This window comes from Bradyrhizobium sp. 41S5, from assembly GCF_011516665.3.
Taxonomy (GTDB): domain Bacteria; phylum Pseudomonadota; class Alphaproteobacteria; order Rhizobiales; family Xanthobacteraceae; genus Bradyrhizobium; species Bradyrhizobium quebecense.
The window spans coordinates 7363123-7420793 of the sequence record NZ_CP083721.1; the positions used below are offsets into that span (position 1 = coordinate 7363123).

39 protein-coding genes and 16 pseudogenes (1 of these 55 running past the window's edge) are annotated in these 57671 nt (G+C 60.0%); 26 read left to right on the forward strand and 29 right to left on the reverse strand.

The window, feature by feature from the left end:
• The 4 genes and pseudogenes from istA (HAP47_RS35370) to HAP47_RS35385 all read left to right on the forward strand — a co-directional run.
• Positions 1 to 672: pseudogene (gene istA, locus HAP47_RS35370) on the forward strand (IS21 family transposase) (it extends 919 nt beyond the left edge of the window).
• Positions 581 to 1444 (forward strand): IS21-like element helper ATPase IstB, encoded by an 864-nt coding sequence (gene istB, locus HAP47_RS35375; protein WP_173643941.1) that lies wholly within the window; start codon positions 581 to 583, stop codon positions 1442 to 1444. The pseudogene istA (HAP47_RS35370) and the gene istB (HAP47_RS35375) overlap by 92 nt, the downstream one beginning before the upstream one ends.
• Before the next feature lie 57 nt (positions 1445 to 1501).
• Positions 1502 to 2152 carry a hypothetical protein gene (locus HAP47_RS35380; RefSeq protein WP_173643940.1) on the forward strand — a complete coding sequence of 217 codons (651 nt, stop codon included), beginning with the start codon at positions 1502 to 1504 and terminating at the stop codon, positions 2150 to 2152.
• A 7-nt stretch (positions 2153 to 2159) separates the two neighbouring features.
• On the forward strand, positions 2160 to 2321 hold the full coding sequence (locus tag HAP47_RS35385; protein ID WP_173643939.1) for a hypothetical protein: 162 nt from the start codon (positions 2160 to 2162) through the stop codon (positions 2319 to 2321).
• Between the two features lie 6 nt (positions 2322 to 2327).
• Here HAP47_RS35385 and istB (HAP47_RS35390) read toward each other — a convergent pair.
• The 3 pseudogenes from istB (HAP47_RS35390) to HAP47_RS35400 all read right to left on the reverse strand — a co-directional run.
• Positions 2328 to 2990, reverse strand: a pseudogene (gene istB / locus HAP47_RS35390) (IS21-like element helper ATPase IstB); the annotation flags it as partial.
• Between the two features lie 85 nt (positions 2991 to 3075).
• Positions 3076 to 4519 (reverse strand): annotated as a pseudogene (gene istA / locus HAP47_RS35395) (IS21 family transposase); the annotation flags it as partial.
• A 210-nt stretch (positions 4520 to 4729) separates the two neighbouring features.
• Positions 4730 to 5757, reverse strand: a pseudogene (locus tag HAP47_RS35400) (IS5 family transposase).
• 346 nt (positions 5758 to 6103) lie between these two features.
• On the opposite strand from HAP47_RS35400, the gene HAP47_RS35405 reads away from it, so the two are divergent.
• Positions 6104 to 6262 carry a hypothetical protein gene (locus tag HAP47_RS35405; protein WP_173643937.1) on the forward strand — a complete coding sequence of 53 codons (159 nt, stop codon included), beginning with the start codon at positions 6104 to 6106 and terminating at the stop codon, positions 6260 to 6262.
• Positions 6263 to 6444: 182 nt separating this feature from the next.
• On the opposite strand, the pseudogene HAP47_RS35410 reads toward HAP47_RS35405, so the two are convergent.
• The 3 pseudogenes from HAP47_RS35410 to HAP47_RS35420 all read right to left on the reverse strand — a co-directional run.
• A pseudogene (locus HAP47_RS35410) lies at positions 6445 to 7611 on the reverse strand (IS3 family transposase).
• Positions 7612 to 8178: 567 nt separating this feature from the next.
• A pseudogene (locus HAP47_RS35415) lies at positions 8179 to 8758 on the reverse strand (anthranilate synthase component II).
• Positions 8755 to 9069: pseudogene (locus tag HAP47_RS35420) on the reverse strand (chorismate-binding protein); the annotation flags it as partial. The pseudogenes HAP47_RS35415 and HAP47_RS35420, both read right to left, overlap by 4 nt.
• An 86-nt stretch (positions 9070 to 9155) precedes the next feature.
• Between HAP47_RS35420 and HAP47_RS35425 the strand changes: the two are divergent.
• Positions 9156 to 10109, forward strand: a complete 954-nt coding sequence (locus HAP47_RS35425) for an IS481 family transposase (protein ID WP_173643936.1) — start codon at positions 9156 to 9158, stop codon at positions 10107 to 10109.
• 72 nt (positions 10110 to 10181) lie between these two features.
• Here the strand turns inward: HAP47_RS35425 and HAP47_RS41820 are convergent.
• Both HAP47_RS41820 and HAP47_RS35435 read right to left on the reverse strand, forming a co-directional pair.
• Positions 10182 to 11183: pseudogene (locus HAP47_RS41820) on the reverse strand (chorismate-binding protein); the annotation flags it as partial.
• A gap of 153 nt (positions 11184 to 11336) precedes the next feature.
• A complete protein-coding gene (locus HAP47_RS35435; protein ID WP_321576400.1) occupies positions 11337 to 11654 on the reverse strand; it encodes a Dabb family protein in 318 nt (105 codons plus the stop codon).
• Positions 11655 to 12531: 877 nt separating this feature from the next.
• Here HAP47_RS35435 and HAP47_RS35440 point away from each other — a divergent pair.
• Positions 12532 to 15633 (forward strand): efflux RND transporter permease subunit, encoded by a 3102-nt coding sequence (locus tag HAP47_RS35440; protein ID WP_173643935.1) that lies wholly within the window; start codon positions 12532 to 12534, stop codon positions 15631 to 15633.
• Positions 15634 to 16401: 768 nt separating this feature from the next.
• On the opposite strand, the gene HAP47_RS35445 is transcribed toward HAP47_RS35440, so the two are convergent.
• Positions 16402 to 17733, reverse strand: coding sequence for an MFS transporter (locus HAP47_RS35445; RefSeq protein ID WP_173643934.1), 1332 nt, complete (start codon positions 17731 to 17733; stop codon positions 16402 to 16404).
• A gap of 975 nt (positions 17734 to 18708) precedes the next feature.
• On the opposite strand from HAP47_RS35445, the pseudogene HAP47_RS35450 reads away from it, so the two are divergent.
• The 4 genes and pseudogenes from HAP47_RS35450 to HAP47_RS35465 all read left to right on the forward strand — a co-directional run bounded on the left by HAP47_RS35450 (position 18709) and on the right by HAP47_RS35465 (position 23180).
• A pseudogene (locus HAP47_RS35450) lies at positions 18709 to 19821 on the forward strand (IS3 family transposase).
• A 116-nt stretch (positions 19822 to 19937) separates the two neighbouring features.
• Positions 19938 to 21179: pseudogene (locus tag HAP47_RS35455) on the forward strand (IS701 family transposase).
• Positions 21180 to 21398: 219 nt separating this feature from the next.
• Positions 21399 to 21491, forward strand: a pseudogene (locus HAP47_RS35460) (IS5/IS1182 family transposase); the annotation flags it as partial.
• Between the two features lie 1098 nt (positions 21492 to 22589).
• Positions 22590 to 23180 carry a hypothetical protein gene (locus HAP47_RS35465; RefSeq protein ID WP_166071931.1) on the forward strand — a complete coding sequence of 197 codons (591 nt, stop codon included), beginning with the start codon at positions 22590 to 22592 and terminating at the stop codon, positions 23178 to 23180.
• Positions 23181 to 24344: 1164 nt separating this feature from the next.
• Here HAP47_RS35465 and HAP47_RS35470 read toward each other — a convergent pair.
• The 3 genes and pseudogenes from HAP47_RS35470 to HAP47_RS35480 form a co-directional block, all read right to left on the reverse strand.
• Positions 24345 to 25309: pseudogene (locus tag HAP47_RS35470) on the reverse strand (IS481 family transposase).
• 49 nt (positions 25310 to 25358) lie between these two features.
• Positions 25359 to 25634, reverse strand: coding sequence for a hypothetical protein (locus tag HAP47_RS35475; protein WP_224924215.1), 276 nt, complete (start codon positions 25632 to 25634; stop codon positions 25359 to 25361).
• A gap of 114 nt (positions 25635 to 25748) precedes the next feature.
• Positions 25749 to 26990, reverse strand: a complete 1242-nt coding sequence (locus HAP47_RS35480) for a cytochrome P450 (RefSeq protein ID WP_173643933.1) — start codon at positions 26988 to 26990, stop codon at positions 25749 to 25751.
• A gap of 503 nt (positions 26991 to 27493) precedes the next feature.
• On the opposite strand from HAP47_RS35480, the pseudogene HAP47_RS35485 reads away from it, so the two are divergent.
• The 6 genes and pseudogenes from HAP47_RS35485 to HAP47_RS35510 all read left to right on the forward strand — a co-directional run bounded on the left by HAP47_RS35485 (position 27494) and on the right by HAP47_RS35510 (position 33079).
• Positions 27494 to 28621 (forward strand): annotated as a pseudogene (locus tag HAP47_RS35485) (IS3 family transposase).
• Between the two features lie 149 nt (positions 28622 to 28770).
• A pseudogene (locus tag HAP47_RS35490) lies at positions 28771 to 29929 on the forward strand (IS3 family transposase).
• Between the two features lie 257 nt (positions 29930 to 30186).
• The gene (locus HAP47_RS35495; protein WP_173643932.1) at positions 30187 to 30600 is read left to right on the forward strand and encodes a hypothetical protein; all 414 of its coding nucleotides are present in this window, start codon (positions 30187 to 30189) and stop codon (positions 30598 to 30600) included.
• Between the two features lie 2 nt (positions 30601 to 30602).
• On the forward strand, positions 30603 to 30959 hold the full coding sequence (locus HAP47_RS35500; protein WP_224924214.1) for a hypothetical protein: 357 nt from the start codon (positions 30603 to 30605) through the stop codon (positions 30957 to 30959).
• A gap of 212 nt (positions 30960 to 31171) precedes the next feature.
• Positions 31172 to 32008, forward strand: coding sequence for a hypothetical protein (locus tag HAP47_RS35505; protein WP_224924213.1), 837 nt, complete (start codon positions 31172 to 31174; stop codon positions 32006 to 32008).
• Between the two features lie 957 nt (positions 32009 to 32965).
• Positions 32966 to 33079: a TIR domain-containing protein gene (locus tag HAP47_RS35510; RefSeq protein ID WP_231169030.1), complete on the forward strand. Its 114-nt coding sequence runs from the start codon at positions 32966 to 32968 to the stop codon at positions 33077 to 33079.
• 374 nt (positions 33080 to 33453) lie between these two features.
• Here the strand turns inward: HAP47_RS35510 and HAP47_RS35515 are convergent, their stop codons facing one another.
• Entirely contained in the window at positions 33454 to 33978 is a 525-nt protein-coding gene (locus HAP47_RS35515) for a Fic family protein (RefSeq protein WP_231168597.1), read from the reverse strand.
• Between the two features lie 377 nt (positions 33979 to 34355).
• Here HAP47_RS35515 and HAP47_RS35520 point away from each other — a divergent pair, with 377 nt between their 5' ends.
• The 3 genes and pseudogenes from HAP47_RS35520 to istB (HAP47_RS35530) all read left to right on the forward strand — a co-directional run.
• Positions 34356 to 34580, forward strand: a complete 225-nt coding sequence (locus HAP47_RS35520) for a hypothetical protein (protein WP_166071942.1) — start codon at positions 34356 to 34358, stop codon at positions 34578 to 34580.
• Between the two features lie 234 nt (positions 34581 to 34814).
• The gene (gene istA, locus HAP47_RS35525) at positions 34815 to 36353 is read left to right on the forward strand and encodes an IS21 family transposase (RefSeq protein ID WP_173643975.1); all 1539 of its coding nucleotides are present in this window, start codon (positions 34815 to 34817) and stop codon (positions 36351 to 36353) included.
• Positions 36354 to 36364: 11 nt separating this feature from the next.
• Positions 36365 to 37003: pseudogene (gene istB / locus HAP47_RS35530) on the forward strand (IS21-like element helper ATPase IstB); the annotation flags it as partial.
• A gap of 6 nt (positions 37004 to 37009) precedes the next feature.
• Here istB (HAP47_RS35530) and HAP47_RS35535 read toward each other — a convergent pair.
• From HAP47_RS35535 to HAP47_RS35545, 3 genes are read right to left on the reverse strand one after another with little or no spacing between them, the layout of a single operon-like run.
• Positions 37010 to 37171, reverse strand: a complete 162-nt coding sequence (locus HAP47_RS35535; RefSeq protein WP_173643939.1) for a hypothetical protein — start codon at positions 37169 to 37171, stop codon at positions 37010 to 37012.
• Between the two features lie 7 nt (positions 37172 to 37178).
• Complete coding sequence (locus HAP47_RS35540; protein WP_210285309.1) at positions 37179 to 39113, reverse strand: recombinase family protein; 1935 nt, start codon at positions 39111 to 39113, stop codon at positions 37179 to 37181.
• Positions 39088 to 39240 carry a hypothetical protein gene (locus HAP47_RS35545; RefSeq protein ID WP_224497196.1) on the reverse strand — a complete coding sequence of 51 codons (153 nt, stop codon included), beginning with the start codon at positions 39238 to 39240 and terminating at the stop codon, positions 39088 to 39090. The genes HAP47_RS35540 and HAP47_RS35545 overlap by 26 nt, the downstream gene beginning before the upstream one ends.
• 375 nt (positions 39241 to 39615) lie before the next feature.
• Here HAP47_RS35545 and HAP47_RS35550 point away from each other — a divergent pair.
• Positions 39616 to 39840, forward strand: a pseudogene (locus HAP47_RS35550) (ATP-binding protein); the annotation flags it as partial.
• A gap of 385 nt (positions 39841 to 40225) precedes the next feature.
• A complete protein-coding gene (locus HAP47_RS35555; protein ID WP_224924211.1) occupies positions 40226 to 41005 on the forward strand; it encodes a radical SAM/SPASM domain-containing protein in 780 nt (259 codons plus the stop codon).
• A 288-nt stretch (positions 41006 to 41293) separates the two neighbouring features.
• On the opposite strand, the gene HAP47_RS35560 is transcribed toward HAP47_RS35555, so the two are convergent.
• Positions 41294 to 41617, reverse strand: coding sequence for a VirK family protein (locus HAP47_RS35560; RefSeq protein ID WP_224924210.1), 324 nt, complete (start codon positions 41615 to 41617; stop codon positions 41294 to 41296).
• 1179 nt (positions 41618 to 42796) lie between these two features.
• Between HAP47_RS35560 and HAP47_RS35565 the strand changes: the two genes are divergently transcribed.
• From HAP47_RS35565 to HAP47_RS35580, 4 genes are all read left to right on the forward strand, one after another.
• Positions 42797 to 43459 (forward strand): hypothetical protein, encoded by a 663-nt coding sequence (locus HAP47_RS35565; RefSeq protein WP_224924209.1) that lies wholly within the window; start codon positions 42797 to 42799, stop codon positions 43457 to 43459.
• Between the two features lie 1924 nt (positions 43460 to 45383).
• Positions 45384 to 46073 (forward strand): response regulator, encoded by a 690-nt coding sequence (locus HAP47_RS35570; RefSeq protein ID WP_029083933.1) that lies wholly within the window; start codon positions 45384 to 45386, stop codon positions 46071 to 46073.
• 26 nt (positions 46074 to 46099) lie between these two features.
• Positions 46100 to 47554 (forward strand): type II and III secretion system protein family protein, encoded by a 1455-nt coding sequence (locus tag HAP47_RS35575; protein WP_173643930.1) that lies wholly within the window; start codon positions 46100 to 46102, stop codon positions 47552 to 47554.
• 10 nt (positions 47555 to 47564) lie between these two features.
• Positions 47565 to 48227: a CpaD family pilus assembly lipoprotein gene (locus HAP47_RS35580; RefSeq protein ID WP_166071926.1), complete on the forward strand. Its 663-nt coding sequence runs from the start codon at positions 47565 to 47567 to the stop codon at positions 48225 to 48227.
• Positions 48228 to 48276: 49 nt separating this feature from the next.
• Here HAP47_RS35580 and HAP47_RS35585 read toward each other — a convergent pair.
• The 12 genes from HAP47_RS35585 to HAP47_RS35640 form a co-directional block, all read right to left on the reverse strand.
• Positions 48277 to 49037 (reverse strand): IS5 family transposase gene (locus tag HAP47_RS35585; RefSeq protein WP_231168600.1). Its coding sequence is split into 2 segments (ribosomal slippage): positions 48277 to 48708 and positions 48711 to 49037, totalling 759 coding nucleotides; the frame shifts between segments, so codons are not numbered across the junction.
• A gap of 72 nt (positions 49038 to 49109) precedes the next feature.
• Entirely contained in the window at positions 49110 to 50147 is a 1038-nt protein-coding gene (locus tag HAP47_RS35590; protein WP_166071925.1) for an EscU/YscU/HrcU family type III secretion system export apparatus switch protein, read from the reverse strand.
• Positions 50144 to 50965, reverse strand: a complete 822-nt coding sequence (gene sctT / locus HAP47_RS35595) for a type III secretion system export apparatus subunit SctT (protein WP_173643928.1) — start codon at positions 50963 to 50965, stop codon at positions 50144 to 50146. The genes HAP47_RS35590 and sctT overlap by 4 nt, the downstream gene beginning before the upstream one ends.
• A gap of 10 nt (positions 50966 to 50975) precedes the next feature.
• Positions 50976 to 51251, reverse strand: a complete 276-nt coding sequence (locus HAP47_RS35600; protein WP_166071923.1) for an EscS/YscS/HrcS family type III secretion system export apparatus protein — start codon at positions 51249 to 51251, stop codon at positions 50976 to 50978.
• Positions 51248 to 51919: a type III secretion system export apparatus subunit SctR gene (sctR, locus tag HAP47_RS35605; RefSeq protein ID WP_166071922.1), complete on the reverse strand. Its 672-nt coding sequence runs from the start codon at positions 51917 to 51919 to the stop codon at positions 51248 to 51250. Before sctR ends, HAP47_RS35600 begins: the two co-directional genes overlap by 4 nt.
• The gene (gene sctQ / locus HAP47_RS35610) at positions 51912 to 53021 is read right to left on the reverse strand and encodes a type III secretion system cytoplasmic ring protein SctQ (protein WP_173643927.1); all 1110 of its coding nucleotides are present in this window, start codon (positions 53019 to 53021) and stop codon (positions 51912 to 51914) included. Before sctQ ends, sctR begins: the two co-directional genes overlap by 8 nt.
• The gene (locus HAP47_RS35615) at positions 53021 to 53557 is read right to left on the reverse strand and encodes a hypothetical protein (RefSeq protein WP_173643926.1); all 537 of its coding nucleotides are present in this window, start codon (positions 53555 to 53557) and stop codon (positions 53021 to 53023) included. The genes sctQ and HAP47_RS35615 overlap by 1 nt, the downstream gene beginning before the upstream one ends.
• Positions 53533 to 54882, reverse strand: coding sequence for a type III secretion system ATPase SctN (gene sctN / locus HAP47_RS35620; protein WP_173643973.1), 1350 nt, complete (start codon positions 54880 to 54882; stop codon positions 53533 to 53535). The genes HAP47_RS35615 and sctN overlap by 25 nt, the downstream gene beginning before the upstream one ends.
• Positions 54883 to 54884: 2 nt before the next feature.
• On the reverse strand, positions 54885 to 55508 hold the full coding sequence (sctL, locus tag HAP47_RS35625) for a type III secretion system stator protein SctL (protein ID WP_166071918.1): 624 nt from the start codon (positions 55506 to 55508) through the stop codon (positions 54885 to 54887).
• Positions 55505 to 56125 (reverse strand): nodulation protein NolU, encoded by a 621-nt coding sequence (locus HAP47_RS35630; protein ID WP_224924207.1) that lies wholly within the window; start codon positions 56123 to 56125, stop codon positions 55505 to 55507. Before HAP47_RS35630 ends, sctL begins: the two co-directional genes overlap by 4 nt.
• A gap of 23 nt (positions 56126 to 56148) precedes the next feature.
• Complete coding sequence (gene sctJ / locus HAP47_RS35635) at positions 56149 to 57009, reverse strand: type III secretion system inner membrane ring lipoprotein SctJ (protein WP_173643924.1); 861 nt, start codon at positions 57007 to 57009, stop codon at positions 56149 to 56151.
• Positions 57010 to 57018: 9 nt separating this feature from the next.
• The gene (locus tag HAP47_RS35640) at positions 57019 to 57537 is read right to left on the reverse strand and encodes a nodulation protein NolB (protein WP_338077302.1); all 519 of its coding nucleotides are present in this window, start codon (positions 57535 to 57537) and stop codon (positions 57019 to 57021) included.
• Positions 57538 to 57671: the final 134 nt, after the last annotated feature.

A 57671-nucleotide genomic window follows, 5' to 3' on the forward strand; every position in this document is an offset into this window, starting at 1 on the left:
CCGGCCGCTTCGACGGCTTCCATGCGGTGACGGCATCGGTCTCGAAGACCTGCCTGGTGCGCTTCGACAACAACAAGTACTCGGTCGCAGCCAGCGCAGTAGGACGACCGGTCGAGGTTCGAGCCTATGCCGATCGCATCGTCATCCGTCAGGACGGGCGCATCGCTGCGGAGCATCCACGATGCTTCGGTCGCGGCGAGACCATCTACGATCCCTGGCATTATGTACCGGTGCTGGCGCGCAAACCCGGCGCCTTGCGCAACGGTGCTCCCTTCAAAGACTGGGTGCTGCCAGCCGCGATCGAGCGGATCCGGCGCAAGCTTGCCAGCACCGACGATGGCAATCGGCAGATGGTCGACATCCTCAACGCGGTGCTGACCGACGGTCTGCCTGCGGTGGAGGCGGCCTGTGCCGAAGCGCTCAGTCACAGCGTCCATTCCGCCGATGTCGTGCTCAATATCCTGGCCCGTCAACGTGAACCTGCCCCACCGGCCAACATCATGACGCCGGCCGCACTGACGCTCCGTCATGCACCGATCGCCGATTGTGCCCGCTACGACAACCTCCGGAGGACCATCTGATGGAACGAACCCAAATCTTCGACCTCATGGGCGAACTCAAGCTCTACGGCATGAAGGCTGCCTTCGACGAGATCATGGCAACTGCCGTTAAGCGCCAGCACGAGCCTCAGCGCATTGTCGGCGACCTGCTCAACGCCGAGATCAACGAGAAGCAAGCCAGGTCGATCAAATACCAGCTCACCATCGCCAAGCTGCCGCTCGCCAAGGACATCGCGGACTTCCAGTTCGACGGCACGCCGATCAATCAGACGCTCGTCAATGATCTCGCTGGCGGCGGCTTCATCGCCCAACAACGCAACGTCGTGCTGGTTGGTGGCACCGGCACAGGCAAGACCCACCTGGCCATTGCCATCGCCAGAAGCTGCATCCGATCCGGTGCCCGCGGCCGCTTCTTCAACGTAGTCGACCTCGTCAATCGCCTCGAGACCGAGACCCGCAACGGACGGCAAGGACGGCTCGCCGAGCATCTGACCCGGATGGACTTCATCGTGCTGGATGAGCTCGGCTATTTGCCCTTCCCCCAGTCCGGTGGCCAGCTTCTCTTCCACCTCGTCAGCCGGCTCTATGAGCGCGCGTCCGTCATCGTAACCACCAATCTCGCCTTCGGCGAATGGCCGAGCGTGTTCGGCGACGCCAAGATGACCACCGCGCTGCTCGACCGATTGACCCATCACTGCGACATCGTCGAGACCGGCAACGATAGCTGGCGGTTCAAAAGCAGAGACGATGATCACGCCACCCGCGCTCGTCTCGCCTCCGCTATCCCGGCCAGCTCCGACGAGACGAGCGCTACCAGCAAACCCCGCCGCGCAAAGGGGTCAAAATTGGACGCCGATGAGGGGTCAAATTTGCAAGCCGATTGACACGCGGGCCAACTGGAGCAGGAGAGCCGTCAGCTCGAGCGCCAGTGGGCGCTTCGCGTGGAGCGCGCCCGCTACGAGGCCGAGCGCGCTCGGCGCCAGTATGACGCCGTAGAGCCCGAGAACCGTCTTGTGGCGCGCTCACTTGAGCGGGCTTGGGAAGAGAGGCTGCGTGTCGCAGAGGCGGTCGAGCAGGAGCATGCGCGTTGGCGCGGGCAAGAGCCGCTTCTGATTGGCCCGGCGGAATGCGCAGGGCTACAAGCGCTCGGCGAGAACCTGCCGCGGATTTGGAACGCGGCCACCACGTCGGCAGCCGATCGCAAGCGCATTCTGCGATTTGTGATCCGCGAAGTCGTTCTTGATCAGAAGCGGACCCGAGGTCAGGTGTGGCTCAAGATCGTCTGGCAGACCGGTGCAACCAGCGAGCATCACGTGCAACGGCGCGTTCAGACATACCGTGATTACATCGACATTGATCGGTTGCGGCAACGGATCGTCGAGTTGAATGCTGAACACAAAATGGATGCCGAGATCGCGGCAATACTCAATCAGGAAGGCTTCGTCGCGGCTCGAGGCTGCCGCCTTCAAAGGCGAGAATGTCTGGCTGTTGCGTACCCGCTGGGGCATTCCCACCGTCAAAATCAACGGCGTGGACAAGAATCCGATGCGCTGGCCCGATGGAAGCTTCTCAATTCAGGGCGCAGCGGCTGAGCTTGGAGTGACCCCGCAGACGGTGTTCGATTATCTCGCGCGGGAATTGCTGGCAGGTCGTCAGTTAGCCAAAGGCCAGCCATGGCAGATCGAGCTCTCAGACGACCAAATCCGTCAGCTTCGCAATCGGGTACGACGCACCAAGCGTTCGAAGAAGGAGGCATCATGAAGTCATCGGCTCCGGGAAGATACGCCCCCATTCGCCAAATGGCTGATTGGCCGTGATCAGCAGCGAGCGTCGTTCGTAGCGGGCGGCGATCAACTCGAACAGCACACTGGTTTCCGGCTGATCCTTGCTCACATATGTGATGTCGTCGAGGATCAGGAGGTCATAGCGATCGAGTTTGGCGATCGCGGACTCCAGCGCCAGCTCGCGCCGCGCGACCTGCAGCCGTTGCACCAGATCGGTGGTGCGCGCGAAGAGAACGCGCCAACCGTTCTCGACGAGAGCCAGGCCGATCGCCGTGCCGAGATGGGTCTTGCCGCCGCCCGATGGACCGAACAAGAGCAAATTGGCGCCGGCCTTCAACCAGGCGTCGCCAGCGGCGAGCGCCATCGCCTGTGCCTTTGATAGCATCGGCACGCTTTCGAAGTCGAAGGGGGCGAGCGTCTTGCCGGCGGGCAAACGCGCTTCCACCATGTGTCGCTCGATCCGACGGCGGGTGCGATCGGCCGCCTCGTGCTCGGCAAGGGCGGCGAGGAAGCGGGCGGCAGGCCACCCTTCCTTGTCCGACTGTGCGGCGAGCTTCGGCCAGATCGCCTTGACGCCCGGCAGGCGGAGCTCATTGAGAAGCAGCTCGACACGGGCGGCATCGACGGAGGTAGCGATACCGGTCATGCTGCCTCTCCCAGGTTCGAGCGGCCCAACATGACGCTGACGGAGGCGAGTTCATCGTAGACGTCGAGCGGCACCAGCTGGACGGCGACACGGCGACACGTGGGATCGAGGCCGCCTCGGGTCGGAAGCGGCCGCGCAGCGCGGCAAGATCGCGTCCAGATCCATCGCGATCACCTCGGCGAGTTCTGCTTCGCAGGCGCGCTCGTGAGCCAGCGCCAGAAGCTCGACCGTCACCTTGCAGGCGCGCCGGTCATCACCATGCTCCCGCAAGGTCTCGAACAGACGTTTGTAAGCTGTACGCGGGAAGAGTTGGTCGCGATAAACGAGATTGAGGAGCGCCATCGGCTTGCGCCGCAGGGCATGGATGACGTGCCGGTAATCCACGACATGACCGCCCTGGCTCTCGGACATAGGCCGACCGCGCCGCAGCGTCACGACCGGCGTGACGCCAAGGAAGCATTCGAGCCGATCGTCGAAGATGCGCACACGCAGGCGATGGCCGATCAATCTTGAAGGCACGGTGTAGAACACGCGCCGCAGGATGAAGCCGCCTGACGACGTCACCGGGATCACTTTCTCCTCGAAGTCGGTCGTGCGGCCTTTTGGCAGCGGCGCCAAGGCCTCCTTCTCGAGCGCGATCGGCTTGGCGAGGTTGGCGTTGCGCCGGCCGACAATCTCGTCGACAAAAGCCCGGTACGCATCGAGACTGGCGAAGTCGCGCGTCGCGCGTCCCCCGCAGCAACAGCGCATCTTCCAGTGCCCGCTTGAGATGGCCGTGCGCGCTCTCGATCGAGCCGTTCTCGTGTGCGATGCCCGCATTGTTGCGCGTTGGCGCCATGCCATAGTGGCCCATCAGCCCGGCATAGCGCTGCGTCAGATCCTCCCGTGCGTCGGCGGCCAGATTGCGGAATGCTGCCGACAGGCTGTCGCTGCGATGCTCCCGCGGCACGCCGCCAAGCGCCCACAGCGCGTTCTGCAAGCCCACCGCCAGGGCGACGAAGCTTTCGCCGCCGAGCACGACATGGGCATGCTCGAAGCCGGAGAACGCCAACCGGAAGTGATAGAGCCGGTGATCGAGCGGCTCACCCGCGATGGTAATACCGAGCGCGCTCACGTCGGTGAAGTCGGACAGACCAGGCGGCCGGGCTCGTGCTGCTGGCGGAAGATCACGTCCTGTTCGGGGCCGTTGAGCGCCCGCCAGGCGTTGATGCGCCGCTCCAGCGTGCGGCGGATGTTCGGGTTCAAGTCATGATGCCGTCGGTGCAACTCGTCCAGCCGCCGATCACGCGGATGCCGGGCGCAGCCTTCAGGATCGGAACGATCTCGGCGTCCCAATACTGCCCGAGCGGATCGGACAGGCGCCGGCCCCTCGGCGTCTTCTTCTGCGATGGCGGGCGACAATCGCCCTCGATTCGATCCGCGCTTGCCTTCGAGAACCCCGCCTTGGCCGCGGCGGCCTCGGGGGACAGTGTCAGTCGGTAGGTCATGTACAGCCTCATCTGGTGGTCGGTGATGTGGAGGCCAGGCAAGGCATCGATTCCCTCTTGTCGAGACGAATCAACAGCTTGCACCAGCCGCACCCGGCCGCCAGACGGGTCCAAAACGCGCGACGCCGATGGGGACGGTCCTCCGGTCGGGCTGCGCCCTCCCTTCGGTCCGTCCCCATCGACGCAGTCTCACCTTGATTGTCGCTGGAGTCTCACCCTGATCACCGCCGCGCAGCCACCTGCCCCGAATGCTCATGCCGGTGCCGCCAGAAGCTTGGGCAGCCGGATCAGATTGTAGGCCGCAAGCGCAAGGACAAAGACGGCATCCACCCGGTCGCGACCTCGCCGCTTGACCTTGGCCAAGCCAGGCCGGAAGACTTCTTCGATGCGTTTGCGGCAACGCTGGCTGATGCCGTAGTCGCTGTGACATGTGGTACGTGCGTCGATCGCCGTCTTGCGCCGCTTGCCGGTTTTACTCAGATGTCCATCAATCGCGATGTGCGGAGTAACCGATCTATCCCTCAGGTCGTGGACGAACTGCGTGACATCATAGGCCTTGTCCGCCCCCAGAGTGATCCGCTTCGCGCACCCGCGCCTGTCGATCATGGCAAGCGCAATCTCTCGTTCGGCGGTGCCTGTCGCTTGGCTCACTCCGCCCAAAACCGCTAAACCATTGCGGTTCTCCATCAGCGCATGGCCCATATAGCTCAGCTTGGCCGGCTGGCCGTCACCCTTCTTGTAAAGCCGCGCTCGGCATTGCGTCTCGGACCATCCTCGTCTTTGTCGCTGCCATCCTTCTTCCGGAAGCTCTTGATCGAGGCCCAGGCTTCGATCAGCGTACCATCCACCGAGAAGTGATCGCTCGATAGCAGGCGCTTGACCTTCGGCTGCGCCAAAAGCGCGTTCAGGAACTTGGCCGCAATCTCGCCCTCAAGCAGCCGGTCGCGGTTCTTCGAGAAGGTCGAATGGTCCCAAACCACATAGTCCACTCCAAGCCCAACAAACCAGCGGAACAGAAGATCGAACTCCATGCGTTCCATCAGATGCCGTTCCGAGCGAACGCCGTAAAACGCCTGGAGGAGCATCGCCCGAAGCAACTTCTTCGGTACGATCGAGGGGCGACCGAAGTCCGTACAGAGCTTGCCGAACTCCCCAGAAAGGTCACCCAGCGCCGCATTTGCCAAGTCCCGGATCACCCGTAGCGGATGGTCGACGCGAACCCGAGCCTCCAGGCCCCCATAACTGAAAAGCGAGCCGGTCCGGTCGTCACTTCCCCGCATCGCGCCCCGGTTAAATCCTGGTCCCAGAGAATCACGATACGAAACGCTTCGCTACCGACTTCTTCAACAGCCTGTTAGGTCTTGTAACGCCATGAGGTGTGCTATAATTCGTCTGATCCTTTCAGGTCCCGGCGCAAGGAATTGCAAGCAGCGCGGCGTCCGCAGCGGGGCGACGCCACCAAACCGCAGCGGATGCGAAATGCTTCGCAAAGTGGCGATGCGGAACCTGCATGCGACCCGCCCAGCAGGACATCCTATTTTACTCCGATCAGGTCGGGTGCCGGACCCTCGTTTCTTGTTCGCGCGGGCGGCAACCAACGCGGCCGGTCTGGAGGATATGCATGCGATGCAGCAGGCGATCGCGCATCGCGAACTCGATGCCGATCGTTCGCTAAAACGTCCTGCCCTGCCTAAATGGCAAGTTGCTCCTCAGGATGATGGACGCTCGCAGGCTAGTCGCCGTATTGAAGTACAAATTGGCTTCTCTCGGCGGAACGGTAATTGATTTCGGCGGCGACGATCACTTTGTCAGTTGTCGCCCACGATCCTGCGGCCAACGAAGTAATGAAATGGACCCGCGGAGCGGGGCCGCTTGAGCCGGTTTGTTAGTTGGAAACTGACCGCTCCTGATTACTTCCTATCACGCCGCCAGAGACACTGTCTGCTGCTGTTGCTGTGGGCATGTGGTCAACGCGTCAGCGTTGTCCACCATTCCACAGCCTTCGCGGCCTGCATCCGTTCGCGCCAGACCGCCATCGGCGTGCGATAGCCGAGCGCCTGATGAAGGCGACGATCGTTGTAGAAGGCGATCAGCTCGCGATCCCTGCCTTGGCCTCGCGGCCGTCGGCATAGCCCTTGAGATAGATGTCCTCATGCTTGAGCGACCGCCACAGCCGCTCGATGAAGACGTTGTCCATCCAACGACCGCGGCCATCCATGGAGATCTTGATCCCTGCGCCCGCCAACGCGCCGGTGAAGGCCGCGCTGGTGAACTGGCTGCCTTGGTCGGTATTGAAAATCTCCGGCCTGCCGTACTTCGCCAGCGCCTCTTCCAGAGCCGCCACGCAGAACGAGACGTCGATCGTGTTCGATAACCGCCACGCCAGAACCGCACGGCTCGCCCAGTCGATGATGGCGACGAGATAAAGAAAAGCCACGGCCGATGGGCAGATACGTGATGTCGGCGGCCCACACCTGGTTCGGCCGGTCGATCGTCATGTTGCGCAACAGATAAGGATAGATCTTGTGGCCCGGCGCCGGCTTCGTCGTGTTCGGCTTCGGTCCCAGCGCCGCGATGCCCATCTTGCGCATCAACCGCTGCACGCGCTTGCGATTGACCTGAAGCCCCTCAGCCTTCAGCATTGCGGTCATTCGCCGCGAGCCCAGGAACGGCCAGGCGATGAACAGCTCGTCGATCCGCCGCATCAGGGCAAGGTCGTTGTCGTTGGCCGGCCGGGGCGGCCGGTAGACCCCGGAGCGCGCGATGCCAAGCAACAGGCATTGCCGACGGGATCGACAGCGCCTTGTCGGCGCGATCGAGCATTCCTCGACGGTCCGGCGTGCTCATCTTCCGGACCTCCGCGCTAAAAAATCGCGCTCGACCGTCAGTTGTCCAATCTTGGCGTGCAGCTTCTCGATCTCGCGTTCGCGCGTTTCCTCGCTCTCGCGCCCGACACCCGCATCAAAGGCCCGCGCCGCCTGGTCCAGCAGTTGCTTCTTCCAGGCATAGATCTGGTTCGGGTGAACCTCATAGCGCTGGGCCAGATCGGCCACCGTCGCCTGCTCCCGCACGGCTTCCAGCGCAATCTTTGCCTTCAGTGCCGCGTCGATCTTGCGTCTCGTCTTCGTCGTCATCATGCCCTCCGTCTATCAAACGGAGCGGCCCTTTTCCAACTAACCTCTGGTCCCAAAATCGGGGTCCATTTCACGATCACGCTCACAAGTTCTTCGACATATACGCCGAAAACCGCGCCTCGCTGGTCTGCTCTTGAAGATTCATCTCAGCTCTCGCATGCTGAAAAACGAATCATCTCACGCTACGCGAGAACCCGCGCCAAAGCTCTGCGGCTTTCTGACTCAGTAAGACTAGGGCAGCGGTAGTGAAGGCTACCGCAAGGCACCGCCAACTTCTTGGCGGATCTCGAATAAGCATTTTTGAGACCAGGCTGGAGGATAGTCCGCCTGTTCATCGAATGGAGGCAATGCGAAGAGGTCCACGTATTGTGCACCCCAAGTAATTCAATTTAGACCGAACGAAAAGATAAAGTTGCGTACGCATCGTGCCAATTGAGCTCTTTCGCGCTTTCTCGTTACATCTTCGACTGGTCGGTGCTTACCGCACAACGTTAGGCAAGCGAGATCAAGTGCGCAGTGTGCCATGATCTGCCGCGGGCCAAGCTACCGCGCGCGTGACTTCCGATGTCACGCTCGGAAACTCGCTGCCAGTTGCAAAAAATTCATAAGCAACGTGCGAACTTCTTGAGTAAGTACTGAATCAGGGTGAAACTGCACGATAGGTTGGTTGATGCCGGTGTGCTAGAGCCATGATCTCGCCTTCACTTGAACGAGCTGTCACCATGAGCTGCGGCGCGTACTCATCGAATTCGACCGCCAGAGAGTGGTAGCGTCCGGCAGGAAGTGGAGACGAAAGCTGCTTGAACAATCCCCGACCGTCATGCGTTATTGGTGAGGCTCGCCCGTGCGTGGGACAACGGGCACGGACCACGCGCCCTCCGAAAACGCTGCCAATACACTGGTGTCCAAGACAGATGCCAAGAATGGCGACGCGCCCCGAAAGCTCGCGGACGACGGCAGTGGAAATGCCGGCTTCCATTGGCGTGCGGGGGCAGGGAGAAATGATGATTGCGCGCGGCTTGAGCGCAACGAGATCGGTGATGCTGATCGCGTCATTTCGGACGACTTCTGTCTCTGCACCCAGCATGCGAAGATAACGTGCAATATTGAATACGAAGGAATCGTAATTATCGATGATGAAAATCAAAATGCACCGGGTATCTCGGAATCAAAAGCACCAAAGAGGCGCTGTGCCTTGGCAAGCGTCTTCTCATATTCGGCTTCAGGAGTTGACGTCGCCGTTATTCCGCCCCCTGCATGAAACATAGTCAGGTCGCCGTCGATCGTCACAGTACGAATCGCAATGTTCGTGTCAATCTGTCCACTGAATCCAACGAAGCCGATCGCCCCGCAATAGACCTCTCGCGCCACTTTCTCGAGGTCCGCAATGATTTCTATCGATCGCACCTTTGGAACACCAGTCACGGAGCCGCCCGGAAAGCAGGCGCGAAGCAGGCTAGCTTTGGTGTCTCAGGAGGTTGTCCATCTGGTCTGAACCGAGGAAGCTGAGGTTGCGAAGCTTCAGCGTTTCAAGGAGAGACCAGATGAACGTCCACAAGAATGCGCCTTTGACGCCCAAAGGTCGAGAGGCGATGGTGCGGGGCGTGGTCGAGGGCGGGTTGAGCCAGGCCGTCGCGGCGGATCAGTTTAACACGACACCGAAAACGGTGGCCAAATGGGTCAAGCGGTTCCGCGCAGAAGGTGTCGATGGTTTGCGCGACCGCTCGTCGCGACCTCATTCATCGCCAAGCCAAACCCCGCCTGCCACGCGCGCCGCCGTCGAGACGTTGCGCCGGCGGCGCCACACCGGCAAGCAGATCGCAGCCGAGGTCGCGGTGTCGCCGGCCACTGTCAGCCGCATCCTTCGTCGCTTGGGATTAAGCCGGCTACGCGATCTGGAGCCTGCGGAGCCGGTGCGCCGGTATGAGCGCGAGCAGCCCGGCGAGCTCATCCATATCGACATTAAGAAGCTCGGCAGGTTCGTAAGACCAGGCCACCGCATCACCCACGATCGCCAGAAGGGCGAAAGCCGCGGCGCCGGCCACGAGTTCGTCCACGTAGCGATCGACGATACATCGCGCTTGGCCTTCTCCCAGATCCGGCGGGATCAAAAAAAGGAGAGTGCCATCGCCTTCCTCAAGGAGACTGTCACCTACTACCGCAGCCTCGGCATGAAGGTCACCGGCATCATGACCGACAACGGCTCCTGCTACCGCGCCAAGGCCTTCGCCAGAGCGTGCAGGAAGCTCGGCCTCAAGCACATCTTCACCAGACCCTACAGACCGCAAACCAACGGCAAGGCTGAACGCTTCATCCAGACCGCGCTCCGCGAGTGGGCCTACGTTCGCGCCTACGACACCTCAGACCTGCGGGCCAAAAACCTGCCAATCTGGCTTCATCACTACAACTGGCATCGCCCCCACGGTAGTCTGCAAGCCAAACCGCCCATCAGCCGCCTCGGCCTTCCGATGGACGACCTGTTGAGATTCCACAGCTAACCGCTTCTTGGCCCGCAGCCAGAGTGCCGCTGACGAGACGAGGTGATGCACTGAGGCATAGGATTCCAGGTTGCACAGTGCCATGACATCGACCGAATTGTCTGTACAGACGCGTGACAGATCGTTGCGCAGCAGGTCGACAATCATGACGTTCTCGGCGCGATCCTTTTCGGACGCAAGGAGCACTTTGGCGCGGCGCCGATCTTCCTCGCCGTCGGCGGAACGCGCGATTGTCCCCTTGATGGGGCGTGTTTCGACCTGCTGTCCGTCAAGTTTCAGAAATCGTTCCGGAGAGCTCGATGCGATCGTTAGCTTTCCGTAGCGCAAGAGCGCTCCAAACGGGGCCGGGTTCGATGAGCGGAGCTGGCAATAGAAGGTCAGTGGATCGAATAGCGGCGCCACCCTGGCACTGAAACGTTGCGCGATGTTCGCCTGAAATATATGCCCGGCCAGAATCAACTCCATGACGCGTTGGACCGCCGACATGAAGCCTTCGCGGCTAAAGTTCGAATGCCACGGGCCCGCCCTGCTAGGGGTTGTGAGTCGAGGTAACCCTGGCCTGGCAAGCAGTGCTGCAAACTCATCAGCGCGACGACGCGCACGCTCGTTTCGTCGAGCGGGCTCCTGCTCCGGCCATCCCGTAGAGACGATCCAGCACCTCTGGTCGCGCTGATCGAAACTGACCACCACGTCATCGAAATGTAGAATTGATTGAGGTAAGCGGAGGCCGGGAAGGGACGGGGCCGGCAGTCGCTCCAGTGTCCGGTTCATGTCGTAAGCAAGGAGCGGCGGCGCCACCCTGGAACGGCGGGAGATCGGGGCGATGTGCTGCTCGGTATCTGGCGAGAAGGCTTCGCAGGACCACTCATGGATCGCCCGCAACGGCCTCTGCATTCCAGCTTGCCTGTCCATCGGCGACCAATAGGTGCCAAACGGTTCGCAGGTCAAATATGAGTACCGCCCGAGAAGTTCATGCCCTGCCGCGCTATCGAGAAAGGTAAGCTGCGGGCGCTGCGCAAGGCATCGCCTTGACAGGCTCGATCCACTGCAACTCGCGGACGTGCATAGGGCTATCGGTTACCGATGATCGGCAGGCCGTAAAGCCGGCTCTGATCGTTGTCCTGGCGCGAACAAGCGCAATTTCCGTCCGACACGTACAAAGCCTCGAGGCTGATCATCATCATGCTTAGCTGCGACTAGCTCGTCGGGGGCGTCGATCAACTTGGCTCAACCCCGACGTTCCAGCGAAATAGACATCTGCTGACAGTTCGTAGTCAGCGGCAAACCGCAGTTCCGAAGTGGCCGGACGCACCGGATCGCTTCTTGATACAAATCGTGCGTTTTGTACGCAGCGAGATCCATCTCGCTGTCGAACTCACCGTACACCACGACGTCGACTTCATTGCCGAGTTGATCGCTCTTGCGGTTGCGCGCAATCCCGAGCCGGCGTGCATACGGGATTGCGGTGAGAACTGACAGACCTTCGACGATCTGGTCGATACCGGCTTGATCGTTGGCGGTGAAGAAGGCGATGTGACGAATCATGGTGGCCGCAATCGTGACGCTGCAACGTGGCGTTCTTATATCGGCATCAAGCCCAACGCAATGCTGTACGGAAGCTGGCAGCACTCGGCGCGAATTTCTGGAAACCGATCCAGGTTGGCCTCGAAGCAGGACCGACGCTGTGCGTGTCGCCCGCCTTTGCCGTCTTCCATCCGGTCGCATCGTGCCCGAGCGTTATCGCCTGCAAGCGGGCGACCCCATATTCGCCGGAGATTGACGAGGTTCGCATCGACCCGGAACCGCCCGACGTCACGGCGACCAACATGGGCATCTCTAGAATCCATTTGTGCGCCGGTCCATCTTGGCCCCGGGGGCGCGTCGCAAGTCTCGCGCGGCTCATGCCAGCGTAAGGCGCCGACAAACCTTGGTATAGGTTTGGCAACCCATTCTATATCGCGCGCTTGCCTTTGTAGAGTTGAGTCACTCGTCTAGTTGTTTGTACTTTCGACGTCGCCGCTGGATCATTCGATAGTGGCGCGGAAGCCGTTAGTGCCGACTGATCCGCTTGCTGCAAGGCGTTGCTTGAGGCGTGAGGATGAAGCGGAATGGAAATGCGTGAGCCCGCTTCCGTATTCTGAGTCGGACCTCGGGCCGATTGCGCACAGAATGACATGGGTCTTTATCCTGAAGAGGTGTGTCCATACTTGCGATCAGCGATCAAAAGGGCAAAGATTCAACCAAGGAATGGTGATGAAGAAGTGGAGGATCGGATCCTCTGCCTAGGAACTAGCCGTTAGAGCAGCCGATTCCGCTTCCTTCTCGGGTCTTTGCCACTGTCAGCCGCGCTGATGACCGTAACTGGAGCGCGACTTGCCAGTGCCAGCGAATTTGCGTCACCCTCCTGAATGCGAGAGCCTCGATGGCATTTGCCGATCTTTTCCTCAAACGTCCCGTGTTATCAGTCGTCATCAGTCTGCTGATCCTATTGATCGGCCTTCGCGCGGCCGCCGTTCTGCCGATCCGGCAGTATCCGAAGCTGTCAAACACGGTCGTCAATATCACAACCTCCTACCCGGGTGCCTCCGCCGACATGATCCAGGGGTTCATCACGGCCCCCCTGGAGCAGGCAGTGGCGTCCGCCGAGGGCGTCGACTACATCACGTCCTCATCGGTGCTCGGTAGCTCGACGATCCAGGTCTACATCAAGCTCAATTTTGATCCCAACGAGGCGCTTACCGAAGTGCTCTCCAAGGTCAACTCGGTCAAGTCTCAAATTCCGAAGGAATCAAACGATCCGGTCGTCACCAAGTCAGCCGGTCAGACCACGGCTGTCATGTATATCGCTTTCTCCAGCGAGGAACTGACGGCCAGCGCGATCTCCGACTATCTTTCACGCGTGGTGCAGCCGGTTATGTCGACTGTAGAGGGGGTCGCAGCGGCGGACATCCTGGGCGGCCAGAGTTTTGCGATGCGGCTATGGCTCGATCCTGTGAAAATGACGGGGCATGGCGTGTCGCCGGCGGACGCTTCGGCTGCAATTGCCGCCAACAACTTCCAGGCCGCGGCCGGTCAGGTCAAGGGCTATCTCACCATCTCCGACATCACGGCCAACACTGATCTGCGCGGTGTCGATGACTTCAAGCGCATGATCGTCAAGGCCAATGACGGCGGATTTGTGCGCATGGAGGACATTGCGACGGTCGAGCTTGCCGCGCAGACCGCAGACGCCAGCGTCTCCATGAACGGCGAGCACGCGGTCTTCATCGGCGTGCAGGCGAGCCCTCAAGGCAATCCACTGAACATCGTACGAGGCGTACGGACGCTATTTCCAGACATGGAGCGCAACTTGCCGCCTTCGCTGAAGATGAAAGTGGCCTACGACTCCACGAAGTTCATTCAATCATCGATCGATGAGGTGGAGAAGACGCTGGTCGAGGCCGTCTTGATCGTGGTGGTCGTGATCTTCCTGTTCCTGGCTTCGTTTCGGTCGGTCATCATTCCCGTAGTTACCATTCCGCTGTCGCTTGTTGGCGTCTGCAGCATGATGCTGGCGCTGGGGTTTTCATTCAATCTTCTGACCCTTCTCGCGATGGTGCTTGCGATTGGTCTCGTGGTCGACGATGCAATCGTCGTCGTGGAGAATATTCATCGCCATCTGGAACAAGGCGCGCCGCCCGCGCTGGCCGCGACCCAGGGGGCGCGCGAAATCGTCGGTCCCGTCGTCTCCATGACGATCACGCTGGCCGCCGTGTACGCGCCAATCGGCTTTATCGGCGGCCTCACTGGCGCGCTGTTCCGCGAATTTGCGTTCACGCTGGCGGGCTCGGTCATCGTTTCGGGCGCAATTGCGTTGACGCTGTCGCCGATGATGTGTTCGGTCTTCCTGAAGAACTCTGAGGAGGGGCGGTTTGCAAGGGTTGTGAACCGCGCGTTCGGCGCCACGACCCGCTGGTACGGCCGCAACCTCGACCGCTCGCTCGACTATAGTCCGATTACCGGGCTGTTTGCGCTGACCATGCTGGGCCTTGCGGGCTTTCTCTACATGCATACGTCCAAGGAACTTGCACCTGAGGAGGATCAGGGCATCATATTCGCGCTGACTAAAGCGCCGAAATACGCCAATATCGATTACTTCGATTATTACGGCGCCAAGCTCGACAAAGCGTTCCAGAAGTTTCCCGAGACCGATTTGCGCTTCGTGCTCAACGGCAGCAGCGGGCCGCAGGGCGGCATGGCCGGCATGTTGCTAAAGCCTTGGGACGAGCGTAAGAGATCATCGATCGCGCTCAAGTGGTCCGTTCAGGCCGAGCTGTCCAAAATCGAAGGCATCAACGCATTTGCGTTTGGTTTGCCGCCTCTTCCGGGCGGTTCGGGCGGCCTGCCGGTGCAAATGGTGATCAGTTCGACCCTAGGTTTCCAGTCCGTCTATGAGCAGATGTCGAAGCTGAAGGATGCCGCTCGCAAGAGCGGTCTGTTCGCGGTCAGTGACTCTGACCTTGAGTTCAATCAGCCCGTGGTGCAAATCAAGGTGGATCGATCCAAGGCAAGCGATCTCGGCATCACCATGGAGAACGTCGGTGGCGCGCTTGCGACCCTGCTCGGCGGCAACTACGTGAACCGCTTCAACTTGCAGGGGCGCTCCTACCAGGTGATCCCGCAACTGGCGCGCGAAAACCGCCTGACGCCGGAATCACTTGGAAGCTATTATGTGAAGACTGCGAGAGGCTCGATGCTGCCGCTGTCGACCGTGGTTTCCATCGAGACTGCGACCGATCCGAACACGCTCACCCACTACAACCAGCTCAACTCCGCGACCTTCCAGGCTGTACCGATGCCTGGTGTCACGATCGGTCAGGCTGTGGACTACCTGGACGAGGAGGCAAAGATGCTGCCCGCAGGCTTTAGCCACGACTTCCTTGCCGACGCTCGCCAATATGTGCGCGAGGGTAATCAACTCGCCATCACCTTTGCGTTTGCACTCATCATCATTTTTCTGGTGCTTGCGGCGCAGTTCGAAAGCCTGCGCGATCCCCTCATCGTCATGATCAGCGTTCCGATGGCGGTCGTCGGGGCCTTGATCCCGCTATTCTTTGGCTTGTCGACGATGAACATCTACACTCAGGTTGGGCTGTTGACACTGGTCGGGCTGATTTCCAAGCACGGTATCTTAATGGTTGAGTTTGCCAATGAGCTGCAGCTCAAGGAGAGGCTCGACCGCCGCTCGGCTATCGAGATGGCGGCGCGCGTTCGACTTCGTCCGATCTTGATGACCACGGCGGCGATGGTCACTGGTCTCTTACCTTTGTTGACCGCAACGGGCGCTGGCGCCGCGAGCCGCTTCTCGATTGGGCTCGTGCTCGTCGCGGGCATGTCCATCGGAACGTTGTTCACGCTCTTCGTGCTACCGGCGCTCTATGTCGCGATTGCGTCCGATCACCGCGCCGGTGCGAATGCTGTCCACGTCAAGAACACCGCTGAGTTGGAACACGCCGGGGCTGTTGATGCCCACTTGGCCAAGTGATGACGCTCACAATCAATTGAGCTTCGCCGAATTGGTGCTAAAGCAGGGGACGCTGATCGCCGACCGCGGTGACTTGATCGCGCTGGTTGGCTACAATTGGTGGCGCGGTCCGCGTCATTCTCTGCTCCGACAGGCTCGGTATTGTTGCCGACCGATCAGAAAGGGGCGGTAGCTATTGGCCTCTGCCAGGGTGAATTGCCGGACATCCACGGCAGCGCAACTCGCATGCTTGCCTGTCTGGGAGAATTCATGCACTCCCGATGACGAACAGTGGTGGTGCCGCCTTGTTTCATTGGCTCTGGAAGGGAATGATTTGCTCGGGCTTGTCTTGCCGGCAGAACAGACGAGCGCTGGTTTGCTGCAGTCTGCGTCCCGTAGGCGAGCGGGTCGGAACTGGCTGGGCGTCTGAAGCCTATCTCATTAACATAGCTATGGATTCGATACTGGTCGGGCACAGGCAGCCTATTCTGGCTAGCAAGGGGGCCTCTAGCGCTGCGCAGCAAGAAACCCGCCGTGTTGCAGCGATCATCACGCGGATTGCCCATCGCTTGTTCCAATGCCGATGACCATCCAGTAGGAAAAAGCGAAAAACTCGAAAGCCTACCCGACCCCAACAAGAAGGCGCGGCCCCAACACCGGCCCCTCCTGCAAAAATCGAATGGTTCATCAAGACAATTCCTATCTCTCGGGCCGATCTACTTTCTTCCCCAAAGATTTGACGGGGAGCGCGATATGAGCGGAAGGGACCCGTGATCACGTTGTCCAGCGCTACGACGGGCTTCGCTTATGCGCAGCGCTCTGAATTCTCGGCGGTGCCGTCTCGGGCATCATCAGCATGGCACAGAATCCGGCCGCGCTAGCGACAAGCATGTACCAGGCGGGAGCCAGTGCGTTCCCGGTAACGTGGATCAACCAGGTGACGATGGGTTGAGCTGTGCCACCGAAGATCGCTATCGCAAAAGCGTAAATCGTCGCGAAGGCGCCGCCGCGGATGTTCTTGGGCAAACCTTCGGCCATGCTCACATAGAAGGCGCTATACGGGACCGTTCCGATGAAGGTGAGCGCGCCGAGGCCTCCGAGAAGTGCGATGGCACTGCGGCTCTCTACGATCCACCAGAATACCGGATAGGTCATCAGCAGCGCGGTGACCTGCGGCCATATCATGATGTGCCGGCGTCCTGCACGATCCGCGAGCCAACCGCCCAGCAGTGCGGCGCCAATTCCTACTGCATTGCTGACGAGCGTGGTGGCGAAGGCGAGAGGCGCAGAAACTTGCAAGGTATTCAGCGCATAGGTGGTCATATATTCCGTGATGTAGGTAAAAATTGTGCAACTGGCCAAAATGACGAGTCCCAAGCTCATCATACGGCGGACGGCACGCAATCTCTTCGCACTCTCGACGACGGGAGCCGAAGCCTCCGGGCGGTGTAATGTCTCCGGCAGGGCGCTCCGCAGCCAAAGTCCCAACGGCAGCGTGCCGGCGCCGAGCAAGAACGCGATCCGCCAACCGTACGCGTCCAGTGCCTCACTTGTCATCGCGAGGGAGAGCATTTCTCCAACCAGCGCTCCGGCGGTTGCAGCTATCTGTTGGCTGGCAGGCTGAAACGAGACAGCAAGACCGCGGGCTTCGGCCGGGGCCGCTTCCATCAAATAGGCAGTAGTCGGACCGACCTCACCTCCCAGAGCGAAGCCCTGCACCAAACGTGCGAAAATGGCCAGCAACGGAGCGCCAATTCCTATCGTCTCGTACGATGGCGTAACAGCTAACGCGAGGATCGCGGCGCTCATCATGGCAAAGCTGGCAGTCATCGCGGGCCGGCGCCCGACCCGATCCGAGTACGAGCCGAGCACGATGGCCCCTATCGGTCTGGTTACAAAACCCGCGCCAAACGTCCCGAGCGACAGCATGAGGCTGGCAAACGGGTCGCTCGCCGGGAAGAACGCCTGACCTATCTGGATTGCGAAAAAGGTATAGGTCCCGAAGTCGTAAAATTCGAGAATATTGCCGATCGTTGCGCCCAACACGACGCTGCCGGTCAGGCTTTCGTCCGGCGCAACGAGAATCGGCTTTCGATGCTCCGGAGCGAATTGACTGGCCATCCCCGATCCATCTCGGTCGCGATCTGGCCGAAGGCTTCGGCCAGCCAGGTTGCGCGCGTTGCTCTCCATCTAACCTACACGCCGTCTATCTTGAGGCGGCCGGGTCGCGCGCCGATTCCCCAGATGTGGATGTAGCATGTCACGACGAAGCCCATCGTAACGCCTGCAATAAAGATGCCTGCTTCGTGCAGCCCGATTCAAGCCTTGCACTGATCGCGGCAATCGCCCGCAAAAATGAATAAAGGAAACCGGTGCAGCCATCGGGCGCGGGCAGTCGTTGTGGTCCTGCGCGATGGCGAGTTTGCGACAACATTGGCAGCCACCGAACAGAAGGCCTGCTTTCACACAGAAGGGCCGCCATGCGTGCATGCTGCGTTCAGCTGGCTGCGCGTGCGCGGAAGTGTCAGGCGATTGGCCCGGCTCTTTGCTCCACCACGTGGTAGTTGCGCGAAACTGCATGCTTTGTCGAGATTGTTCCCTGCAGAATAAGATCTTCGTGCGATCAAACGTAATGGGAGCTTGCATTGTTGATGGCACCTTGAAAACGGCCGACATCGCGCCGGCCGCCGCAGGCATCAGGCGGTGATATCCGGTCATGGCGAGCCGCAGCTCAGCTGGCCGCAAATGAGCAAATGACAAGCGTGATGCGCCAGAATTGAGCCCCGAAAAGTGGAGTCAAAGGCATCAGCGATGGCGACGCGCCTCTGTGGGTGGATTGGATTCATCAATGTCGTCCTAGGATTATAGCCTTCCTTTCATATTGCGACGCTGCCGTCAGGTTATGGCCGCAAAGGCGTGCGGCCTCTGTAACCAATAGCGGTCGCGCTCCGCTCACGCATCTGCGTGCGCACACGCTCGAAGCTCGATGGCAAAGCACGCCTGCAATCAAAAGTCGGTTCGCTGAAATGGACCCCGATTTTGGGACCAGAGGTTAAGTTGGAAAAGGGCCGCTCCGTTTGATAGACGGAGGGCATGATGACGACGAAGACGAGACGCAAGATCGACGCGGCACTGAAGGCAAAGATTGCGCTGGAAGCCGTGCGGGAGCAGGCGACGGTGGCCGATCTGGCCCAGCGCTATGAGGTTCACCCGAACCAGATCTATGCCTGGAAGAAGCAACTGCTGGACCAGGCGGCGCGGGCCTTTGATGCGGGTGTCGGGCGCGAGAGCGAGGAAACGCGCGAACGCGAGATCGAGAAGCTGCACGCCAAGATTGGACAACTGACGGCCGAGCGCGATTTTTTAGCGCGGAGGTCCGGAAGATGAGCACGCCGGACCGTCGAGGAATGCTCGATCGCGCCGACAAGGCGCTGTCGATCCCGTCGGCAATGCCTGTTGCTTGGCATCGCGCGCTCCGGGGTCTACCGGCCGCCCCGGCCGGCCAACGACAACGACCTTGCCCTGATGCGGCGGATCGACGAGCTGTTCATCGCCTGGCCGTTCGCAAGCGCGTGCAGCGGTTGATGCGCAAGATGGGCATCGCGGCGCTGGGACCGAAGCCGAACACGACGAAGCCGGCGCCGGGCCACAAGATCTATCCTTATCTGCTGCGCAACATGACGATCGACCGGCCGAACCAGGTGTGGGCCGCCGACATCACGTATCTGCCCATCGGCCGTGGCTTTTCTTTATCTCGTCGCCATCATCGACTGGGCGAGCCGTGCGGTTCTGGCGTGGCGGTTATCGAACACGATCGACGTCTCGTTCTGCGTGGCGGCTCTGGAAGAGGCGCTGGCGAAGTACGGCAGGCCGGAGATTTTCAATACCGACCAAGGCAGCCAGTTCACCAGCGCGGCCTTCACCGGCGCGTTGGCGGGCGCAGGGATCAAGATCTCCATGGATGGCCGCGGTCGTTGGATGGACAACGTCTTCATCGAGCGGCTGTGGCGGTCGCTCAAGCATGAGGACATCTATCTCAAGGGCTATGCCGACGGCCGCGAGGCCAAGGCAGGGATCGCGAGCTGGATCGCCTTCTATAACGATCGTCGCCTTCATCAGGCGCTCGGCTATCGCACGCCGATGGCGGTCTGGCGCGAACGGATGCAGGCCGCGAAGGCTGTGGAATGGTGGACAACGCTGACGCGTTGACCACATGCCCACAGCAACAGCAGCAGACAGTGTCTCTGGCGGCGTGATAGGAAGTAATCAGGAGCGGTCAGTTTCCAACTAACAAACCGGCTCAAGCGGCCCCGCTCCGCGGGTCCATTTCAATCGGTCACGCCGACCGGGCCAAGCCATTGCGGGATTACCGTCAAGGCCTGATGCTGCCGTGCGAGCGCAAGAGCGTGGAGCCGATGGCTGCGGTGACGGCACCAGAGCGAACGGCGGCGCAGCACCGGTCTCTGTTGCATTTTGTCGGTGAGGGGCGCTGGTCGGACGAGCGGGTGCTGGCCAAAGTTCGCCAGATGGTTCTGCCGGCGATCGAGCGGCATGGGCCGATCGAGGCCTGGATCATCGACGACACGGGCTTTCCCAAGAAGGGCACGCTTTCGGTGGGCGTGGCCCGGCAGTATTGCGGCCAGCTCGGCAAGCAGGACAATTGCCAGGTCGCGGTGTCGCTGTCGCTGGCCAATGCTCATGCGAGCCTGCCGGTGGCCTATCGCTTGTATTTGCCGGAGAGCTGGGCCTCTGACACTGCCCGCCGCCAGAAGGCAGGCGTGCCCGAGAAGATCGGCTTTCAGACCAAGCCGGAGATCGCGCTCGATCAGATCCGCGCGGCCTGTGCGGCGGGCTTGCCGCGCGCGTCGTGCTGATGGATGCGGGCTATGGCGCGCACATCGATCTGCGCACAGCCGTCACGGCGCTGGGGCTGCCCTACGTCGCTGGCATCCTGTCGAACACCACCGTGTGGGCGCCCGGCACCGGGCCTTTGCCGCCCAAACCTTACGTCCGGGGCCGCGGCCGGCCGACCAAACAGCTACGCCGTGATGCCAAGCACCAACCGGTCAAGGTCAAGGATTTTGCCTTAGCCTTCCGGCCAAGGCGTGGCGGACGATCACTTGGCGCGAGGGAAGCAATGTGCTCCTCAAGTCGCGTTTTGCGCGGCTGCGCATTCGCATTGCCCATCGCGACTTCAACCGCAGCGAACCTTGGCCGGAAGAATGGCTGTTGATCGAATGGCCGAAGGGAGAACAGGAGCCGACAAAATACTGGCTCTCAACTCTGCCGGAGAATATTGGCTTCGCCCGTCTCGTCGATCTGGCCAAACTGCGCTGGCGCATCGACGCGATTATCAGGAGCTGAAGCAGGAGGTCGGGCTCGGGCACTTTGAGGGGCGCGGCTGGCGCGGCCTCCATCATCACGCAACGCTCTGCATCGCAGCCTACGGATTCCTGATCTCCGAACGAGAGACGATTCCCCCCTCAGCACCTCGCTGCACCGCTCTCTTCTCGCAACTTGCCGTTCCCGACGGTTACAGACCCAGAGGATCCGCCATTGCGGCCTGAGCGTCACATTCCAAATTCGATCGCAACCATGCGCAGGCGGCTGGCCGACGCAATCATCAAGACCTTGCAACGATGCCCGTGTTGTCGACGCCGACAGCAAAACGTCAATCGTCGCCTACGCTTATGACGCAGTAAGACTAGGTGGTGTGGACTCTAGGGATTCCCTTTTAGGCGCAAATCAGATTCAAGGCTGCTTTTGGGGAGGCAGTCTTGGGTGTGATGGACCGTTTGGCATTGAGCGACGCTGCTTGGGAACTGGCGCCGCTGATTATAGGTCGCCCCGACCAGAAGGGCTCCGCTGGGCGCGACAATGCGTAGTAGTCCAGGACAGTTGAGCCGGCCTTGACGAGCTGATCGATCAAGTCTTGCGCCTCAGACGAGTTCCGACATTGCATAGCCGCATGGCGGCAAGCATCAAGTTCCTTAAGCAGGCTATCCATTCGCTCTGCTGCATTGACATCGTCGCCACTCGAGGAAATGGGGACTGCGCCACCCGAAGTTCGCGGTTGGCCGGCGAGCGGCGCCGTTCTATCTTGAGGCCCGGAGCGCATACGCTCGACGACGGAGTCGAACGATTGGCCACCTTCCCCTGGGGCGAGATCGTACTGCGAGCGCGAACCGCTCGATCTCCACGTGCTGTCCGCTCCTGTAGGCCCAACGGGCGATTTATCTGGTCGGCCAATGCCGGTCATATTCCATCTCCGATCAGTGAGAATGTGCAGCCTACTAGATGGGCCGCCTGGCTGACGAAAAGCGTTCTCTCGGATTCACAAGGAAATCCAAATCGACAGGTGCGGGATAGTCAACCGCATCATGACCGCGGCCGCCATAACGATATGCTTGCAGCCCGCGCCGGCATCCGCCGTGACGGCAATCCTTGAGAACCGGCAGCTATGCAGGCGCCTTTATCTGCGGAAGGCCACAACATTCCCCGCCGCGGGTACATGGAAACCTCTCGCGCTGCGATCGCTATTCACCGCTGACGCAACTCTGACCATTCAACAGAGATGGTAACTTTCGATAGGATAAGCTTCCGCCCACGCGCATCAAGTGTGGAACTTTGGAAAGCTGTTGCCTGCCATCAAAGCCGGCGGGAAGATCAAAGCCATCATCGATGATATGAAGCGGCTCGAGGCCAGACAAGCGAAGTCGAGGGAGAACCTCGCGAACGCGGCAGAGCCGCCGCCTCTCCTACATCCGATATGACGGATATCAGCGTCAGTGCCTAGGTGCGGCAGGCCACAGCATGCGAGTTGACATAGCTGCTTTCCTGGCAGCTCGTCAGCTTCTGGACAGCCGACTCTCCTACCATAGCAATCGGGTCTCTCGCCGAAGGAACTGCTGACGCTGAGCTATCCATTGGGCGGACCTGCAAGAGACCATGTTCCCAAAGGCAACAAGGAGAGCAGCATGGACTTCAACCGAATCGGCGGTGCCGGGCCGTCAAGGTCCCCAGAGGAGTACGCCTGGAATCAAGAGGATGAAGATTACCTTCGTCAGTTCCTGGATGAAGCAAGGACGAACGAGGCGGGGCCATCATCGGCTGCCCCTGAGGAAACATATGATGTCTCATGGGCGGTTCCCGAGAGATTTTCCCATGGTTCTCAACCCGCCCCGCAACGAATGATCGAGAGACTGTCCCACCACGGTCTTTTGCCGGACGCGGACCAGCCGACGATGTCCTACGAGATCCGGGGTCACCGCTATACGGCCACGCAGGACCCGACCAGCGGCACTCGTCTCATCCACAATCCTCCGGAGGACCAGAGGATGGGCGAGGGGCCGCAGGGCGTACCGGATTTCGGAGCATTCTTCCGGGAGACCTGCCGTCGCAACGTCCCGCTGCCGGAGCAGTGGGCCCCGCTGGCCCTGATCGAGAAGCTGCGCGAGGCGGGTTACATGCCTACCCCTAACCACCCAACAACCATCGCGCTCGACGGCAAGCTGCACAAAGCCGAATTAATCGAAGGAGGGTTCGTCAGACTTACGCGGCAAGGGTGAGATTGCAGACGATGACTGAACCAGCCCGTGGCTAGCGTCCTGCCTGTTACATGGTCGCCAGAGCTAAGCAACCGGGTTAGAGCGGCAATTCTTGTTGCAGGCTGCTTTGAGAATGCGAGGGTCTGAGGCTTTGAGCCTCAGAACCTCGCAATTCCGCTTTCCAAACGCCCTTCGCGGATGAAGCATGTCTCCCTATCCACGTCCGAGGAGGGATGCGCCGAAGATGTACCCAACGATGGGATCAGGCGATCTGTTCTGGGCCAGGCTGGACCGGATCAGCAAAGCGCGAATTGGTTCTGCTCGCCGGCCAGATCGATGGGATTGGATCGACAGCGAGTCGTGCCGCTTATCGCGAGAATGTTGGCCGGATTTCGCGACGCACTTCATGATCGGGCTGCTGTTGCTCAAGCGCACTTGCGGGCTCTCCCGGCAACGGCGGAACAGCTTTTTTAGTCGATCCGGAGCCCACCCGCGCGAGCAAATATGGAGGCGCCAATAGCCGACACGGCGGCGTCCAGTGGGCGATCGTCTTTATGCGCAGCGAAGCCCAGCGGTAAGCGGCAAACTGAGGCCGTTCAGGCGGCGTGGTTCCATGGCATAAGTGTCTCATCCTGTTTTGCCAGCCGTTGGTAATGTGCTTGAAGCGTAAGGGTAACCCACCCACTCCACCAGACGAGGTCTCTTTCAGTCTCTTTGCCGCTTACAGTCTCTCAGATCGGACTGAATTGTTGTGGTGAGGGAAAACGACCCGAGATATATCGATTGAGAGACCTTTGGCTGCCGCATAAGCCCCGCTCTTTGGGAATGACACGCAAGTCTGCTCCTGCAGAGGAGCGGAGCCAACGATCATGCGCCAGTCCCAACTAGATGCAGAACGTCCGTTAAAACATATTTTCTTTCTCGCGTTCGAATTGAGCAAAACCTATCTTGCGCAACGTTTTCAAAGTTGACTCATGCTGAACTGCCGCCCATCTTACGCCTTCTCAGAATACGGTCATAGGAATAGCGCTGCGAGCGTACCAAGCGCGCCAAGCACCAGCCCGATCAGCGAACCAGCCGTCGGCACATCTCGAAAGAGCAGAAGCGTGAGACTCGGTTCCACCACTAAACTTGCTCCCACCGAGATGGAGATGATTATCCAAATATTCTTCAGATGCATGTAGCCTAGGTTTTTAGTCCCGGCATTTGCTGGAGCGGATTGAGTTTGAATCGTTCTGGCTGGGAAGTCCAGCATTTGCAGATGTATTGGTAGGGTGTGAGGCCCTTCAGGGTCTTCAGCCGCCGAGCGTAGTTGTAGGCGGTGATGAAGTCGGCAAGGTGAGCTTCGAGCTGATCGTGTCGATCGTAATGGTAGCGTTGGACGGTCACTTCCTTGATCGTGCGGTTCATGCGCTCGACATGGCCATTGGTCCAGGGATGCTTGATCTTGGTCAGCCGATGTTCGATGCCATTCTCTTGGCAGCGCATATCGAACATATGTGTCACGTATCTTGCCGTCGGGCCGTCCGCGTAGCGCGGCAAGAAGGTGAACTGGATCCCATTGTCGGTGAGAACCGTATGGATCTTGTAGGGGACAGCCGCGATCAGAGCTTCGAGGAAGGCCGAGGCGGAGGTCCTTCCCGTCTTCCTAGCCAGTTGTACGAAGGCGAACTTGCTGGTGCGACCGATTGCGACGTAGAGGTAGAGCTTGCCTTCGGCGGTCTGGAGCTCAGCGATGTCGATGTGGAAATAGCCGATCGGATAAGCCTTGAACTTTTTCTTCGAAGGCTTGCCGCCTTCAACCTACGGCAATCGGCTGATGCCGTGGCGTTGGAGGCAGCGATGCAGGGACGACCGCGTCAGATGCGGGATGGTCGGCTGCAGGGCATAGAGGCAACCGTCGAGCGGCAGCAGTGTATGCCGCCGGAAAGCGACGATGACCGCCTCCTCCTCGATGGAAAGGACTGTCGAGTTGGCTTCCTTGGGGCCTGTCGAACGATCGGCGACGTCTCGCGCTGCTTCCACTTCGCGACAGTCTTCTGGTTGATCCCGTAGCGCTTGGCGAGTGCTCTCAGGCTCTCTTGACTATTTTGTATTGCTCGACGGACTGCCTCCGTCGTGGTGGCGCAGCCGTGTAAAACTTGTCCCATAGCGCATCCTTCGAATCGTGCGACAAGAATGCACCATCAAAGCCCGGGACTAAACACCTAGTGCGTATCCGCAGACGAGCAGGATACCGCCGAGGGATATCAGCAGGAACATCGGCAGGAGCGCTGTCAGATGCCCGCCTTTCCAAACTGCTTTGAGGCAATCAACTCCGCGATTATCGAAAGCGCTTCTCCAAGCAAAAGCGCTCCCACCGCTGCAATCTTCAATATTGAGCTCATCGTCTAACGTATCGAAGACGTTCCTTAAAGGCGCCGGCATCGCAAAGGGCTTGGCCAGGCACCAGCGCTCACGGAGCTCCGTGCCCATGAGCAGCTCCTTAGTACCGATCGACGCCGATTAGGTACCAATGGAGCAGCGAGACTGGCCAAAAAGAACGCAACCGTGATGCGGGTGTCAGCTCCCAATCCAGAGCATCACGGCCTAAGCTGCGATCCGCACGGGAAGCACGGAATAACCGTGCACAAAATTTGACGCAATCCGCTCGGGCTCGCCGACAACCTTGACCTCTAGCCCCGCATTCAACATTTCCTCCCACAGGATTCTCAGCTGCAGTTCCGCAAGATGTCGACCAACGCAACGATGGATGCCGAAACCGAACGAAAGATGCTGCCGCACGTTCTTGCGGTCGATCACGAAGCTACTCGCATTCTCGATGACCTCTTCGTCGCGGTTACCAGAGATGTACCACATGACGACCTTGTCCCCTTGCCTGATTCGTTTCCCACCCACGATGGTATCGACCACGGCGTTCCGGCGCATATGTGCGATGGGTGTCTGATATCGAATAATCTCGGACACAGCGCTCGACACCAGCTTGGGATTATTGCGTAGTTTTCGCAACTCGGAGGGATACCGGTTCATGAACAGGAGCCCCCCGGTGATCGAATTGCGCGTAGTGTCATTGCCTCCCACGATCAGCAGAATCAGATTCCCGAGAAACTCCATCGGATCCATATGGCGCGTCGCAGGAGAATGCGCCATCATGGAAATCAAGTCGAGGCGAGGCTCGGCATTGATGCGCTCATTCCAAAGACGGGTAAAATAGTCCAGGCACTCGAACAGGATTTTGCTTCGCTTGTCCCAGCTATCGACAGCATGACCTTTTTTCGGAATTGTAGCACCTATGTCCGACCAATAGGTCAAGAGCCGTCGATCCTCAAATGGAAAGTCGAATAGTGTGGCGAGCATCTGCGTCGTCAACTCAATGGAGACCATGTCCACCCAATTGAACGCATCATTGCGCGGCAAGCCGTCCAGAATCGTCCTGACCCGACAGCGAATTAAGCCTTCGAGTTTTGTCAGATTTTCCGGTGCAACTATCGGACTTACTGTATCGCGCTGCTCGCGATGTTTGGGAGGACCTATCTTGATGAAACTCTGAGTCCAGTGCTCATCAGGCACATCGATAATCGTGACTCCTCGCTCTGACGAAAATACCTTATGATTTGCATCTACCGCCAGGATATCTCGGTATTTCGTTAGGGACCAATAGGGACCATAAGGACTGTCTTGGCAGTAATGAACGGGATCCTCCCTTCGCAGCCGCTCGAAGCAGCTCCATATCCTATTATCTTGAAAACGCTTTGCTTCGCTTACGTCCAGATTGCTCAGCGGGATATTGCAAGCATCGTCGGCTCCAACGTCTGCCAATCGAGTTTCCATGACCGTCTCCGCAGATCTTGCTCGCTCGAGAGCTCACGGATCCATTTAGCGATTTCAGGTTTCGAGCTGCCGTAGCGTCTTGTTGGGGGTTGTCGTTCGACACGGTATCGCAAAGTTTACGCAACCACCCCCTACCATTATTGGCAGTCAGGATCGCATTGACTCTCTAAATCAATCTGTTCCAGTGGATCGATGAGAAACTATCACTGGTAGACAGGCGTCGCGTCATGGCAGCCGCATTACTGCTCGAGCTATCGAAAAGGACGCAATGTGATCCTTCTTTGAAAACGGCTAACCTCGCTATCTTCGGCGGCTCGGGACCGCCCCCTCAATTCATTACTGAAATGGACCCCGATTTTGGGACCAGAGGTTAAGTTGGAAAAGGGCCGCTCCGTTTGATAAACGGAGGGCATGAAGAGCTGGCTCCGCAAATTCGGACAGTAGCTTGAGTGGATTTTCTGCCTGAGAGCGGCGAGGATTCTTGCCGCGAAACAGGAGCGAAGATGACGAAGAGGAGTCGCCGGACGCATTCTCCGGCATTCAAGGCAAAGGTGGTTTTGGCGGCCGTGAAGGGGGAGAAGACGTTGGCCGAGCTGGCGCAACTGTTTGATGTCCATCCGAACCAGATCACGACCTGGAAGTCCCAACTCCTGGAAGGCGCCGCCGGAGTGTTTGGGCAGGACAACGGACCGGCCGAGGCGCCGGTCGATTTGAAGCGTTACATGCCAAGATCGGCGAGCTTGCGCTGGAGAACGATTTTTTGTCCGGCGCGCTCACCAAGGCGGGCCTGCTGAGCGCAAAGCGATGATCGACCGCGACCATGATCTGTCTGTCGTGCGCCAGGCGAAGGTCCTGAACCTTGCCCGCAGTACGGTTTACTATGAACCTCGGCCGGTTTCGGCCGAGGACTTGTCTTGATGCGCCGGCTCGATGAGCTGCACCTCGATTATCCCTTCGCAGGGGGGCGCATGCTGCGATCGCTGTTGCAGCGTGAGGGCATGCAGGTTGGCCGCCGCCACGTCGCGACGCTGATGAAGCGCATGGGGATCGAGGCGATCTATCGCCGTCCGAACACGAGCAAGCCCGCACCGGGCCAGAAGATCTACCCGTACCTATTGCGCGGATTGAAGATCGAGCGGCCGAACCAGGTCTGGGCAATGGACATCAGCTACATTCCGATGCGACGTGGATTCGTTTACCTCGCCGCGGTCGTCGATGTGTTCAGCCGAAGGGTATTGGTCCATCGCGTATCGATCACGATGGAGACGATATTCTGCGTCGAAGCGCTCCAGGAGGCGTTGGCGAAGCACGGCAGGCCCGAGATCTTCAACACGGATCAGGGTAGCCAGTTCACCAGCCTCGACTTCACCGGCGTGCTGCTGGACGCGAACATCGCCATCAGCATGGACGGCAAGGGTGCCTGGCGCGACAACGTGTTCGTCGAGCGGCTGTGGCGCACTGTCAAATACGAAGAAGTCTATCTGCGTGCTTACGACAGCGTGCTCGAGGCGCGAGCATCGATTTCCAAATATCTGGCGTTCTACAATCGAGGACGTCCTCACTCGAGCCTTGACGAACGCACGCCCGACGAGGCTTACTTCGGCGCGCAAACGATGGTGACGGCCGCATGATCGTCGCCAACGATTTTGCTGCGGATCTGGTCGGGCTTACGCCCTCCCGACGCCACAGCAAAATCGTAAAGCCCCGCGTTCAGCATAACCCGGCAGGAATCCACTTAATTTTCGCGGGGCCCTGTCCAAACAACCGGGACCAGCTCTTGATGACGACGAAGACGAGACGCAAGATCGACGCGGCACTGAAGGCAAAGATTGCGCTGGAAGCCGTGCGGGAGCAGGCGACGGTGGCCGATCTGGCCCAGCGCTATGAGGTTCACCCGAACCAGATCTATGCCTGGAAGAAGCAACTGCTGGACCATGCGGCGCGGGCCTTTGATGCGGGTGTCGGGCGCGAGAGCGAGGAAACGCGCGAACGCGAGATCGAGAAGCTGCACGCCAAGATTGGACAACTGACGGTCGAGCGCGATTTTTTAGCGCGGAGGTCCGGAAGATGAGCACGCCGGACCGTCGAGGAATGCTCGATCGCGCCGACAAGGCGCTGTCGATCCCGTCGGCAATGCCTGTTGCTTGGCATCGCGCGCTCCGGGGTCTACCGGCCGGCCAACGACAACGACCTTGCCCTGATGCGGCGGATCGACGAGCTGTTCATCGCCTGGCCGTTCCTGGGCTCGCGGCGAATGACCGCAATGCTGAAGGCTGAGGGGCTTCAGGTCAATCGCAAGCGCGTGCAGCGGTTGATGCGCAAGATGGGCATCGCGGCGCTGGGACCGAAGCCGAACACGACGAAGCCGGCGCCGGGCCACAAGATCTATCCTTATCTGTTGCGCAACATGACGATCGACCGACCGAACCAGGTGTGGGCCGCCGACATCACGTATCTGCCCATCGGCCGTGGCTTTTCTTTATCTCGTCGCCATCATCGACTGGGCGAGCCGTGCGGTTCTGGCGTGGCGATTATCGAACACGATCGACGTCTCGTTCTGCGTGGCGGCTCCGGAAGGGGCGCAGGCGAAGTACGGCAGGCCGGAGATTTTCAATACCGACCAAGGCAGCCAGTTCACCAGCGCGGCCTTCACCGGCGCGTTGGCGGGCGCAGGGATCAAGATCTCCATGGATGGCCGCGGTCGTTGGATGGACAACGTCTTCATCGAGCGGCTGTGGCGGTCGCTCAAGCATAAGGACATCTATCTCAAGGGCTATGCCGACGGCCGCGAGGCCAAGGCAGGGATCGCGAGCTGGATCGCCTTCTACAACGATCGTCGCCTTCATCAGGCGCTCGGCTATCGCACGCCGATGGCGGTCTGGCGCAAACGGTTGCAGGCCGCGAAGGCTGTGGAATGGTGGACAACGCTGACGCGTTGACCACATGCCCACAGCAACAGCAGCAGACAGTGTCTCTGGCAGCGTGATAGGAAGTAATCAGGAGCGGTCAGTTTCCAACTAACAAACCGGCTCAAGCGGCCCCGCTCCGCGGGTCCATTTCATCGCCCAGCGCGGCCGTTGAAACCTACGATGTCACCGATTCGAACGGCGTGCCATTCATACGGGCGCGGATATTCGGTGTCGGAGATGGCCCTTTTTGTTGTGGCCCAGGTGACGAGCAGCGCGCACTGCGGAATTTGCCGCAATGGGAAATAGATCATTCACTGGCTGCGATTCAGTATTGGGCTGAAATCATTAAGGTCATACCGGGTCAATCGCCGGCCATCGTCAACGTCGCCGGGATTGCCATTGACAACGCATGGGCCTCTATCCAATCGTCACCCGATGGCGGCAACAAGGTGCAGGCGCACTCACGAGGCGGCTCGCTGACCTACGGGGCGCTTGGCATGGTTGCGATCGGACAGATGGGGTTTTCAGCCGAAGCATACATCCCTTCGCAATTGCCGATGACGCGAAAGATAGGTCTCGCACCCGTTACGATTCATGAAATCGCCCATCAGATGGGAATCGCCAGTACTATTGACGGCTACGAAGCATCGCCGCATTTCGCCCGAAGCGATAAATGGCTGGACGGACCATTTGCACGATGACAATGGCAAACAAGCCAAGCCGGGACAAGCGATCTATTGCTCCGGCTGCGCCAACCTGCGAGCTGACAACGTTTTCGACCTGCGCCGCGGGCTATTTCGCCGGGAAGCATATGAGTGAAGTGCTGGCCGGCGCCATGCCCGGTATTCCGGTGCAGGCGATGCATGAGGACGCGTCGCCGGATGCAGCCTTCGTCTCGCATAGCGAGCTCAAGAACAGCTTAATGAGCCACCAGCGATACCGGAATTACACACCCTTCATGGAGGCGGAGTTTGGCCGCGTTGCAGGATATCGGCTATACCATCGATCGGCGCAAGTTGTTCGGTTACTCCATCTGCGGCAACGGTCAGAGTCTGATTAGCGATAACCCCTTCTTCGCTCGCAACACTGAAGGAACCGCGTATCGCCCAAATACATACAACACGGCGATGCTCGGACTGGGGCTGCATGTCTATGGCCGCGACAACACTGTGGTCCAGCGCGCCGGCCTGCTTTCGGAAGGACCGGGGGGCGCTGGCATCCGCGTCGATGGCGAAGCCAATCGGATAACAATCCCGCCGGGGACCCGCGTCCATGCGGACGGCGATGTTCGCCTATGGCAAGGGTCACTCGCTTACTCAGCGTGGCGACGTGCAGGCGCTCGGCGAGCATGGCATCGCAGCAAGCTTCGACTTTGGCAACAATACGATGGGCAATCACCGTGAATATCGTGGCTCGTATATTCGCACGATTGGCAATAGCGCGGCCCCGATGCTGAACGAAATCGACGGTCCGCTCGTCAACACATTCGATCTGACCGGGCGCCTGGCTGGCAGTTACGCCGCGATGTACGTGTCGAACAGTGGTTATGTGGGCGAGATCAACGTGATGCGTGGCGCAACGCTGTCAGGGGACATCCTGTCTGATTACGCCCAACTTGACGAGAAGGGTTCGCCGCGCCTGACCAAATTGACGTTCGGTATGACGCCTGACACGAATGGTCACACAACGGGACAGCCCGACGCAAGCTTTGCGACCCGCTATGAAGGTAACATCATTGGACGCAACAACCTGTCGCTGCAGTTGTTCGGCGGCGTCGCGTTGTTTACTGGCAATCACGAAGTGTACGACGCAACTGTCGCGCAACACGCAACCCTGTCCGGTAACGGCAGTTATCTGCTCAATACCGATGGCCGCTTCACCAATAGCGGGGCTGTCGCGCCGCTCATCGATGGTCGTGACAACAACATAACGGTGAATGGGGGCTATCTGCAAACGTCCACCGGGCGCTTGCAGCTCGCAGTGAACGATACTGGTGCGTTCAGCCGCCTCGTGGTGAACGGAGGTGCGGCGCTCGACGGTACCCTCGCGATTATGCCGCAGCGTGGCTGGTATGGCAATGATTTCAGCGTCTGGCTCTCGGGGCCATAGGTCAGGACTCAGATTGCCGTAATCAACCAGCGCCTTATCCGTGGTGTTTTTCTCCGAGAAGTCTTGATAGCCGGTCGCTCGAGCAGGCGATGTCTGGCTCCTAGTCGGCTATTCACTCCCTGGCATTTAATCCAAACGTCTGGTCGGCTGGACAAGTTTGTTGTTTGCAGCGCCAGTTGTCGAAGAGGTGCACCAAAGCTGAAAATTATCTCTGGATGAAAACTAGCGCCGTATTGGTCGAGGCGTCGCCAAGGCTGATTCCGGGAAAATTCGGCAAGCGCCTGTGCCTCAGTTTGAGATTGTCTGGCTTCCTACCTGCTTCTTGCACACGCGACGCAACCCCGGACGGTCCACTTGTCGATCCGCGTCAGCACATCCTCCCAGCCAAGCCAGAAGCCTTCGCCGCGGTAGCGACAAGCGTCTTATCAGTCCGGCAAAAAATTTTAGAACAAAAATGGCCAGAATGCGTGACAATGGTTTTCAACTTCTTAGGGACGCGTCAGGCGGGGTGAATATGCGCTTGGTAAGGTTCTGACGCTCGGCGAACGACGTGTTGATTAGGGCCAGATCCGTTGTCCAAGAGGTAGATCTTGATCCGGCCGATGCACTTGGGTGGGCTATGGCCCCCGGATGCGGCCACCGCGAAAATCTGTTCAGCATCGCCTAATCAGCATCAAAATAACATCTCGCGCCCGCAGGGAGCCTGGCTACGGTATGATATCCGGAGCAACGATTCGGCGGCCAGATCTGGCCTTGACCCCAAGTCCGCGCCGCCGTAGCGCCCCGTCCGAAAGGGCGGGGCGCTTTCCTTTTGCATACGTCCCTTGCGGGGGATTCTAGCAGAGCATCAGATGGGTAGCCGCAACTGTATACTGTCAAACAGGCCTTGGATCGTTGGTCGCGAGCGGTATTGTGGATACGGAAGCAGGCCTTCGATCGCGGGCGCGGCAGAATGTCGTGTTCGAACTCGGCTTCGTTATCGGGAAGTTTGGGGCAGCCAATGTGGCTGCGCTTATGAAGTCGACGGTGGAGAAGCCATCCGACCTTGATGGCATTGCCTATATTTCCTAACGGCCCGGGCACTTCCTTGAAGACTGAGCTTGCACGCGAAATGTATCACATGAAAATCCCCTTCGATACCAAGGCTGTTCTTACAGCTTAGGTAAGCCTCGATCGTGCATCAATCTTGAAGAATGCTCGACGTGATCGATGCCGGCGATGAGGGGGTGATTGGCCGCGACCCAGGCGCGGCTAGGTAGGCTGATCAGTTTGATCTGCATCGCTAAGTCCAAGGGAGTAACTGGTGCTGCGACCGCCTGCGGCGTCTTTTGAATGCCGCTTGATTAAGTCATTAATGTCGCGCGTTGCGGTCGGCTGCGAGAGCTTGGCAATTTTTCCTACTTCGACGAAGTGAGCTTTCCCTGGAAGTCCGTCGAGCAGCCGATTTAGCATCCGTTGCTGGCGATCGCTGAGGTCGCTCGTGGCATGCTTTTCCCAGAACGCTGCCTTCTGCAAGACGCTACCGATGATCGTCTCAGCGCCGTCGAAAGCCCGACCCAGGCAACCGAGAAACCAGTCGAGCCAATTGATGATGTCGAGCGTGCTACGTCGGGTTCGCTCAAGGATGTCGTAGTAGACTTGCGCTCCTTCCGGATTTGCCTGGACATGCTGTAGAAGCGCCGCGTGCTTTGTTCGGAACGCACGAGTGCCAAATCGGCGATCGCACGCCCTATTCGTCCGGTGCCGTCCTCGAAGGAATGGATGGTCACAAACCGCAGATGCGCAAGTGCAGCCGTGATAACAGGGGCCTGGCCTTGCTCGGTGTTGAACCAGTCCAGAAACGCCTTTATCTCGGTCTGAAGCCGCTTGGCAGCCGGCGCTTCAAGGTGAACACGTTCGCGGCCGAGGGTCCCCGACACCACCTGTATTGAACCTGCCTGTTCGGTGCGCCAGCGGATTATTCCGGTCATCGTTCTATCGCCACAAGCTCGCCATGGCCAAGGCCGCTTCCAGTCGGCTTCGCGGAGTTCGAGATTCGAGGTCGCTGCTTCGCCTGCGCCGGCTGCCGACGAAGCCTTTACGGCTTCGGCCGTATCGGCCCTCGCGACCACGTAGGTCACATATCGAAGCCCGCTGTCGTCTTTGACGACGCCAAAGTATCCGTCCTGCCGCCATCAGTTTGTCCGAATTCACGACAGGCGGACTTCACGTCCCTTGCCTGATGTGACCTCCCAACAACGGAAGGTTGCAATTGGCGGCGACCGGAGCGGTCAGTCCGTAAAATCACAGGCTCCTCTTCCATCCGTGCGGCGGATTGCGCTAGTCTGCGACCTGGAGGGAACAGGCCGTGGCGACCAGCTTTGAGCGGATCGACGCTTTCGCACGGCCTGCGATCCTGCCGCGCCTCCGCCATGTGCAGGCATGGCGCCGCGTCCGGCTGCAGCGCCTCCTATCTGATCCCAACATCGCACAGAATGATCCGGGAAGGCTCAAGTCCATCAAAGCCGCACAAAATTGCATGGCCGTCTCCGTGCGCGTCAAAGCCATCCTTACCGGGATCATCGATCGCTAGGGGCGCCGGGAGCGGCGCGGTGTCGAGTGCGTGCTGATTCCGCTCGATGTCGCCCACCATTCCGGAATGATCTCGCCCACCGTTCCGATTTGATCTTGCCCACCATTCCGAGATGATCTCGCCCACCATTCCGGGATGATGTCGCCCGGGGTGACGAGGCCTCTTCTGGCTCCGATACGGTCCCGCCTTTCGGCTTTGCGAAGGGGGACCTGGATGCCGACGGAGAGGTTTGCGATGCGCCATGTGCGCGATGTGATCAGATTGAAGTCGGCCGGGATGCCGACCCGCGAGATTGCGCGGCGGGTCGGCACGGCCCCTTCGACGGTGCGGTTGACGATCCGCCGGTTCGAGGCGGCGGGGCTGACCTGGCCGTTGCCAGACGACGTCACCGACACGGTGCTGGAGGCCCGGTTGTTCGCCAGCGCCGGAGCCGGTCCGGGCACCCGGCGGGGCCATCGGCGGCAGGCCGAGCCGGACTGGGCGGCGGTGCATCGCGAGCTCAAGCGCAAGCACGTGACGCTGTCGATTGTGTGGGAGGAGTACATCGCGGGCGAACCCGGCGGGTATCGCTATTCGCGGTTCTGCGAGCTCTACCGGGCCTGGGAAGGCCGGCTGTCGGTGACGATGCGCCAGTCGCACGCGGCTGGCGAGAAGCTGTTCGTCGACTATGCGGGCGACGGCGTGCCGGTGGTGATCGACCGGCTCACCGGCGAGCGGCGCGCCGCGCAGATTTTCGTCGCGGTGCTCGGCGCATCGAGCTTCACCTACGCGCAGGCGACCTGGACGCAGGGCCTCGCCGACTGGATCAGCGGGCACGTCGGCGCCTTCGAGGCGATCGGCGGCGTGCCGGCACTGCTGGTGCCGGACAACACCAAGGTCGCGGTGATCAAGGCCTGCCTCTACGATCCGCAGATCAACCGCAGCTACGCCGATATGGCGGCGCATTACGGCACCGCCATTCTGCCGGCCAGGCCACGACGGCCACGGGACAAGGCCAAGGTCGAGCAGGCGGTCCTCATGGTCGAGCGCTGGCTGCTCGGACGGCTGCGCCACCGGATCTTCCACAGCCTCGCCGAGGTCAACGCGGCGATCGCCGAGTTAATGACCCGTCTCAACGAGGAGCGGCCGATCCAGCGGCTCGGCGTCACCCGCCGCAAGCTATTGGAGGAGATCGACCGGCCGGCACTGAAGGTCTTGCCGGAGAGCCCTTACGTGTTCGCCGAGTGGCGGATCTGCCGGGTCAGCATCGACTATCACGTCGAGGTCGAGGCGCATTACTACAGCGTCCCGCATCGCTTCGTCCGAGCCGAGGTCGAGGTGCGCTTCACCGCCCGCACCGTGAAGATTTTCCACAAGGGCGAGCGGATCGCCGCGCATCAACGCGTGAGCGGCAACCACAAGCACACGACCGTACCGGAGCACATGGCCTCCAGTCATCGGCGCTACGCCGGCTGGACCATCGAGCGCATCCGCAAGGATGCAGCCACGATCGGACCGGCCACCGCGGCGCTGTGTGATCTGATCCTGGATGAACGCACACACCCCGAGCAGGGCTTCCGCGCCTGCCTCGGCATCATCCGGCTGGCCCGCTCCTACGGGCAAGAGCGGCTCGATGCCGCCGCCATGCGGGCGATCGATATCGGCGCGCGCACTTACGGTTCGGTCAAATCGATCCTCGCCAACAATCTTGATCGGCGTCCTTCACCCAAGCGCTCCGCGGACGACGCGCCGATCCTCCATCCCAACATCCGCGGGCCGCGCTACTACAATTAGGAGATCACGCCTTGCTCACCCATCCAACCCTCGATCAGCTCCATCAACTCGGCCTTCACGGCATGGCCAAGGCCTTCGCCGACATCGAAGCCGGCGGCGAGGCCGCCAGCCTCGGTCACGCCGAATGGCTTGCGCTCTTGCTCGAACGTGAAGCGTCGCTGCGACGCGACAAGCGACTGTCGAAGCGGCTTCAATATGCCAAGCTGCGCCAGCAGGCCTGCATCGAGGACATCGACTATCGCACCCCGCGCGGCCTCGACCGCAGCCTCTTGACGATGCTGGTCGAAGGCCAATGGATCGACGACCACGCCAATCTTTTGATCTGTGGCCCGTCCGGCGTCGGCAAGAGCTGGCTCGCCTCGGCGCTCGGCAACAAAGCCTGCCGCGACAATCGCTCCGTGCTCTATCAGCGCGTCCCGCTACTGTTCAGCGATCTGGCCTTGGCGCGCGGTGACGGCCGCCACCCCCGCCTGCTGCGCGCGCTCGGCCGCGTCGATCTCCTCATCCTCGACGACTGGGGTCTCGAGCCGCTCGACGCCGCGGCCCGCCACGACCTCCTGGAGATCCTCGAGGACCGCTACGGCCACCGCTCCACCATCGTCACCAGCCAGCTTCCCGTCGATCAATGGCACGCGCTGATCGGCGAGCCGATGACTTCATGATGCCTCCTTCTTCGAACGCTTGGTGCGTCGTACCCGATTGCGAAGCTGACGGATTTGGTCGTCTGAGAGCTCGATCTGCCATGGCTGGCCTTTGGCTAACTGACGACCTGCCAGCAATTCCCGCGCGAGATAATCGAACACCGTCTGCGGGGTCACTCCAAGCTCAGCCGCTGCGCCCTGAATTGAGAAGCTTCCATCGGGCCAGCGCATCGGATTCTTGTCCACGCCGTTGATTTTGACGGTGGGAATGCCCCAGCGGGTACGCAACAGCCAGACATTCTCGCCTTTGAAGGCGGCAGCCTCGAGCCGCGACGAAGCCTTCCTGATTGAGTATTGCCGCGATCTCGGCATCCATTTTGTGTTCAGCATTCAACTCGACGATCCGTTGCCGCAACCGATCAATGTCGATGTAATCACGGTATGTCTGAACGCGCCGTTGCACGTGATGCTCGCTGGTTGCACCGGTCTGCCAGACGATCTTGAGCCACACCTGACCTCGGGTCCGCTTCTGATCAAGAACGACTTCGCGGATCACAAATCGCAGAATGCGCTTGCGATCGGCTGCCGACGTGGTGGCCGCGTTCCAAATCCGCGGCAGGTTCTCGCCGAGCGCTTGTAGCCCTGCGCATTCCGCCGGGCCAATCAGAAGCGGCTCTTGCCCGCGCCAACGCGCATGCTCCTGCTCGACCGCCTCTGCGACACGCAGCCTCTCTTCCCAAGCCCGCTCAAGTGAGCGCGCCACAAGACGGTTCTCGGGCTCTACGGCGTCATACTGGCGCCGAGCGCGCTCGGCCTCGTAGCGGGCGCGCTCCACGCGAAGCGCCCACTGGCGCTCGAGCTGACGGCTCTCCTGCTCCAGTTGGCCCGCGGCTGCGAGTGCGATCTCAATCTGATCCGGCACCAGGGCGTCGAGGACTATCCGCTCGACCAGCGCGTCAACCGCCAAGGCCCGGACTTCCTGGCACATTGCACTGCCTTGCTGGTCCCGATCCGAGCGGCAGCAATAGACCGGATAGTCGGCATTCGGGCCCGTGTAGCGCATGCTCATGCGCCGTCCACAACGACCGCAGACCGCAATTCCTTGTAACAGGGCTGCCCCCTTGCGCGGTACGCCAGAGTGACCTGCCTCATAGCGGCAGACGTTATCTGCCAATCGCCCCTGGTTGGCCATGAACTCCTCCCAGCTGATATAGCCTGGGTGAGCGGCGTGGAGGCAAACCGCCCAATCCGCGATCGCTACCTTGACCGTTCCCGTCAGCGATCCCCGCCGGCATCGGCTCGGGTCCTTTTGCCGGCGGCCATAAACATACGCCCCAGCATAGGCCGGATTCTGAAGGATATTAAGGACGCGTGTGCTATCTGGCGCACGCCAGACGATCTCGTGTGGAGAAGGTCCAAGCAGCGGCCGAACCGGCAAGGACAATCCATTCCTGTCCAAGTAGCGCATCACACGGCGCGCACTTTGCAGTTCCCGGAATTTAGCAAACACGAGATGAAGACGGGCGCGCACCTCCTCATCCGGATTGAGAACAATTGTGCCCGCTCGATCGTAGGCGAGCCCGGCCGGCAGCGGCAGCCGCAGTTCGCCCCGCGCCGCCTTCTGCCGTTCCCCTTGGTGAAGGCGCATCCGAAGCTGATGCAGCTCCGCCTCGCTCATGATGCCGGACAGGCCCAACAGCAGGCGGTCGTGATAGGCGCGCGGATCGTAAAGCCGCTCGCCATCCGCAATCAGCACGCCAAATACCGAGCACAGTTCGAGAAGCTGATGCCAGTCCCGGTTATTGCGGGCCAAGCGCGAAGCGTCGAGACTCACCACGAGACCGGCGTTGCCAAGGCCGATCTCGGCAATGAGCTTCTGGAAACCATGACGGTCCACGCCGCCAGCACCGGATTTGCCCAGATCCTCGTCAATCACCTGGACGCGCTCGGGCGGCCAGCCCAGACCGATGGCGCGATCGACAAGGCGGTACTGCAGCTCGGTGCTCTCCTGATGCTGGCGCACCTGGTTCACGGATGACTGCCGCACGTAGACATAGGCCAACTTGGCTCGGTGAGCCGTCGTGAGCCGCTCGTCAGCGACGGTCGAGCTGATCAGCACGACCCAGTCCCCTTCCGGGCGTGCCGGGGATCGCTTGCATTCGCCGCATCAGCGCGGCGATCGTTTGAGCAATCTGGGTTTGCGTCGCGGTCGACAGATTCGGCCAGAGGCGCGGAATGTCGGCCATCGGACGGCCGGATGGATTTGCCAACGTTGGCAGGGGTCGATACGCAACGCGACCTGGGAGCGGTCGGTGGGTCATCGCGAATCACCTTCTCGTCGAGAAGGCTCAGACTCGCGCTCAAATGTTGCATCAATGGGATCAGCGTCCGTACACTGATGCGCGGCAGGTCGGCCGCGTTCGGGCGGAAAGCGATCGACGTCTCGGTAAGATCCGTCGACGCGATCCGAACCCCCCGCCGCCGTCCGTCCGGCAGCGCGACAACAACGTAGGCGGGACCGCGTCCCGACCGCTCCTTCAGCACCTCAAGCCGGTGCCCAAATAGGAAATGATGCGGGTCAGTGATCGTGACGTGAGACACGACCCGTTCAAGAATAGGGGTACTCTGCCGTGTTCGGCGACCAGGCAATGACGTTGGCTGCCATCGATCGTTTGGTCCACCACGCCACGATCCTCGAGATGAACGTCGAAAGTTACCGTCGAAAAGTTGCCCTCGATCGCAGACGCGGTCCAGGCCGGCCGCCTGTTCACACTACCCCCAACGAACTCGACGGCGGCCAGCGTCAATTATCTCCTGACTCGGCCGCCTCGTCTCATCTTGATTGACGCGCCGCTCTCATCCTGATTGTCGCGTTATAGGTGGCGGATCGTCGAGACACCGGGCTACGACATGGCCTTGGCGAGCGCCTACATCCTGTTCAATGAGGTCGGCGGCGAATTCGCCTTCCCTTACGGGCTCCATTCCTGGAGCCTGCAACGGCGATGCCGTCGAGTTCGGCTGGCAGGGAAACGACGAAATGGAGCCAGCCGAGGGCGACGGCTGGGCCGAACTGCAGGAGGACGGCTCTCTAAGGGGAGATCTGCCTCCTCAACGGCGACAACATTCCATTCATCGCGCGCCGTTCAAAGACTTCTTCAACAACCTGCTAAATCCCAGCCGCCGGGAACTACAGATTACGACGACGGCAGGGTGCATCGTCCGATGTTCCTATTGTCCGAGGATAAGTTCGCAGAACGCCAACGCCCCGTGTCCCAAGCGAAGCACCTTGGTCTTCAGGATCTCAAGCGATGTCTGGCACGCGTACCAGCGGTTATCGATATCGGCTTTGCGGGTTACTCGGAGCCTTGGCTCCATCCGGAGTGCACGACGATGTTTGAGTATGCTTACAAACGCGGCCATGGCATCCGCATTTTCACGACCCTTGTCGGAATGAATAGGAGTGACGTTCGACGCTTGCAAATGCTGCAGTTCAAGAGCTTCGTCGTGCACGTCCTCGATGACGGCACTTACATGAACAGCCGCCTTGTCGGAAAGACCTATCTCAATGTCCTGCGGAGACTGGTCGAGGCGAACATTCCCTCAATTCGATACGTCGTTCTTGGCAAAGTCCATCCCAAACTCGCCGACATCATTCCCGCCAAACAGTTAACGCGCTTACGGCCGCTGACGAGCAGGCGAGGACGTACTGATCCGAGTATCATCAAACCACGGCGGCCTCTCGTCGGCACTCTAACTTGCATTGGCGAACGGCAAAATCGAAATGTCCTCCTCCCGAACGGCGACATTAGTCTGTGCGGCATGGATTTTGAGCGGCATCATGTCCTGGGCAATTTTCTGCGAGACGAATCCGAGGATCTCTTCGAAACACCGATATTTCGCGAAATCATCGATCGCATGAACGGAATGGACGGCTTTCTGCTTTGCAGGAGATGTGAATATGCCAAACCGCAATCGTCGGGAGGCATGACCGGTGCCGGTCACGCCGTTTGAGGAGCAGGCCAGCAAATGCCAACGCCATGAGTTGTAAGCGACGAAATGACAGGAGCGAAGCGTCGCCTTTCGCGCCCGAATTATTGAGGTCTGCTGAACACCGGCGCCCCCCGTTACGATGGCTTGGGCGAACTGACGCAAATTCGTGCAACTCGGCCAGAGGGGAGCAAAAGACGGCCAGAACTGATTCTGGCCGTCGGCACGGAGCTATCGTGTCAGGATACGAAGAACCTCCGTAGAATAAGGTAGCGACGCCGCTTCCTCGCCGCGGCGCAGTCGCCGCTTCGATCACCAGATGAACTTCGCGCGATCAGGCAGTTCGCAGACAAACTCGCCCTGGTTCACGAGTTCGGTCGTCCCGATGATAAGCTTGGAGGCCCGCACCGTGAGTTTACCTTCGCGGCTGAGGCTGTGACGAATGTATTCGGTCACGGCATGCCCGGAGCTGTCCACGGTTTGGTCCGCATTGGCGAAGCTGATGCCGTTCCGGGTGGTCACCCTGAAGGCATTGATGACCAAACCGGCCTGCGTCGCCGATCCGGCCTTTCCACCCTCGGCGACGGTACAGCGGCTCATATCCAGTATAAGCTTCACACTCTCGCCCGTCTGCAAGGCAGCACCTCGACGTATTTCGGCGAGGGCTCATCGGCCCGGGCCATCGCGCTCACGCAGGCGATCGAAAGCAAGGACAGTAGGATCGACAGGCCTTTGCCAATAAACTTCATAGGTTTTTCCTCGGTGAGAACCACAGATCGCAGAAGCGCAACGTTGCAGGATCTCGTGCTCGCAAGGCCGTTTGGCGAGTTCGAGCATCACGCGCGGTCGCACTTTGCGAAAAAAACAACCTGTCGTAAACAGGCGTAAGTGGTTGTGGCGGCTATTCCGACGTCACAACCTCGTAGGTCAGGTTTGCTGAAGTCGCTTCTCCTCGGGCGACATCGCCGGACCGACTTCATCAAAGACGCGGCCACTTGGAAACCACGAGCGGCAAAGCTCCTCCGACGGAGGTCGACATGATTGAGCGGATGAGCTTTTACATGTGTGTAAGCGCGCGGTTTCCGGTCAACAGTTCGACCAGGGCGCATCTTGCCAGGTTGTTTACGGTGATACCTGCATGGCTCTCTGCCACCTAAACAATACGTCCACAATGACGACGACGACAAGCGCCCAACGCAGCGGCGTGAATAAGCCTTGCCCAGTCAGGGCGTCTGATCTCGGCCTTAACAAACAGGAATGCCAGACGGCGAAAAACAGCGCCGACTTTGCTCTACCGCTTTGCGCGGCTTCCGTTCGGCTGGCCGCTCGCCTTACTGGACTGAATTCATCCATCCGGCACCCCCTCAGCGGATATCGCTTATTTCCCCGTCCGTCAGCTTCCTGAATGCTACATCTACGAAAATGTACACGAACGAGCAGTACTTGAAAGGCATCCAATAAATATTGGATCCGCGGAATGCTGCAGAAACTCCGGTTGGCGTTCACGATGTCCTCCCGCAGCCGTACCGGGTGCCCCGGCAGCTCGATGGGTCGAACGCACAGACCAGCTCAAGGGCAGAACCGTCCGCTGATCAAGCAAGCTTCGAGCAGCAGCTGGATGCCCTGCATCCGACTCCCCCGACGTCGGATTCAGTTCCTACCGCAACAAATTCCGCAACTTCCACGTCCTCGACTGGGCCGAACGAGGCCCGGCAAACCGTTCGCTATCCAGCCGCATCATTTGTGGGCGCGCGCGCTCAGCTTGCCGCAACGCTGACAGGCGCCCCCCTTGATGCGCTCAGAAATGAGATCGAATTGGCTGTGCAGCAATTGGCACGGTGGTCGCCATCGACCGCCGCTTTCGACGGCGGTGTCGATCGGGAGCGCGTTTTCGATGACGTGGTAGGATCGTCATATGTCACGCTGCGGCGCTTCCAGCACCAGGACAGCGATTGCAGGCCGCGCGTGGAAGACAACACGAGCGCAATATCGCATGTGCGCAACACGGCGCGGGATCATTCTTCCATGGGAGATCCTCTGGAGCGATATCCCATGGACCGGGCGCGCCAAGCCGGATGGCATATGCGCGGTCGAACAGCATTCCCCTTCGTGTCGCTGGTTGAGGATCCATCCAAACTGGTCGATTCGCGCGATCACTGGGCACGAGCGATCGCCCAAAGTACGAACGCGCTGCACACCTACACCGTACCGAGGTCCGCGGTCTGGACGCCCGACGACGTGCTGAGCAGCATTGGGCTCGGAATGAATGCTGAGGATCAGCACAACATCGATGCGGATGTGGACCTCATGTGCGCGCTGGGCAGAACGCCAACCCCAGAGACCGAGCGCCTTTTCTGGGCGGCAATCTCGACGACTACCGGACCGCCGGCGACCCAAATCCGTACAAGCGCGATGGCAATGATTAGACGGCCTCCTGCGCGCCCTTTGTCGGTAAGTGCCTTCATGCTGAAACGCTAGGCACGTCCCCCAGGGAAGAAACGGAGGATGTGCCATGAGCGCAGGCTTTACAAACAACGTATCGAGCAGCCTCCGCATGCGGCCTTCGAACGGGCCCTGCGAACGGGTCAGGCATCTGGAGCCGCCCGAATGGCTCTTTAACGCGTTCTTGGCGCGGCGCCCCAAGCGCATCTGGCATCCCCGCATCGATCCGATGGCTAGCGGTCACATTCGTCATCGAGCCCGGTGACGTGAAGCGCTGAAAGCCCGGCTTCTGTTCACGGCCGTCTCAGCCTGATTCTGGACGCGCGTTCGATCAAGGGACGGTCAGACCGATCGCACCACCAAGCGCAGTAAAGCGGCATCAACCGCGGCATGCGGTGCATCGCGACAGAGTCCATTCGTCTCCTGAATGCGTTCCATCGAAACAATCGATTTTGCCGATCTTACGCGAAGACCCCATAGTCGGCGGAGCAATCTTGGGAGGCCGCATTCTACAATGTAGTGTGACAATCCTTCTCAGTCCCCTGCCGGTCAACTCGACTTGGGCAATCGCGCGTTTGCATCCAGCATGTAAATGACGCGGCAGGTACAAGCATCCCACGACTAGCCATAGTTTGTCTGGCTGATTGCCACATCTGAGGCGATCAGCCAGCCGCCCGGTCAGACGCTGTGGACAGCGGTGACGCGTAGTGAGAACGACTGCCTCATAACACACTGCCATCGGCTACGGCTCACGCTGGACATCATAAGGTAATGCATACGACCTTGAAGAAGGTGAGAGCGACCATGATTCGCATGTAGATGGCCGCGTCTGTGTCGACGCCGCTCCAGGGCGCCCGCACATTTGACGGGACTCCGCTAAACCAAACGTTAAAGACACTTGAATCGCACCGTACGTGAGATTGTAGGATTTCCGACAGCCTCACCACAAAGAACCCCACTCGGGCGAACACTTCCTGATAGGTAGCAAGAATTGCGAACATCTTTAAAGCTTAATGCAGCCCCACTCCGCCCCGTCACGCGGGTCGACCACTCCTTTCGAAGGCGACTTTTCAACGCCGCCTACCTGCAGGACGGACGAATCAGCACAGCCTTAGCCGGAGCAGACTGTAGCAGGCGCGTAGAATGCGGCCCCCGCTTATCTCGCTCCGTGCCGACACAAAGGCACTTTAAGGTCGAGCATCGGTCATTCAGCCGTCGTTCATCCCAAGCGATGAGAGACAGCTGGCGCAACGACTTCAATCCGATGATGCCTCGTTGCGCGTGCCGCGCCTTTTCGGCCTCGTGCACTGCTGTCGAGGGGATGCCGCGTCCGGGACATCGGACGCGATTCAAAGTCGGGATCGCTGGCGTCCTGCATGTCTATCACCGGCTACCGAACGGCTCTGTCGCTAGCCGGTAGGAGCATCGATCGCATCGTTACGCGCCGCGGCTTCTGAAGCATCGGTCGGTTGCGGGGCGTAAACTTCTTCAAGCGGAAAAGCGTGCTTTGTCATGACCTGGCGACGCCATAGGCGCAAGCATAGCAGTGCCGACCGCGGGACTTGAGCAAGGTGGCGGAGTTTCCAAATGTCGATTTTGCTAGACGGTTCAGATCCAGCTGTCTCCTGCGCTTGCGTATCGATCGCGCCGTCTGGCGCTAACGATATCGAACGAGGCGGCCCAGCGCGTGCACGCCTGGCCGCGATCAGCGCACCTAGGCATCCGCCTGCTGCTTCTATTTTGGGCCTCGTGAATGATTTCGGAGATCTTCCCAGTCCATGGCAGACCGCCGCTTTTTTGTGTTCGGTGACAAGTGAATGGCTCGACTTGCTGGCGCGCCACCACGATCTGCTTCGTCGCTTTCGGGCTTTTTCAAAGTGCGCCTCTGTGAGTTGGGCCGACGCTCTTGGTCACCCGTAACGTACGCAGGTCTCGGCGTTGATGAACGAGAGGCGATGACATGCGAATTCTCTTGGTTGATCATCACGCGGACTTTGCCCGCGCTGTGAAGGAAGCGCTCCTCGGTTGCGGGTTCGCGGTTGACGTGACACGCACCCTGGATGAAGCGGCGGCAGCGCTGGATTGCGCCAGCTACCACATTCTCTTGCTCGAATCGGCTTTACCGGATGGAGACGGCTTGAACTGGCTGAAGCAATTGCGGCGCGACGGATGTTCAATGCCTACGATGATGATGAGCAACTTGAACGATCTCGCCCGGCGGATCGCGATCTTTAATGCGGGTGCGGATGATTTCCTGGCCAAGCCCGTCTCAATCGACGAACTCATCGCTCGCATGCGCGCTATACTGCGACGGTCAACGCAGATGACGGCGCCGGTCGTGACATTCGGCAACCTGCATTTCGACCCGATCGGAAGACAAGTCTCCGTCAGCGGCCGAGTACTGAGGATTGCGCGCCGGGAAGTGTGCATTCTTGAGCATCTGCTGAGCCGCGCCGGCCGCACCGTGCCTCGGTCGTCACTGGAGGATAGCCTGTATGCCTTCGACGACGAGGTCTCCACCAACGCGCTGGAAGTTGGGATCTATCGCTTGCGCGCGCATTTGAGCCAGGCGGGTGCAACCTTAAGAATCAAGACCGCGCGCGGCGTTGGTTACACCCTTGAGCTCGTTAGTGCGGCATCGGCCGCCTAATCGATCGAACTTGAAAGCACAATCCCTTGAAGGTCATTAACAATGCTGCCGGCGCTGACAAGTCGCCGATGGTTTCCACGGCGCCGCTCTTTGCCGGTCTGCCGCTTCTCTGCTACGCCCTCTGCGCGCTCGCAGTGCTATTTCCATTTGCTGCCGCGGCTCAGACAAAGCGGGACGGCAAAGGAGAACCGCCGCGAGCTGCGCCTGGCAGCGCGACCGGCACCCTTAACCTGTCCTCCTCACAGGGCAAGACAGTTCATCTGACCGCTCCTGCGGCCAGCATCTTTGTTGCAGATCCGGCGATCGCCGATTACCAGGCCCCCTCAAACACGACGATCTTCGTGTTTGGTAAAAAGCCTGGGCGGACCAGCCTGTTTGCCTTGAACGACGCCGGCGAGGCCCTCGCCGAGATGCGTGTTGTGGTCACGCAGCCGATTGAGGATCTGCGTGCCACGCTGAGAGCCGAGGTCGGCGACTATCCGATTCAGGTCAGCTATACCCCGCGCGGAGCGATCCTTGGCGGGACCGCGCCCAATGCAGACGTCGTCGAGACCGCCAAGAAGGTGACCGAGCAGTTTCTCGGTGCGGGTGCGCTGGTCGTTAACAAGATCCAGGTCGCCGGCTCTTTGCAGGTGAATCTCAGCGTCCGCGTGGCGGAAGTCTCCCGCAGCGCCGTCAAGGATCTCAATATCAACCTCTCCGCCTCGGGCCAAAATGGCGCCTTCATTGTCACCGGAAAAAGTGCAGGTTCCGGCGCTGCGGGCGGCGGCGGCACGGTCGGTATCGGATTTAGCGCCGGCAGTATCAACCTGAGCGCTGTTCTCGACGCGCTCGCCAGCGAGCACCTCGCTTCAATCCTGGCTGAGCCCAACTTGACGGCGATGTCCGGGGAAGCTGCGAGCTTCCTGGCCGGCGGCGAATTTCCCATTCCGGTCATGCAGGATAACCGGCAGGTTTCGGTCCAATTCCGCCAGTTCGGCGTGAGCCTGGAGTTTGTCCCCACGGTCCTCAGCAACAACCAGATCAACGTGCGCGTGAAGCCCGAAGTCAGTGAATTGTCCACAGAAGGTGAAGTCAAAATCAATGGCATGGCCGTGCCCGCCCTCTCGACGCGGCGTGCCAGCACCGTTGTCGAGCTCGCCAGCGGTCAGAGCTTTGCAATCGGGGGGCTCATCCGGCGCAACTTCAACACTGACATCGGCGAGTTTCCTTGGCTCGGCGACGTGCCGATTCTTGGCGCGCTTTTTCGCTCCTCATCGTTTCAAAAGCGCGAAACCGAGCTCGTCATTGTCGTCACACCCTACATCGTTCGGCCGGGATCGAACCCGACTCGGATGAGTGCGCCGAACGATCGCATCGCGCCGCCCTCAGATGCGGGCCGCGTTCTGACGAACACGCTGGCACGGCCGTCCCGAGATCGCGATGGGCCCCGCACGAGCGCACCAGGGTTGACTGGCAGTGCCGGCTTTATCATCGAGTGAGGATCGTCAAATGCCCCTACGACATTTGTGCCATTTGATCGCTGTTGCGGCAGCATTAGGCGGATGCGCAAACAATGCTTCGACCCATTCTGGATCGGCTCAACAAGCGATTGAGGTGGAGCAGAAGAACAGCGTGTTGGTCCTGCAGAGCCTTCGCGGCTCCGAAAGGCGCCGGCTGCACAGTTTCATTGCAGCTGCGAGTGGCGGCCGGCGGGATGCACTTCATATCGAGGTCACCGGCTCGCCCCGTCTCATCGCCCAGGTGACGCACGAGGCCCGTGCCATGGGCGTTGCCCCTTACAACATCCGCCTGTCGGCCTCCCCGCTCGATCTGCCTGCCCGTTTCGGGGTGAGGATCGAGGCAATCACCTATCAAGTCCATCCTCCTGTCTGTCCGTCGCTTTCCATCGTCGGGCCTGCAGTTGACGATAATTCGTTTGACCCGACGCTCGGCTGCTCGACCAGAAGCAATCTGGCAGCCATGGTCAACGATCCGCTCGATTTGCTGGACAATCGATCGGTTATGCCAAGCAATGGCGATCGTGCCGCCGGTCCCGTTGCGAACTACGGGACATTTACCGCGCGCAACAAGAGCAATGGCGACGATGGAGCCAACAGGGCAGCGCCGGAAGCCCCAGCGGGCGGAACGAGGGACATACAGCCGCCTCGATGACGGCCTTTCGCAATCGCAGCCCCCGGTCAAAACGATCTAGGATCCGGACTCAATTGATCCACCAAGTGATCGCGGCGGCCAGCAGGATTGCAGACAGGAAGATGTCTGCGCGCTTGTCGTATCTGGTTGCGATCCGGCGGAAGTCCTTGAGACGGCAGAACATCCGCTCGATGACGTTGCGGCCTTTGTAGGCGACCTTATCGTAGAGATGCGGATGCTTGCGGGTCGGATTTGGCGGGATCACGGCCTTGATGCGGCGTGCGGCTAGTTCGTTGCGTAGGCTCCTGGCGTCGTAGGCTCGATCAGCCAGCAGACGGCGCGGGGTACGAACCATGCCGATCAAGCCGCGTGCACCGACCAGGTCGTGGGTGTTGCCAGGGGTGATCAGGAAGGCAAGCGGACGGCCGATATCGTCGGTCAGCGCGTGGATTTTGGAGGTCTGCCCGCCGCGCGAGCGGCCGATCGCGTTATTGAAGGCCCCCCTTTTGCGCCGGCCGCGGAGCGATGTGCTTTGATGTAACTGGAATCCACCGACATCGATCCGTACATGCCGGTCGATCCGGTCAGGGCGTAAAAAATATCCGTCCAAATCCCCTGTCGGCTCCAGCGGTTGAAGCGGTTGTAGACCGTCGTGTAGGGGCCGTAGACTTCCGGGCAATCGCGCCAGCGCGAACCAGATTTCAGCATGTGCACAATGCCGCTGATCACGCGTCTATCATCGACCCGATGCGCTCCCTTGCGCCCTCGTGGCAACAGCGGCTCAATCCGCCGCCATTCCGCATCGCTGAGCCAGTAGACCTGCTTTGCCATTCAAGCCTCCCTTCCGCTGAGAAGCTTGAATCACAGTCCAATTCCAGATGGAATCCCTATTGAGTACAAACCCTAGACCAGTCCGGCAGCGTAAAGCGCTTTTGCGACCGGCTCGAAATACTCTGTAGGAACCGGGTTGCCCAGCCTTGCTTTGCCGAGGAGCTGGTGCGCCAGGATGTCGTCATCTACAATACGGAGGCGGAGCGCGCGCGCCTCATGAAGCAGCTGTGACGCAGCGTCGCCTTCGCCACGGCAGACCAGGATCGGCACGCCGGTTTCGCCGCGAACATAGCGCAACCCAATCAAGGTTGCCGCTCCCCTCAATATCAAAGTGGCGCGATGGACGCCGAGCGGAGCCTCGTTCGCCGCCTCCTGCCGCAGACGGCGGTGCTCACGCTTTATCTGCGGATTGCCTTGCTGTTCCTTGTTCTCGCGCTTGGCCTCGGTTTCCGTCATGCGCATGTCCTGCAGAAACAACCAGCGCTGGATCAGAAGGTCGGCCAATCCGCCGACCAGAAAAGCCGCAGCGGCAATTCCGGTTAGCAGTTTGACCTCGGTGAAGACGAAGCCAAGACAGCCCATGCCGCAGACCGGCAGGTACACCAGCGTCTTCCAGCTTGCCATCACGGTGAGGAACAAACTCGTCCCGAGGACCACCACCTTGACCAGCGTCTTGCCAAGTTCGATCAACGAACGTTTCGATGCGATCCGCTTCAGGCCCTTGACGGGATCCAATTTCTCCAGCTTCGGCTTGAGCGGCTCCGAGGCAAACATAAAGCCGCCATTGGCCAGGATATTCGCCAACAGGGCCGCTGCCACGGCACAGGCGAGCAATGGCGCGACGGCTGCCAGCGAAAGCTCCAGCAAGCCACTGAGCGCTTGCGGGACCGCGCTCGTGAACGGCTGCTCCTGCACTTTGTCGATCAGCCGGACCGTTTCGTGCCACTTGTCTTCGATCGGCCCGGCTCTCCACCACAGACAGCCGAAACCGGCGCATGCGCTGACACCGCTCACCAAATCGGAGCTGCGCGCGCTCTGCCCCTTCTTGCGCGCATCGCGCAGCTTCTTGGGAGTTGGAGGTAGCTTTTTCTCCTCGCTCGAGCCGCTCATTTCAAGAGCTTCTTCAGATATTCCAGCACGTTGTCCGACGTGAGGATCTCAGTTCCCGCGTATTCAAGAAGATAGACGGTGTAGCTGACCATGATGAGACCGAAGGCGACATTCTTGATCGTCGGAGAGAGATCGTTCAACTTGAGCTGCGATGCAAAGCGCCCCAGCATCATGACCGATACATCGATCAGCAGCAGCAGGACCAGCACCGGCCCGGCGACCAGAAGCGTCGTCAGCATAATGTGATCGAGTAGGCTCAGACATTGCATTGCCCCTTGCGCCGTCACCGCGGGCAGAAACTGATACACGGGCCAGATCCGGTAGCTGCCATAAAGGCTTCTCACCATGGTCTGCAGGCCGCCCACCAGAACGAAAATCGTGACCGCCGTGATGCCGAGAAAAAGCCCGGTTCCCGACGCTTGGCTATGCGTTGCGGGATCCTCCGCCGCCACCTGGCTCGAAATTCCCCGTTGAGTATCGATGATGTCGCCGACCGCCTGGATACTCCATAATGGGATACTGAGCAGGATTCCGAGCAGAAGGCCGACGAACACCTCTTTCAGACCGAGCATGGTGACGCTGACCAGTCGCGTGTTTGGATCCAGCGCCTCCAAGCCGAGCTTGATCTGCGCCAGACACGGCAGTCCGATCGCAATCGTCAGGCTTCCTCGAACCAAGCCACTGATACGTGGCCTCGTAAAGACGGGAAGGACCAGCATGATTCCCAAGGCACGGGCCGCACCAAGACCCGTTGCGGCGACAAGTTCGATCGCGCCCTGGACCAGAGCTTGCGCATCTGTGGGGGACAGTCCAGCCATCCAGGCTCTGCTAGTATCTGCCGGTGAGTGCGGGAAAGTCGCTGAAGATGCGCTCGGCCTGCTCGATGAGGGGAGCACTGAGCACCGGAGAAAACCCAGCGAGGACGGCGACGACGACCAGAAGCTTCACCGTCAGGGGCAAGGTTTGATCCTGGAGCTGCGTCGCCGCCTGGATGAGGCCGATGATCAATCCGGAGACCAAGGCTGCGAGGAGCGGTGGCAGAACCCAGATCATGAACAGGACGAGCGATTCGCTCAGATGCGTGAGGATACCGGCTTCATTCATTGTCCGCCTCCCGGCGTTGTGTAGCTCAATACCAGCCCGTGCATGAGACGTGACCAGCCATCGATGGTGACGAACAGAAAGAGCTTGAAGGGAACAGATATCACCGTCGGGGACACCATCGACATGCCCATGGCCATCAGAATCGTCGTGACGATCAGGTCGATGGTAATAAAGGGAAGATAGAGAAGAAACCCGATCTCGAAACCACGCTTGAGTTCGGAGATCAGGAAGGACGGAACCAGAATCACAAAATCATCGGCCGTAGCGCTGCCGCGCATCTCTTCCGACCAGACATGTTCAGTCGAGGACAAGAAAAACCGGCGCTGCTCTTCATTGGTGAATTTCTTCAGATGGGCGCGCAGCGGCTCCTGTCCTTCCTTGGCGGCGGTCATCCAGTCATCGAAGGTTTGGTAGCGAAGTTGGGGATCAGTCAATCGGTTGTAGGTCTGCTCAAAGACCGGAGCGCTGATGAAGACGGTCAGAATCAGTGCCGCGCCGTACAGGACAATGTTCGGCGGTATCGATTGGGTCCCGAGCGCATTGCGAACCAGGAAGAGAACAACGGAGACCTTTATGAAGGCGGTGGTTGTGACGACGGCGAACGCGAGCAGGCCGAGGCCGACTGTCACCGCCAGAAGCGCGAGGATGCTGGGTTGAATCTCAGTCATTGACCGCCAACCTGCCGCGTAACCTGACGGCAAGTTTCTCGCCAATCCGCACGAGGTCGCCGCGTCCAATGCGTTGGCCGTTGGCAAGGATATCGACCGGACCATCAAGCGGCCGGCCAAGTTCGAACACATGACCTTCGTTGATAGTTCGCAAGGTTCCCAGCGGCAGCGGCCAGCGGCCGCATTCAAATACAAGTGTGATCTCAAGGCTGTCGATGTCGGCTTCAGAGGGAAGCTGCTGCGCTTCTGGTTGTGTCGTCATATGTCCACTCTTCAGGGGGTGGGATTGCAAGCGGAATGGCCCCCGCAGGACCAGCCTGTCGCGGGCAATCTCGGCAGGAGCCCATAATTGGTCAGCGGCAAGGATGATCTGGCCGCAAGCGAGGGGAATTGCGTCCGGCAGCAGCGCGTCACCTTGCTGTGCTTGACGAACAAGCCCAATCGTGACGCGGAGCGAGCCAATCTGGCCTGCAACGATGACAGGCAGCTCAGAACGAAGCTTGGGCCGCTGTCGCGGCAATCGGCCAAGCAGTTCGCCGAGGGCGCTGAACGCAGGTGGAACGGGACCGTCGAGAGACGGGAATAGAAGCAGGCGAGCCTTCGCTGTAAGCGGACCATAGGAGACGTCGAATTCAATATATGGACCCGACATCACTGCTTTATGGGTGCGGATAAGCTGCAACGGCCGTTGGATCAATCTCTCCAGTGGAGCGAGCAATTGTTCAAGCGCGAGTTCAAGGATCAGCGAACGACTTGGCTCGGAAGGTAAGGTCAAACCACTCTGCACGTTCGCAATCAACGCTTCCACAAGCGAACCGGGCAAGGACAAGACGACCGTTTCGCCGCCGGCGTCAAAGACGCAGTCAAGCATCGATGCCTCAGCCGGCTCGGCCTGCCAGACCAGCCGGTTATGATCCAGCGACAGCGGTTTATCTCCTAGATGGCTTTGCAGAGCGACGCGGAACGCTGCGATTTCATTAAGCCATGAGACCACAGCATGAGAGAGGATCAGCGCTGGTCTGAACGGTGCGGGTTCCCCCGACGATCGCGACGCACCCCTCCCTTCCACATCAGGGCGTCCTGGCGTTGGAGAAGTGGCCATCAGGTCGGCTCGCCTCCCACTTGGCGATCTGATCCCCTCCGGTACCGAAGCACGACCTCATCATCGGCTTCAATTTCGGCCGCAGCTTCGCAATGCGCGTCGGTCATGCGCTGAACGTCGCGCTCGATCTCTTGCCATTTTTGGCTCGCCGTTGAACGTTTGGCCCAGAGGGTCCGCGCCTCAAGAACGGCAGCCTCGGCCTGGTCTTGAGCGGAACGTGCCTCATCAAACGCCCGTTGCGTCGCTGCGATCTCCTCTGTGAGCCGCCCAATGATGAGATGGTGGCGCCGCTCGAGGTCGGCGACCGATATCGCATCGGCCGACAACATTTCCCGATAAAGCTCGGCTTCAACCCTTGCGCGGCGTCGTTCGGCATTTGCAAGATGCTTGGAAGCCTGTTCGACGGCATCAACCGCGATGTGGCGCCTGGTTTCCATGTTGGACAGTTCACGAAGGGCGCTTCGCTCCCTCATGTCCTTGACGAGCCGCAGTTTAGACGCATGAACGCCATTCAGGCGGTCAGACGTGACATCCATGCCACCGTCTCCTCAAAACTGCATGCCTGGTCCTGACCCTGGCGCAAAAATGCCCGCAACTCATCAATCGAGGCGATCGCCCGGTCCGTCAACGGATCGGAGCCTTGCTTGTATTCGCCGACCTTGATCAAAAACTCCGCCTCGGCGTAACGCGAGAGCAGATCACGGAAGAAGGATGCCGACTTGCGATGCGGCACAGACACGATTGCGTCCATGACGCGGCTTCGGCTCGACAACACGTCGATGGCCGGAAACTGCTCTCGCGAGGCAAGCGCGCGTGAGAGAATGATATGGCCGTCAAGAATGCCGCGCGATTCTTCGGCGATGGGATCGCCCGTGCCGTCACCTTCGACGAGCACGGTATAGAAAGCCGTGATTGAACCGTGCTCGCCCATGCCAGCACGCTCCAATAGGCCTGGCAACAGCGCGAAAACCGAGGGCGGAAATCCGCGTCGAGTCGGAGGCTCTCCTGCGGCAAGGCCGATTTCACGCATGGCGCGGCTAAAGCGCGTCAATGAATCCATCATCAGAACGACGCGCAATCCTTGATCACGAAAATATTCGGCCAGCGCGGTTGCCATATGGGCGCATTGCGCCCGCTCCATGGCCGAACTGTCGGAGGTTTCAACGACGACGACCGAACGGTGCATGGCCTCGCAAAGATGGCGCTCGATGAATTCACGCACCTCCCGGCCACGTTCGCCGATCAGCGCGACGATGGTGACATCGGCGGCCGCGCCTTTGACGATCTGCGACATCAGCGTCGACTTGCCGCAACCAGCGTCACCATAGATTCCGATCCGCTGGCCTTCTCCACATGTCAGAAGCCCGTCCAGGACGCGAACGCCAAGCGGAAAAGGCTGTTCGATGCCGCGTCGCTTCATGGGGTTGGGCGCCCTGCCGCGCAGCGGGCGAACTTCGCCAGTCTTTATCGGGCCCCCGCCATCGAGTGGACGGCCGAAGCTGTCGATTACGCGGCCGAGCAAATTGGGACCGACTGGCACTTCCTGCATTCGCCCGGTCGTGACCACTTCTGCACGGCTGGACAATCCGACCATGTCGCCGATCGGGGTGAGTAACACCCCGTCCGGCAATAGACCGATCACCTCGGCCTCTAGTGACCATCCGCTGCGAGGATCTTGCAGGAGGCACAATTCCCCAACACGGGCCTCCGGCAGAACGGCGTGGAGCAGCGTGCCTATTGCCCGCGTGACCCGACCACGAACGGCGCGGGTGTCGATATGCTTTGCGGAAGATCTTAAGGACGAGAGCGCGGCGTGAACATTCCCTTCCCCTGCCGCAGCCTCATGGGCTGGTCGTTGCATGGTCACGGCTCGCTCTCCTGCGAGGACAAACCAAGGCCAAGACGAAGCGCGCGGACCTGCGCGGCAAGTCCAAGGTCGACATTGCCAAACTCGCTCCACAAAACGCACTGGTCCGCCGTCAGCGCAGGATCCGGCTCAATCCTGACCTTAGGTCGGTCGTCAAGTCCATCGTAGGCCGCGAACTCACTGGCCAGCAGATCGGCTTTCAGGGGCGATACGTGAAGGCACACTTCCGTGTTCTTATACTTTTGCTCGATGGCGTGACGAACGGCCCGCACCAGCATCTCGCTCGGCTCAAAGGCACCCAGCAAATTGCTCACGATCTCAATGACCAACTGCGGCAATTCCTGATCCAGAGCGGCCTTTCGCTGCGCCAGTTCACAAACAGCCTGCGCGATCAGCCGTGTCATTTCCTCCGCTCCCGTCTTTTTGCCCTCGGCATGGCCGCGCATCCGTTCCAGCTCAAAAGCTTTGCGTCCCCAGCTACGAACGCGCTGCAGATGTCGCTCGGCAGCGGCGAGCGCTTGCACGGCATCGTGCCAAACCTTGAGTTCGGCTGCCCGTATCAGGGGCCCGAGCGGGCGAATCCGCGGCGCCACCGGCAATGCTGGGACATCGGCGGTCATCCCCTGGCAACCTCCGTCCTCAAATGAGCCATGACCAAGGAAAGCAGCGGGCCTGCGGCACAACGGTAGTCGGCGGCCGGATTGTCCGCGGCGGTCCCAACGGGCAAGCGTAGAAGCACGCGGGTACGCTCAAGCGCTGGAGCCTCGTCGAGCCAGGCGCCGAGACAGACGTGCCCATCATGTTCAATCTGTCGCGATAGTTGCTCCGGGTCGGCAATGGGCGTCGTTGCGACCGCGCTTGATAAATGCCGGATCCCAAAAGCATGCGCTTCGGCACCGATCAGTTCGACCAAAATTGATAGATCGTGCCTTGAAACCAGCTTCAGGACCGAGCGCGCATGCCAGATACTACCTGCGAGCAGGGCAGCTCGACGCGGATCATGCCCGAGCAGCAGGTCTTCGTTCCAGTTGGCTCCGCTCACATCGACTTCGCCGCCAAGCAGCAGCCCGGCCAGTTTTGGCTGCAGTCTGGAACTCTGCTGTAGCCGCAGCAACGTGGGAGGCGACAGCAGCGGATCAAGGCGCGCAGCAAAGCGGCTCGGATGGATGGAGGCAACAAGCTCGCGCAGCCGATCGGAAGCCAACATGGACGAACGATTGGATTCGGTGAATGACATCGATGCCGACATAAGCGTCCTGACTACGTCGCATCAGGAGTGGTCTTCTTGTCAGCAGCTCTGACGGCCGGCACGCTCGAACCCCCGCCAAACATGGTCAGCTTACGCGACGATTGTCCGAATTGACGAATACGCGCGCCCAACAACACGTAAGAGGCGATGCCGAATGCGGCGCCGGCACCGCCCACCCCGAACGCAAGCAACGGCGTTGAAGCAAATTTTGCTGATTGAGGGGAACTGACTGCCCGTGACGACTCAAGCGGCGCCCGCTCAACCGGCACAAAGACGACCGCCACCTTGTCGTAGGAGAGCCCCTCGATGCTGTTGGCGACCAGCATCTTGATCTGCGGTAAGAGCGCCGAGAGCTTCGCGTTAGAGCCATGTCGAATGAAGACCGACGCCGAGGATGGGGTCGCATCCTGCCGCAACAGATCGTTCTTCGGCAGAACGACATGAACACGCGCTGAAAGGACGCCATCGATGTTGCTGATCGTGCGGGATAATTCTTCGCTTAGCGCATAGATGTAACGAGCGCGCTCCTCGATCGGTGAGGCAACCAGCCCCGACCCCTTGAACACCTCGCCAAGATTCTTAAAGGATTGGCGAGGCAGCCCCTCGACATTCAGCAAGTCAATCGAATACGCAAGCTGCTTTTCCTCGACCTGGATTGCGCTGGTTCCATCCTTAGCGACAACACGGACCGCATCGACACCCTTACCAAGAAGAAGCGCGAGCATCTCATTAGCCTCACGCTCCTGAATCTTGGTATAGAGATCGGTCTTACAGCCAATCAAAGCAAGAAGGAGCGGCAGGGCAAGACAAATGCGAAGCCGCCGCCACGATCGATGGCCGCCACCGCCACGCCTCTGGACCACGTCAGTCATCATCCTCGCTCAGCCGGCCGATAGCAGCTTGTTCAGCGACGAACTGACGGCGCTGGTGCTCTTGGAGACAAGTGAAACCTGAACGACGTCTCTGTAGACATCGCGCAGACCAACCATCATCGAATCGAAATCCGAACCTATCGGCTTAACCGCCGCATGCGCGCCGACATCATCCACCTGTACAAGCAGCTGCGCAGCCGACCCCCCCTGCACGCCATTCGGAGCAGGCGCGCCGCTGACTGCGGGAGAAACGGCATGACTCCGGTACATAGTGGAAAGTGCATGAAGGACGCGATCGCCCGGCGGACTTGCGAGCGCACTCGCACGCTGAACCTCTGATACCGGCGGAGCGACTGCCGCTCTAGCTGAGACTGACGAGGCGACGACCTCATTGGAAGACGCTTGCGCAAGGGACTGCTCAAAGTGGGCCTGCTCGCCAGTGGCGGCCGGCGAGCAGGCACTGGAAACACAGTCAGCTGAATGGGGAGAGATCGGCGTCGCGCCTACCATCATAATATAAGGAGTCATTGTGCTCGTGTGATGAGATCAGGCATGGTTGAACGACGAACGGATCATGAGCGTAGATTGGCGAGCTGACGAAAACCTGACGAAGATGCCGCTGGTTACGTCATCTAAAGATCACGTTTGGCCTTCACGTTGGA

Coding starts and splice junctions, on each gene's coding strand:
- istB (WP_173643941.1), top strand. CDS start 581: ATGGAACGAACCCAAATCTTCGACCTCATGGGCGAACTCAAGCTCTAC.
- HAP47_RS35405 (WP_173643937.1), top strand. CDS start 6,104: ATGCAGCAGGCGATCGCGCATCGCGAACTCGATGCCGATCGTTCGCTA.
- HAP47_RS35425 (WP_173643936.1), top strand. CDS start 9,156: ATGAACGTCCACAAGAATGCGCCTTTGACGCCCAAAGGTCGAGAGGCG.
- HAP47_RS35435 (WP_321576400.1), bottom strand. CDS start 11,654: ATGATTCGTCACATCGCCTTCTTCACCGCCAACGATCAAGCCGGTATC.
- HAP47_RS35440 (WP_173643935.1), top strand. CDS start 12,532: ATGGCATTTGCCGATCTTTTCCTCAAACGTCCCGTGTTATCAGTCGTC.
- HAP47_RS35445 (WP_173643934.1), bottom strand. CDS start 17,733: ATGGCCAGTCAATTCGCTCCGGAGCATCGAAAGCCGATTCTCGTTGCG.
- HAP47_RS35465 (WP_166071931.1), top strand. CDS start 22,590: ATGGACTTCAACCGAATCGGCGGTGCCGGGCCGTCAAGGTCCCCAGAG.
- HAP47_RS35475 (WP_224924215.1), bottom strand. CDS start 25,634: ATGGGCACGGAGCTCCGTGAGCGCTGGTGCCTGGCCAAGCCCTTTGCG.
- HAP47_RS35480 (WP_173643933.1), bottom strand. CDS start 26,990: ATGGAAACTCGATTGGCAGACGTTGGAGCCGACGATGCTTGCAATATC.
- HAP47_RS35500 (WP_224924214.1), top strand. CDS start 30,603: ATGGCAAACAAGCCAAGCCGGGACAAGCGATCTATTGCTCCGGCTGCG.
- HAP47_RS35505 (WP_224924213.1), top strand. CDS start 31,172: ATGCGGACGGCGATGTTCGCCTATGGCAAGGGTCACTCGCTTACTCAG.
- HAP47_RS35515 (WP_231168597.1), bottom strand. CDS start 33,978: ATGACCGGAATAATCCGCTGGCGCACCGAACAGGCAGGTTCAATACAG.
- istA (WP_173643975.1), top strand. CDS start 34,815: ATGCGCCATGTGCGCGATGTGATCAGATTGAAGTCGGCCGGGATGCCG.
- HAP47_RS35545 (WP_224497196.1), bottom strand. CDS start 39,240: ATGGCCGACATTCCGCGCCTCTGGCCGAATCTGTCGACCGCGACGCAA.
- HAP47_RS35570 (WP_029083933.1), top strand. CDS start 45,384: ATGCGAATTCTCTTGGTTGATCATCACGCGGACTTTGCCCGCGCTGTG.
- HAP47_RS35580 (WP_166071926.1), top strand. CDS start 47,565: ATGCCCCTACGACATTTGTGCCATTTGATCGCTGTTGCGGCAGCATTA.
- HAP47_RS35590 (WP_166071925.1), bottom strand. CDS start 50,147: ATGAGCGGCTCGAGCGAGGAGAAAAAGCTACCTCCAACTCCCAAGAAG.
- sctT (WP_173643928.1), bottom strand. CDS start 50,965: ATGGCTGGACTGTCCCCCACAGATGCGCAAGCTCTGGTCCAGGGCGCG.
- HAP47_RS35600 (WP_166071923.1), bottom strand. CDS start 51,251: ATGAATGAAGCCGGTATCCTCACGCATCTGAGCGAATCGCTCGTCCTG.
- sctR (WP_166071922.1), bottom strand. CDS start 51,919: ATGACTGAGATTCAACCCAGCATCCTCGCGCTTCTGGCGGTGACAGTC.
- sctQ (WP_173643927.1), bottom strand. CDS start 53,021: ATGGCCACTTCTCCAACGCCAGGACGCCCTGATGTGGAAGGGAGGGGT.
- HAP47_RS35615 (WP_173643926.1), bottom strand. CDS start 53,557: ATGGATGTCACGTCTGACCGCCTGAATGGCGTTCATGCGTCTAAACTG.
- sctN (WP_173643973.1), bottom strand. CDS start 54,882: ATGCAACGACCAGCCCATGAGGCTGCGGCAGGGGAAGGGAATGTTCAC.
- sctL (WP_166071918.1), bottom strand. CDS start 55,508: ATGACCGCCGATGTCCCAGCATTGCCGGTGGCGCCGCGGATTCGCCCG.
- HAP47_RS35630 (WP_224924207.1), bottom strand. CDS start 56,125: ATGTCATTCACCGAATCCAATCGTTCGTCCATGTTGGCTTCCGATCGG.
- sctJ (WP_173643924.1), bottom strand. CDS start 57,009: ATGACTGACGTGGTCCAGAGGCGTGGCGGTGGCGGCCATCGATCGTGG.
- HAP47_RS35640 (WP_338077302.1), bottom strand. CDS start 57,537: ATGACTCCTTATATTATGATGGTAGGCGCGACGCCGATCTCTCCCCAT.